Annotated in this window: 65 protein-coding genes and 2 tRNA genes (1 of these 67 cut by a window edge); 23 read left to right on the top strand and 44 right to left on the bottom strand. The window is 68.0% G+C overall.

Translation table 11 applies throughout. The features are described from left to right. Positions 1 to 273: the end of a hypothetical protein gene (locus tag U5918_RS02375; RefSeq protein WP_335999197.1), read on the top strand. Its footprint begins 279 nt before the window's first position; 273 of the gene's 552 nt are visible here — the last part of the coding sequence; the start codon falls outside the window, past its left edge; the stop codon is at positions 271 to 273. 22 nt (positions 274 to 295) lie between these two features. Here the strand turns inward: U5918_RS02375 and U5918_RS02370 are convergent, their stop codons facing one another. Together U5918_RS02370 and U5918_RS02365 are read right to left on the bottom strand one after the other, a co-directional pair. After that, positions 296 to 817, bottom strand: a complete 522-nt coding sequence (locus tag U5918_RS02370) for an HPP family protein (protein ID WP_335999195.1) — start codon at positions 815 to 817, stop codon at positions 296 to 298. A 60-nt stretch (positions 818 to 877) separates the two neighbouring features. Then, positions 878 to 1,723 (bottom strand): extracellular solute-binding protein, encoded by an 846-nt coding sequence (locus U5918_RS02365; RefSeq protein ID WP_335999194.1) that lies wholly within the window; start codon positions 1,721 to 1,723, stop codon positions 878 to 880. Positions 1,724 to 1,890: 167 nt separating this feature from the next. Here U5918_RS02365 and U5918_RS02360 point away from each other — a divergent pair, with 167 nt between their 5' ends. Beyond that, positions 1,891 to 2,217: a DUF7521 family protein gene (locus U5918_RS02360; RefSeq protein WP_335999192.1), complete on the top strand. Its 327-nt coding sequence runs from the start codon at positions 1,891 to 1,893 to the stop codon at positions 2,215 to 2,217. 51 nt (positions 2,218 to 2,268) lie between these two features. On the opposite strand, the gene U5918_RS02355 is transcribed toward U5918_RS02360, so the two are convergent. Beyond that, a complete protein-coding gene (locus U5918_RS02355; RefSeq protein WP_335999190.1) occupies positions 2,269 to 2,598 on the bottom strand; it encodes a PadR family transcriptional regulator in 330 nt (109 codons plus the stop codon). Positions 2,599 to 2,856: 258 nt separating this feature from the next. On the opposite strand from U5918_RS02355, the gene U5918_RS02350 reads away from it, so the two are divergent. Both U5918_RS02350 and U5918_RS02345 read left to right on the top strand, forming a co-directional pair. Beyond that, a complete protein-coding gene (locus tag U5918_RS02350; RefSeq protein WP_335999188.1) occupies positions 2,857 to 3,135 on the top strand; it encodes an ArsR family transcriptional regulator in 279 nt (92 codons plus the stop codon). A 71-nt stretch (positions 3,136 to 3,206) separates the two neighbouring features. Beyond that, entirely contained in the window at positions 3,207 to 4,019 is an 813-nt protein-coding gene (locus U5918_RS02345; protein ID WP_335999186.1) for a hypothetical protein, read from the top strand. Positions 4,020 to 4,272: 253 nt separating this feature from the next. On the opposite strand, the gene U5918_RS02340 is transcribed toward U5918_RS02345, so the two are convergent. From U5918_RS02340 to U5918_RS02285, 12 genes are all read right to left on the bottom strand, one after another. Further along, positions 4,273 to 4,842 (bottom strand): hypothetical protein, encoded by a 570-nt coding sequence (locus U5918_RS02340; protein WP_335999184.1) that lies wholly within the window; start codon positions 4,840 to 4,842, stop codon positions 4,273 to 4,275. A 232-nt stretch (positions 4,843 to 5,074) separates the two neighbouring features. Next, positions 5,075 to 5,148 (bottom strand) — tRNA-Thr (locus U5918_RS02335). A gap of 17 nt (positions 5,149 to 5,165) precedes the next feature. Further along, the gene (locus U5918_RS02330; RefSeq protein WP_335999182.1) at positions 5,166 to 5,669 is read right to left on the bottom strand and encodes a GNAT family N-acetyltransferase; all 504 of its coding nucleotides are present in this window, start codon (positions 5,667 to 5,669) and stop codon (positions 5,166 to 5,168) included. Beyond that, positions 5,669 to 6,859, bottom strand: coding sequence for a phosphoglycerate kinase (locus U5918_RS02325; RefSeq protein ID WP_335999180.1), 1,191 nt, complete (start codon positions 6,857 to 6,859; stop codon positions 5,669 to 5,671). Before U5918_RS02325 ends, U5918_RS02330 begins: the two co-directional genes overlap by 1 nt. A gap of 57 nt (positions 6,860 to 6,916) precedes the next feature. Then, positions 6,917 to 7,489, bottom strand: a complete 573-nt coding sequence (locus U5918_RS02320) for a CBS domain-containing protein (protein WP_335999178.1) — start codon at positions 7,487 to 7,489, stop codon at positions 6,917 to 6,919. 101 nt (positions 7,490 to 7,590) lie between these two features. Further along, entirely contained in the window at positions 7,591 to 8,352 is a 762-nt protein-coding gene (locus tag U5918_RS02315) for a GTP cyclohydrolase III (protein ID WP_335999176.1), read from the bottom strand. A gap of 81 nt (positions 8,353 to 8,433) precedes the next feature. After that, complete coding sequence (locus U5918_RS02310; protein ID WP_335999174.1) at positions 8,434 to 8,730, bottom strand: DUF5785 family protein; 297 nt, start codon at positions 8,728 to 8,730, stop codon at positions 8,434 to 8,436. An 85-nt stretch (positions 8,731 to 8,815) separates the two neighbouring features. Further along, positions 8,816 to 8,959, bottom strand: coding sequence for a hypothetical protein (locus U5918_RS02305; protein WP_335999173.1), 144 nt, complete (start codon positions 8,957 to 8,959; stop codon positions 8,816 to 8,818). A 60-nt stretch (positions 8,960 to 9,019) separates the two neighbouring features. Then, entirely contained in the window at positions 9,020 to 9,790 is a 771-nt protein-coding gene (locus tag U5918_RS02300) for a pirin family protein (protein ID WP_335999171.1), read from the bottom strand. A 221-nt stretch (positions 9,791 to 10,011) separates the two neighbouring features. After that, a tRNA-Ser gene (locus U5918_RS02295) sits at positions 10,012 to 10,095 on the bottom strand. A gap of 258 nt (positions 10,096 to 10,353) precedes the next feature. Further along, positions 10,354 to 11,196 (bottom strand): hypothetical protein, encoded by an 843-nt coding sequence (locus tag U5918_RS02290; protein WP_335999169.1) that lies wholly within the window; start codon positions 11,194 to 11,196, stop codon positions 10,354 to 10,356. A 409-nt stretch (positions 11,197 to 11,605) separates the two neighbouring features. After that, positions 11,606 to 12,361, bottom strand: a complete 756-nt coding sequence (locus U5918_RS02285) for a hypothetical protein (RefSeq protein ID WP_335999167.1) — start codon at positions 12,359 to 12,361, stop codon at positions 11,606 to 11,608. A 103-nt stretch (positions 12,362 to 12,464) separates the two neighbouring features. Between U5918_RS02285 and U5918_RS02280 the strand changes: the two genes are divergently transcribed. Beyond that, on the top strand, positions 12,465 to 12,683 hold the full coding sequence (locus U5918_RS02280; protein WP_335999165.1) for a hypothetical protein: 219 nt from the start codon (positions 12,465 to 12,467) through the stop codon (positions 12,681 to 12,683). Position 12,684: 1 nt separating this feature from the next. Here the strand turns inward: U5918_RS02280 and U5918_RS02275 are convergent, their stop codons facing one another. Then, positions 12,685 to 13,314: a uracil-DNA glycosylase gene (locus tag U5918_RS02275; RefSeq protein WP_335999163.1), complete on the bottom strand. Its 630-nt coding sequence runs from the start codon at positions 13,312 to 13,314 to the stop codon at positions 12,685 to 12,687. Between the two features lie 110 nt (positions 13,315 to 13,424). Here U5918_RS02275 and U5918_RS02270 point away from each other — a divergent pair, with 110 nt between their 5' ends. Next, positions 13,425 to 13,634 (top strand): hypothetical protein, encoded by a 210-nt coding sequence (locus U5918_RS02270; protein WP_335999161.1) that lies wholly within the window; start codon positions 13,425 to 13,427, stop codon positions 13,632 to 13,634. Here the strand turns inward: U5918_RS02270 and aroC are convergent. Both aroC and aroA read right to left on the bottom strand, forming a co-directional pair. Continuing rightward, positions 13,631 to 14,863: a chorismate synthase gene (gene aroC / locus U5918_RS02265; protein ID WP_335999160.1), complete on the bottom strand. Its 1,233-nt coding sequence runs from the start codon at positions 14,861 to 14,863 to the stop codon at positions 13,631 to 13,633. The genes U5918_RS02270 and aroC overlap by 4 nt on opposite strands. A 198-nt stretch (positions 14,864 to 15,061) precedes the next feature. Next, positions 15,062 to 16,354 carry a 3-phosphoshikimate 1-carboxyvinyltransferase gene (gene aroA / locus U5918_RS02260; RefSeq protein WP_335999158.1) on the bottom strand — a complete coding sequence of 431 codons (1,293 nt, stop codon included), beginning with the start codon at positions 16,352 to 16,354 and terminating at the stop codon, positions 15,062 to 15,064. 93 nt (positions 16,355 to 16,447) lie between these two features. Between aroA and U5918_RS02255 the strand changes: the two genes are divergently transcribed. Next, positions 16,448 to 17,641, top strand: coding sequence for a M24 family metallopeptidase (locus tag U5918_RS02255; protein WP_335999157.1), 1,194 nt, complete (start codon positions 16,448 to 16,450; stop codon positions 17,639 to 17,641). Here the strand turns inward: U5918_RS02255 and U5918_RS02250 are convergent. Continuing rightward, positions 17,617 to 18,411, bottom strand: coding sequence for a DUF7537 family lipoprotein (locus U5918_RS02250; protein ID WP_335999156.1), 795 nt, complete (start codon positions 18,409 to 18,411; stop codon positions 17,617 to 17,619). The two genes, U5918_RS02255 and U5918_RS02250, sit on opposite strands and share 25 nt — an antisense overlap. An 89-nt stretch (positions 18,412 to 18,500) precedes the next feature. Between U5918_RS02250 and U5918_RS02245 the strand changes: the two genes are divergently transcribed. Both U5918_RS02245 and U5918_RS02240 read left to right on the top strand, forming a co-directional pair. Next, positions 18,501 to 19,247: a prephenate dehydrogenase/arogenate dehydrogenase family protein gene (locus tag U5918_RS02245; RefSeq protein WP_335999155.1), complete on the top strand. Its 747-nt coding sequence runs from the start codon at positions 18,501 to 18,503 to the stop codon at positions 19,245 to 19,247. Then, complete coding sequence (locus U5918_RS02240) at positions 19,244 to 20,659, top strand: small ribosomal subunit Rsm22 family protein (protein WP_335999154.1); 1,416 nt, start codon at positions 19,244 to 19,246, stop codon at positions 20,657 to 20,659. Before U5918_RS02245 ends, U5918_RS02240 begins: the two co-directional genes overlap by 4 nt. A gap of 1 nt (position 20,660) precedes the next feature. Here the strand turns inward: U5918_RS02240 and U5918_RS02235 are convergent, their stop codons facing one another. After that, entirely contained in the window at positions 20,661 to 20,966 is a 306-nt protein-coding gene (locus U5918_RS02235) for an amastin family protein (RefSeq protein ID WP_335999153.1), read from the bottom strand. Between the two features lie 103 nt (positions 20,967 to 21,069). Between U5918_RS02235 and surE the strand changes: the two genes are divergently transcribed. After that, positions 21,070 to 21,873 (top strand): 5'/3'-nucleotidase SurE, encoded by an 804-nt coding sequence (gene surE / locus U5918_RS02230; protein WP_335999152.1) that lies wholly within the window; start codon positions 21,070 to 21,072, stop codon positions 21,871 to 21,873. A gap of 12 nt (positions 21,874 to 21,885) precedes the next feature. Here the strand turns inward: surE and U5918_RS02225 are convergent, their stop codons facing one another. Then, entirely contained in the window at positions 21,886 to 23,256 is a 1,371-nt protein-coding gene (locus tag U5918_RS02225; protein ID WP_335999151.1) for a hypothetical protein, read from the bottom strand. A gap of 330 nt (positions 23,257 to 23,586) precedes the next feature. Here U5918_RS02225 and U5918_RS02220 point away from each other — a divergent pair, with 330 nt between their 5' ends. From U5918_RS02220 to U5918_RS02210, 3 genes are all read left to right on the top strand, one after another. Then, positions 23,587 to 23,832 (top strand): DUF7120 family protein, encoded by a 246-nt coding sequence (locus U5918_RS02220; RefSeq protein WP_335999149.1) that lies wholly within the window; start codon positions 23,587 to 23,589, stop codon positions 23,830 to 23,832. Between the two features lie 68 nt (positions 23,833 to 23,900). Continuing rightward, on the top strand, positions 23,901 to 24,581 hold the full coding sequence (locus U5918_RS02215) for a carbonic anhydrase (RefSeq protein WP_335999147.1): 681 nt from the start codon (positions 23,901 to 23,903) through the stop codon (positions 24,579 to 24,581). Between the two features lie 67 nt (positions 24,582 to 24,648). Then, positions 24,649 to 24,927 (top strand): PadR family transcriptional regulator, encoded by a 279-nt coding sequence (locus tag U5918_RS02210; RefSeq protein WP_335999146.1) that lies wholly within the window; start codon positions 24,649 to 24,651, stop codon positions 24,925 to 24,927. A 7-nt stretch (positions 24,928 to 24,934) separates the two neighbouring features. Here U5918_RS02210 and U5918_RS02205 read toward each other — a convergent pair whose 3' ends face one another. From U5918_RS02205 to U5918_RS02155, 11 genes are all read right to left on the bottom strand, one after another. Then, positions 24,935 to 25,378 carry a hypothetical protein gene (locus U5918_RS02205; RefSeq protein WP_335999144.1) on the bottom strand — a complete coding sequence of 148 codons (444 nt, stop codon included), beginning with the start codon at positions 25,376 to 25,378 and terminating at the stop codon, positions 24,935 to 24,937. Positions 25,379 to 25,450: 72 nt separating this feature from the next. Continuing rightward, entirely contained in the window at positions 25,451 to 25,786 is a 336-nt protein-coding gene (locus U5918_RS02200; RefSeq protein ID WP_335999142.1) for a hypothetical protein, read from the bottom strand. 54 nt (positions 25,787 to 25,840) lie between these two features. Then, a complete protein-coding gene (locus tag U5918_RS02195) occupies positions 25,841 to 26,506 on the bottom strand; it encodes a helix-turn-helix domain-containing protein (RefSeq protein WP_335999140.1) in 666 nt (221 codons plus the stop codon). Between the two features lie 45 nt (positions 26,507 to 26,551). After that, entirely contained in the window at positions 26,552 to 26,878 is a 327-nt protein-coding gene (locus U5918_RS02190; RefSeq protein WP_335999138.1) for a hypothetical protein, read from the bottom strand. A gap of 81 nt (positions 26,879 to 26,959) precedes the next feature. Continuing rightward, positions 26,960 to 28,666: a GMC family oxidoreductase N-terminal domain-containing protein gene (locus U5918_RS02185; protein WP_335999137.1), complete on the bottom strand. Its 1,707-nt coding sequence runs from the start codon at positions 28,664 to 28,666 to the stop codon at positions 26,960 to 26,962. After that, complete coding sequence (locus U5918_RS02180; protein WP_335999135.1) at positions 28,657 to 29,709, bottom strand: hypothetical protein; 1,053 nt, start codon at positions 29,707 to 29,709, stop codon at positions 28,657 to 28,659. The genes U5918_RS02185 and U5918_RS02180 overlap by 10 nt, the downstream gene beginning before the upstream one ends. A gap of 202 nt (positions 29,710 to 29,911) precedes the next feature. Further along, positions 29,912 to 31,054, bottom strand: a complete 1,143-nt coding sequence (locus U5918_RS02175) for an acyl-CoA dehydrogenase (RefSeq protein WP_335999134.1) — start codon at positions 31,052 to 31,054, stop codon at positions 29,912 to 29,914. A gap of 18 nt (positions 31,055 to 31,072) precedes the next feature. Next, positions 31,073 to 32,008: an alpha/beta hydrolase gene (locus U5918_RS02170; RefSeq protein WP_335999133.1), complete on the bottom strand. Its 936-nt coding sequence runs from the start codon at positions 32,006 to 32,008 to the stop codon at positions 31,073 to 31,075. Positions 32,009 to 32,125: 117 nt separating this feature from the next. Further along, the gene (locus U5918_RS02165) at positions 32,126 to 33,109 is read right to left on the bottom strand and encodes an ABC transporter ATP-binding protein (RefSeq protein WP_335999132.1); all 984 of its coding nucleotides are present in this window, start codon (positions 33,107 to 33,109) and stop codon (positions 32,126 to 32,128) included. Continuing rightward, complete coding sequence (locus U5918_RS02160; protein WP_335999131.1) at positions 33,106 to 34,083, bottom strand: ABC transporter permease; 978 nt, start codon at positions 34,081 to 34,083, stop codon at positions 33,106 to 33,108. Before U5918_RS02160 ends, U5918_RS02165 begins: the two co-directional genes overlap by 4 nt. Before the next feature lie 44 nt (positions 34,084 to 34,127). Beyond that, positions 34,128 to 35,177 (bottom strand): extracellular solute-binding protein, encoded by a 1,050-nt coding sequence (locus U5918_RS02155; RefSeq protein ID WP_335999130.1) that lies wholly within the window; start codon positions 35,175 to 35,177, stop codon positions 34,128 to 34,130. Between the two features lie 67 nt (positions 35,178 to 35,244). On the opposite strand from U5918_RS02155, the gene U5918_RS02150 reads away from it, so the two are divergent. Together U5918_RS02150 and U5918_RS02145 are read left to right on the top strand one after the other, a co-directional pair. Next, positions 35,245 to 35,943, top strand: coding sequence for a TOBE domain-containing protein (locus U5918_RS02150; RefSeq protein WP_335999129.1), 699 nt, complete (start codon positions 35,245 to 35,247; stop codon positions 35,941 to 35,943). A gap of 32 nt (positions 35,944 to 35,975) precedes the next feature. Then, positions 35,976 to 36,458 (top strand): hypothetical protein, encoded by a 483-nt coding sequence (locus tag U5918_RS02145; protein ID WP_335999128.1) that lies wholly within the window; start codon positions 35,976 to 35,978, stop codon positions 36,456 to 36,458. 8 nt (positions 36,459 to 36,466) lie between these two features. Here the strand turns inward: U5918_RS02145 and U5918_RS02140 are convergent, their stop codons facing one another. Genes U5918_RS02140 through U5918_RS02130 form a run of 3 tightly spaced genes read right to left on the bottom strand, consistent with a single transcriptional unit; the run spans position 36,467 to position 38,009 of the window. Further along, positions 36,467 to 36,856: a PIN domain-containing protein gene (locus U5918_RS02140; protein WP_335999126.1), complete on the bottom strand. Its 390-nt coding sequence runs from the start codon at positions 36,854 to 36,856 to the stop codon at positions 36,467 to 36,469. Then, the gene (locus U5918_RS02135) at positions 36,853 to 37,101 is read right to left on the bottom strand and encodes an antitoxin VapB family protein (protein ID WP_335999125.1); all 249 of its coding nucleotides are present in this window, start codon (positions 37,099 to 37,101) and stop codon (positions 36,853 to 36,855) included. Before U5918_RS02135 ends, U5918_RS02140 begins: the two co-directional genes overlap by 4 nt. 44 nt (positions 37,102 to 37,145) lie before the next feature. Beyond that, entirely contained in the window at positions 37,146 to 38,009 is an 864-nt protein-coding gene (locus tag U5918_RS02130; RefSeq protein WP_335999123.1) for a 3-hydroxyacyl-CoA dehydrogenase family protein, read from the bottom strand. A 162-nt stretch (positions 38,010 to 38,171) separates the two neighbouring features. Here U5918_RS02130 and U5918_RS02125 point away from each other — a divergent pair, with 162 nt between their 5' ends. Then, positions 38,172 to 38,990: a class I fructose-bisphosphate aldolase gene (locus U5918_RS02125; RefSeq protein WP_335999121.1), complete on the top strand. Its 819-nt coding sequence runs from the start codon at positions 38,172 to 38,174 to the stop codon at positions 38,988 to 38,990. Further along, complete coding sequence (locus tag U5918_RS02120) at positions 38,991 to 39,848, top strand: class 1 fructose-bisphosphatase (protein WP_335999119.1); 858 nt, start codon at positions 38,991 to 38,993, stop codon at positions 39,846 to 39,848. Positions 39,849 to 39,866: 18 nt separating this feature from the next. On the opposite strand, the gene U5918_RS02115 is transcribed toward U5918_RS02120, so the two are convergent. Together U5918_RS02115 and U5918_RS02110 are read right to left on the bottom strand one after the other, a co-directional pair. Beyond that, positions 39,867 to 41,318 carry an acetyl-CoA hydrolase/transferase C-terminal domain-containing protein gene (locus U5918_RS02115; RefSeq protein WP_335999118.1) on the bottom strand — a complete coding sequence of 484 codons (1,452 nt, stop codon included), beginning with the start codon at positions 41,316 to 41,318 and terminating at the stop codon, positions 39,867 to 39,869. Beyond that, positions 41,315 to 41,884 carry a MaoC family dehydratase gene (locus U5918_RS02110; protein ID WP_335999117.1) on the bottom strand — a complete coding sequence of 190 codons (570 nt, stop codon included), beginning with the start codon at positions 41,882 to 41,884 and terminating at the stop codon, positions 41,315 to 41,317. The genes U5918_RS02115 and U5918_RS02110 overlap by 4 nt, the downstream gene beginning before the upstream one ends. Positions 41,885 to 42,007: 123 nt before the next feature. Between U5918_RS02110 and U5918_RS02105 the strand changes: the two genes are divergently transcribed. Continuing rightward, entirely contained in the window at positions 42,008 to 43,747 is a 1,740-nt protein-coding gene (locus U5918_RS02105) for an acyl-CoA carboxylase subunit beta (protein ID WP_335999116.1), read from the top strand. A gap of 26 nt (positions 43,748 to 43,773) precedes the next feature. On the opposite strand, the gene U5918_RS02100 is transcribed toward U5918_RS02105, so the two are convergent. Next, on the bottom strand, positions 43,774 to 44,244 hold the full coding sequence (locus U5918_RS02100) for a DUF3592 domain-containing protein (protein ID WP_335999115.1): 471 nt from the start codon (positions 44,242 to 44,244) through the stop codon (positions 43,774 to 43,776). Between the two features lie 120 nt (positions 44,245 to 44,364). On the opposite strand from U5918_RS02100, the gene U5918_RS02095 reads away from it, so the two are divergent. After that, complete coding sequence (locus tag U5918_RS02095; protein WP_335999114.1) at positions 44,365 to 44,790, top strand: universal stress protein; 426 nt, start codon at positions 44,365 to 44,367, stop codon at positions 44,788 to 44,790. 36 nt (positions 44,791 to 44,826) lie between these two features. Here U5918_RS02095 and U5918_RS02090 read toward each other — a convergent pair whose 3' ends face one another. Next, the gene (locus U5918_RS02090) at positions 44,827 to 46,017 is read right to left on the bottom strand and encodes a heme ABC transporter ATP-binding protein (protein ID WP_335999112.1); all 1,191 of its coding nucleotides are present in this window, start codon (positions 46,015 to 46,017) and stop codon (positions 44,827 to 44,829) included. Further along, on the bottom strand, positions 46,014 to 47,114 hold the full coding sequence (btuC, locus tag U5918_RS02085; RefSeq protein WP_335999110.1) for a vitamin B12 ABC transporter permease BtuC: 1,101 nt from the start codon (positions 47,112 to 47,114) through the stop codon (positions 46,014 to 46,016). The genes U5918_RS02090 and btuC overlap by 4 nt, the downstream gene beginning before the upstream one ends. A gap of 61 nt (positions 47,115 to 47,175) precedes the next feature. Here btuC and U5918_RS02080 point away from each other — a divergent pair, with 61 nt between their 5' ends. The 3 genes from U5918_RS02080 to U5918_RS02070 all read left to right on the top strand — a co-directional run bounded on the left by U5918_RS02080 (position 47,176) and on the right by U5918_RS02070 (position 48,894). Further along, a complete protein-coding gene (locus U5918_RS02080; RefSeq protein WP_335999109.1) occupies positions 47,176 to 48,309 on the top strand; it encodes a PGF-CTERM-anchored ABC transporter substrate-binding protein in 1,134 nt (377 codons plus the stop codon). A 76-nt stretch (positions 48,310 to 48,385) separates the two neighbouring features. Next, positions 48,386 to 48,664, top strand: coding sequence for a signal recognition particle subunit SRP19 (gene srp19 / locus U5918_RS02075; protein WP_335999107.1), 279 nt, complete (start codon positions 48,386 to 48,388; stop codon positions 48,662 to 48,664). A 2-nt stretch (positions 48,665 to 48,666) separates the two neighbouring features. Then, a complete protein-coding gene (locus tag U5918_RS02070) occupies positions 48,667 to 48,894 on the top strand; it encodes an H/ACA ribonucleoprotein complex subunit GAR1 (RefSeq protein ID WP_335999106.1) in 228 nt (75 codons plus the stop codon). Between the two features lie 216 nt (positions 48,895 to 49,110). Here the strand turns inward: U5918_RS02070 and U5918_RS02065 are convergent, their stop codons facing one another. Next, positions 49,111 to 49,260, bottom strand: coding sequence for a hypothetical protein (locus tag U5918_RS02065; RefSeq protein ID WP_335999104.1), 150 nt, complete (start codon positions 49,258 to 49,260; stop codon positions 49,111 to 49,113). Positions 49,261 to 49,416: 156 nt separating this feature from the next. Between U5918_RS02065 and U5918_RS02060 the strand changes: the two genes are divergently transcribed. Beyond that, positions 49,417 to 50,448: a presenilin family intramembrane aspartyl protease PSH gene (locus U5918_RS02060; protein WP_335999103.1), complete on the top strand. Its 1,032-nt coding sequence runs from the start codon at positions 49,417 to 49,419 to the stop codon at positions 50,446 to 50,448. Here the strand turns inward: U5918_RS02060 and U5918_RS02055 are convergent. The 3 genes from U5918_RS02055 to U5918_RS02045 form a co-directional block, all read right to left on the bottom strand. Then, positions 50,445 to 50,642 carry a hypothetical protein gene (locus U5918_RS02055; RefSeq protein ID WP_335999102.1) on the bottom strand — a complete coding sequence of 66 codons (198 nt, stop codon included), beginning with the start codon at positions 50,640 to 50,642 and terminating at the stop codon, positions 50,445 to 50,447. The two genes, U5918_RS02060 and U5918_RS02055, sit on opposite strands and share 4 nt — an antisense overlap. Before the next feature lie 129 nt (positions 50,643 to 50,771). Beyond that, positions 50,772 to 51,779, bottom strand: coding sequence for an ornithine cyclodeaminase family protein (locus tag U5918_RS02050; protein ID WP_335999100.1), 1,008 nt, complete (start codon positions 51,777 to 51,779; stop codon positions 50,772 to 50,774). 139 nt (positions 51,780 to 51,918) lie between these two features. After that, positions 51,919 to 52,149: a DUF8015 family protein gene (locus tag U5918_RS02045; RefSeq protein ID WP_335999098.1), complete on the bottom strand. Its 231-nt coding sequence runs from the start codon at positions 52,147 to 52,149 to the stop codon at positions 51,919 to 51,921. Positions 52,150 to 52,226 lie beyond the last annotated feature (77 nt).

The raw sequence follows: 52,226 nt of genomic DNA, 5'->3' as shown, positions 1-52,226 counted from the left end.
TCGACCCGCGAGGCCTTCGAGGAGGCACTCCGGTACCGGCGCAACGCGGACGTGCTCCGGGACGGCATCGCCGACGCGTTCGCCTCCGACGTAATCGACGAGGCGACCCTCGAAGCGGCGGTCGAGGAGTTCGGGTTCGACACCGAGACCATCGCGCGCCGCGAGGACGCCCTCGAGGACGTCGCGAGCGTCTACGAACTCGACTTCCGGCCGTACGGCGGGACGCTCATCCAGCGCGACGAGGAGGACACCACCGCGGCCGACGCGTGGTGAGGGGGCCAGGTCGCCGCCGAGTTCAGCCCGCGACGGCGCCCAGCGCGCGTTTCCCACCGAGGTGGACCGCGTAGAGCAGACAGACCGATACGAAGACGAAGGTCGCCTCCACGAGCGTGGACAGGAGGCCGAGCGAGACGATCAGCGTCGTCGCGCAGGCGGGGGCGTGTTCGGTCCCGGTCGTTCGCATCCCGGCGGTCGTCAGGGTGACCGAGAGGACGGCGCTCGCGACCAGCCGGAGCTGTTCGATGGAGTAGGCGGGCGACGCCGGGACGATGGAGGCGCCGCTCGCGAGCGCGTGGTACGCCACCAATCCGGCGACGATGCCGATGAGGTGCCCACCGATCACTCGCCGGGCCGTCTGAATCTCCGTGTGGACCGTCGCGAGGAGGTACGCCGTCGGCCCGAGGCTGGGGAAGACGAACGCCTCGCCGGTCGCCCAGGTGAGACCGCCGGTCACGACGAGCAGGGCTCCCGCGTAGGCAGCGTCGACCAGCGGTCGGGACGGCTCGTACCGCGCCCAGCCCGGCAACAGTCCTCGCATCCGTCGCTGCCTGGCCCGCTCGCGGGTTTATGCCTGTCGAATTCGAGACGCCAGAACCGGTCACTCGGTCGATTCGATCGCCCGGGGATACGTCTCGGGGACCGCGAACCCCGACTCACGCAATCGCGTCCCGCCCGATACGAGCCGGTCGATCCACGCCTCGCCAGCGTCGGTCAGCGCGGTCGCCGCGTACTGGATGGGCCTTCCGCGAACCGTGCGGTCGTCGAGGGCGTACGTCGCCCGGGCGTAGCTGTCGGCCGCCGCCGGCGTCGAGAAGTCGATCGACTCCGGGAGCCCGACGGTCGGGAGGTCGCGTTCGACCGCCATGTTCCGGTAGACGAAGGCGGCGTCCAGATCGCCACGTTCGAGGACGTTGCCCAGTTCGGTCTCCGGGAACTGCCGCGCGTTCGCGAGCGCCCGGTCGGCCGAGAGCAACCCATCCTCGGCCGCCAATACGAGGGCCATCACCGTCCGGTAGCCGAGCGGGTCGACGGCCGGATCGGTCCGCCCGATCTCGACGCCCGACTGCTGGACGGTCCCCGCCCAGTCGTCGCGTAGCGCGGCCGCGTGCGGCGAGTCTGGGTTGTAGGCGAGCACCAGCGCGTTCGTCGCGAAGGCGGTGACGTCCGGGGCGAGGCCCGCGAACAGCCGCGGATCCGCCAGTGCGACGGCGTCCGGTTCCCGGAGCCCGTCGCGAATCAGCTGGCGGACCGCCACGCTCCCGTGTGCCTCGACGCTCGCACCCGGGACCTGCTTCGCGACGCGCAGCAGGCTGCCAGCCACGAGCGCCGACGGGCGCTCCTCACCGCCGGCTGTCGAGCCACCGTAGACCGCCGCTCCGAGTCCGCCGACGACAGCGGTCCCACCGATTCCCGTGAGCACACTCCGACGTGTCAGCGCATCCATCACTGTTTCTGGCCTCGTAACCGCTTTCGATAACTTCGATCCGCGTTCGTTCCCGAATTCGGTTTCGCCCGTCATAACTCTACCCCCGAATTCGTTCGCGGAGCCCCGTTCTCGAAGTGTGGAAACGCCCCAGCAATTATACGCGACTTCGCGGCGCACTGGGGCACATGTACGCGAACGCGGCGCTCCTGACCGTCGCGAAGACAGCGACGCTGCTGTTCGGTGGCATCCTCACGCTGTTGTCACTGCGGGCGTATCGGCGCACGGGGTCGCCCGCCCTGCGGGCCCTGACCGTCGGGATCGGCCTCGTCACGATCGGCGCGATTCTGGGCGGCGTCCTCCACCAGTTGTTCGGACTCCCGCTCCGGACCGGTGCCAGCTTCCAGAGCGTGTTCACCGCTATCGGATTCGCAATCCTGACCTACTCGCTGTACACGGATTCACCGGTGCCCGACCGCGACTGCCCGTCGGGGGGCCGGACGGCTGACGACTGACGGGAGCGGACGTCGGTGGAGAACGAGTCGTAACCGATCGAACGCGAGGCGTTACTTCCGATCGAGCAATTCGTCGAGCGTGTCCGCGTGCGAACGCAGGAGCGACTCGCCGTCGTCGGTCAGCGTGTACCGATTGGTTCGCTTGTCGATCTCTCCGCGTTCGACCAGTCCCAGTTCCACGAGGTCGTCGAGGTTCGGGTAGAGTCGACCGTGGTTCACCTCCTCGCCGTATCTGGCTTCGAGTCGGCGTTTGATCGCCAGTCCGTAGCTGTCCTCCTCGCTTCGCTCCAGTTGTCGCAGGACGAACAGCACGTCGCGCTGGAACGCACTCAGGTCCGCGTACGTTACGTCGGCCGTGTTCGTCGGTTCTGTTTCAGTCATGTGATCTCACTCGGCACATCCCGCAGCGCGTCGACGGACCGGCCGAACGCATCCGTCCTGCCCACCACTTCACCGCTGGCCCATCGAGCCCGCTCGCGGTCCGCCCGGAATCGGCATCCGGCGACGGATCCCTCTGTATCAACAGCCCTGTTGGTAACACACTTAATTGTTGCCACCACGGCATCGTCCCAGTCGTATCGGACGCAAAGACTGTAGGATGAGAATGAATTATAACTCCCCAATCATAACGGTTGGTCCATGGAGCCGCCCCTGGCCTCGTGGATGACACAGGTCGACCGCGACGTGCTGGCCCTGCTCCGCAACGGGGACGAACGAGAACTCGTCCTCACTCCGGGCGTCATCGCGGTCAACACGGACTGGAAGCGCCAGACCGTTCGCGAGCACCTGCTCCGCCTCTCGGAAGCCGGCCTGGTCGAGTATCAGGACGAGTCCCGCGCCCTCTATCGGCTCTCCGGTCGCGGCCACCGGTACCTGCGCGGGGATCTCGCAGTCGAGGCGCTCGAAGCCGACGACTGACCCGCAACAACCTCGCCAGCTTTCGAAAGAAAGGAGTTCATAACACCCACCGGAGTACCGCCATCCGACAGATGTTCGAAGCCATCCTGCGGTTGGCACTGGGTGTCGGTATCAGCGTGCTCGCGGTCCTGGTGGCGCTCCCCCTGACCGTCGCGCTCGCGCGTGCGTTCCGTCGGACCCTCGGCGGCGGCGCAGTGACCCGGGTCTGCGAGCAGTTCGGGAGCGACGGCTTTCCCTTCGAGCTGGCGGACAAGGTCGAGACGGCGATCATCGGCGGGCTCATCGGCGGCGTCGTCTTCGCCAGCCTCAGCCCCGCCGTCACGCCCGCGATGTACGACCTCCACGTCCAGAGCGGCATCGTCGAGGACCCCCAGCCGACCGTCGACGTCGAACGGCTGAACGAGGTCTCCGACGCCGAACTCGAAGAGCGGTTCAACGTCAGCTCCGAGGGTAACTACTCCGTCTACCAGCTGTCCGTCCACAACCCCGAACAGCGGACCCTCCACGACTTCGACCTCAACGTCCGCTTCCCCGGCTGCGTCCAGGACAGCGACCTCGGGACCACCAACTTCGGGACCGCCGTCGTCTCGAACGAGACCGACGAGGTCCGGATCGGCGAGTTCGCCAACCGCTCCGCCAACGCCACCTGCTACGGCGCTCTCAGCATCGAGGAGTTCACGCCCGACAAGGCCGCCAGCGTCACCTTCGTCGTCGACGAGGACGGTGACACGAACCGCACCCGGCTCTACGAGGCCCCCGCGGACGACGACTCCGTCCTGCTCACCGACTCGTACTCCTGGGAGTACAACGGCCGCAGCTACGCCGACGAGACCGAACTTACCCGCCAGTCGGTGGCCGGAAACCGAACGAAACAGCGGTCCTGAAGGTTCGGAAACCCAGGAACCGGTCAGTCATAATTCGCGACTTCGGACCGAGGGCACGAGTGGGTTGTCCCTAACTGCAACGATCAACACAAAAGTATAGAGTTCTGTTCGATCCCGAGCGGGGTGTCGCCACGCGGCGGCTTGGAGACGACTAACGACATAATGAACATGTTTGAGAGGGCCGAAGGAATGGTAGCCGATAGCACCGAGAACTCCGCAGAGATCGAAGAGATAAAGATGCGATCTGACCGCTTCACTCTATCAGGATTTCATGCTGGATTTCGTTCTTCTCAGGGATCGAACACCGGCCCAGCAATTCGGTATTGGTGTCGTACACGCGCACCGTCACCGACTGAGCAGCGTAGGTCTCGAACAGGTTTGGCGGTAACTCGGTCCCCTCGAACTCCCAGTCGGCTTTGGTTACTGCCGGGCCACTGGGGTCACCCTCGTCCCGGTCTGGCTGCCGACTGTTGTTGTACGCGATCTCGTTCAAGAACTCGCACATGAAGCCGAGCGAGTAATTCGTCGCGAACCTGACCTTGGAAGCCGAGTCGGTCGCCGGATCGACTGCTTGAGTTACGTTATAGGACAGCGAATAGGTCTGTGCCGTGGTATTGGCCCTGATTGAGAGCGTACCACTTTCAGTTTCGTTGCGATAGGTCACGATCGGACTCTGGTCTTCGTCGTCGGCAGCCGTGCCTTCGGTCTGTGGTGATTGACCGTCGGCAGTCGGTCCCGTCTCGGTTTTGGGGCTGGATCCCGTACACCCGGCGAGTAGCACCAGCGCTACGGTCGCGACCACTTTAAGGGTGCGTCGCTGCATAGCGACAGCTACCGAACGTGTTAGTGAAAATGTATGCCAAGTACAGCACGTTCGGCTCGGGGTGGGATTCGAACAACGCGAAGACGGTCACTCCCGTCGGTCGCACTGTCGTTCGAAAGAGCGCTCGCGCTCTTTCGTGATGACGAAAATCGCCTCGGCGATTTTCGAACCACGACTTCTCTCCTTCGAATCCCAGACGGCTCGCCGCGCTCACGAAGTGTGAGCGCGTCGAAGCCAGGGGTGGGATTTGAACCCACGAACTCCCGATTACAAGTCGGGTGCTTGGACCGCCCAAGCTCCCCTGGCACAGCCTCCGATTGCGCCTAGTCCTTTGAGTGATTGTCGCTTTCCACCGGCTTCTCCAGTTGCAGCCGGTGGGGATCGTACCCGTGGCGCCGATAGAACCGCCGTGCGGCCTCGTTGTCCGCCAGCACCTCGAGTTTCACCGCGTCCACGCCGCGCTCGGCCAGGTCCGCCTCGGCGGCCGCCAGCAACTCGCTGCCGATCCCCGAACCGCGGTACGGTGGCCGCACGTAGAGGTTCTCGACGGTCCCCCGGGTCGCCGTGGTGGCGAGCAACTCCTCGCTCGCGCTGAACATGACGAACCCGAGGACATCGCCGGCCTCGGCCTCGTAGTCGTCGTCTTCCGCTGCGACCGCGACGTAGAGGCCGTCGGAGACGATGGCCCGGCGAACGTTCTCGCCGATGGAATCGCGGTTCGCGTCCGCCCGGAGGTGCGAGCCGACGGCCCGCTGTTCCGCGGCCAGGTCGACCCAGAGGTCTGCGAGGGCGTCGGCCGCATCCACGTCCGGGCGTTCGATGCGCACTACTCGCGGAGGACTTCGACCGCCGGCAGCGTCCCGCCGGTGAGCAACCGGAGGGCCGCACCGCCGCCGGTGCTGACGTGATCGAACCCCTCGATTCCCAGTCGCCGGAGCGAGGCGGCCGTGTCGCCGCCGCCGACGATGCTGTACTCCGCGCGGGTCGCCGCACCGAAGATCTCGCGCGTGCCCTGGGCGAACTGCTCGTCCTCGAAGACGCCGGGCGGCCCGTTCAGGATGGCCGTCCCGGCCGTCTCGAACACGTCCGCGTAGGCGGCCTGCGTGTTGGCGCCGACGTCCAGCGCCGGCGCGTCGGCCGGTAACTCGTCGACGGTGAGTTCCACGCGCTCGCCGTCGCGCTCGACGGCCACGTCCTCGGGGACGCGGATCCGGTCGCCGTATTCCTCCAGCAGCGCGGCGGCCTGGTCGACGGCCGTCGCGTCGCGGTCGGTGATGGCTTCGAGCGACGGCTCGCCGATATCGACGCCGCTGGCCGCCAGGAAGGCGTTACCGGTCATACCACTCGTGAGGACCTGATCGGCCAGTCCTCGTTTCAAGACGCTCTCCGCGACCTCGAGGGCGTCGGCGATCTTCGCGCCGCCGAGCGCGTAGACGCGGGGCCTGGGCGTCTCCTCGATCCGGTTGAGCACTTCGAGCTCGCGCTCCATCACGCGCCCGGCGTAGCTGTCGACCCGGCCCGGGAAGCCGACGATGGAGGGTTGCGAGCGGTGGGCGGCGGCGAACGCGTCGTTGACGAAGGCGTCGAAGACGGGCGAGAGCCGTTCGACGAGGTGGGTCTGGGCGCACTCATCGGGCGGGAACTCCATGTACTCCTCGCTGTAGAAGCGGGTGTTCTCGAGGAGGACGGCCTCGCCCGGGTCGAGCGCCGCGACGGCGGCTCTCGCGTCGGACGAGAAGGTGCCGTCGCAGTACGAGATCGGGTAGTCCAGCAGTTCGTCGAGGCGGGCGGCGTGGTCTTCGAGCGTGGCGAACTCGTCGCCGCCGGGTCGTCCCTGGTGCGCCAGGACGGCGAGTTTGCCGCCGCGTTCGAGCAGTTCCTGCAGCGTGCCGACGTGCGCGTGCAGCCGGGCGTCGTCGGCGAGGCGGCCGTCCTCGTCCAACGGGCTGTTGATGTCAACGCGCACCCCCACCGTCCGTCCGTCGACGGCGAGGTCCGAGAGCGTCGGTATCCCCATGCTCCCCTCTCCCGCTCGGTGGTGGATATGTGTTTTGTTGTGGGGCGACGCCGTCGCTCAGACGTTCTTGCAGTCCGTACAGACCAGCTGTCCGTTAAACGACGAGAGGTCGTGGCTGAGCGTCCCGCACAGCTCGCAGATCCCCTGATTCGAGTACTCCTCGCCCGTCCCGGTTCCCTCGGCGGTGGCGGTCGCCGCTTCGATCGTCGCCCGCTCGTCGGCCTCGACGTGCTCGCGGTCGACGCCCGGATCCAGGGTCGAGGCCGTCACGACGTCGTGCTCGGTGATCACGCCGGCCAGTTCCTCGTCCTCGGTCACGAGCAGGTGTCTGGAGTCCGTCCCCGACATCTGATCGGTCGCCGTCGTCAGGGACTCGCCCGGCGCCACCGTGGGCGGGTTGCTCCGCATCACGTCGGCGACGGTCACTCCGTCCAGGTCCGCGCGCTCGACGGCGGTCTCCAGCACGTCACGCTGGGTCACCATCCCGATCGGTTCTGCTCCCCGCAACACCACGACCGTGTCCACGTTCTCCTCGAGCATCAGCGCGGCCGTCTCGCGCAGGCCGTCGCCCTCGTTCGCGCCGACGAAGTCCCGCCGCATCACCTGTCCGACCGTGACGTTGCCGTTCATGTGCCACAGTTTCACACACGTCGTCTAAAAGCTATCTGCACCACGCTTAAGGCCGACGGCGCCGTAGTTTCGTGTCCTCGGGTATTCTCGCGGGAGGGGTCTCAGAACGCCAGTTCCACGGTGGCGCCAGTCGTGCGACACCGTTCGAGCGCGTGTTTGGCCGCCATGCCTGCTGGCTGGGCGGTCCGCCCTCGACCGACGCCGACCTTGAGGTCCACGTCGACCGCCTCGCGGACGTGGTCGATGGCGTCCCGGTAGTCCTCGGCGTCGAGCGCGGGGCAGACGGCGATGACGTTGTCACCGCCGACGAAGAAGGAGAGCGACTCGTGGGCCTTTCGCATGTAGCGCATGAGTTCGGCGTAGGCCTGCTCGATGTGGATGAAAGTGTCGAACTCGTTGATTTCGTCGGTGTACTCGCCGGTGACGTCGTTGACGTCGAAGTGGGCAATCTGGACGTCACCGTCCGTGCGGAACTCCTCGTCGATGGTCCGGCCCCTGAGAATCTCCGTGCGGGCCTCGTCCTGGGCGCTCCCGGCGGCCTGCAGTTCGCTCGTCGCGTCGCCCAGCGCCTGCACCGGCGTCGTCCCGGTCGCCACCGCCATGCTCATCGTCACCGGGTAGCGGTTGCCGACCGACTCCTGGATCATCGCGTGGTCGTCCACGGTGAGGCCGTTGGTCACCGCGATCATGTTGTCGAACCGAGCGAAGAAGACGTAGCCGTTGCGGTTGCCGAACAGTTGCGAGAGGTCGGCATATAGTTCCGACTGCAGCGTCTGCAGGTCCACCTCGCGCCGCGGCTCCGGGGTGACCGTCCAGGGCCCGTAGTTGTCGATCTGGACGTGCGTCACCTGCGTGTTCGTCACAGTGACGACGGGTTCGCCGCCTGACGATATCTGTCTTTGGTTCCCGGGCGGCTCCCGGTCCGTCCCCGTCCAGTCGGGCGTTCAGGCGAGTTCGTACGGCCAGTAGCCCGCCTCGCGCATCGCCTTCCCGACGGCCTTGTGGAAGTCGGGGAAGTCCTCGAACTCCTCCTGGTCGACGTTGTCGAAGATGTCCGCGACGCTGACGACCGTCGAGTGGTCGATCCGGATCGGTTCGTCGCCGAACTCCTCGACGAACTCCGACTGGACCAGCGGGAAGTCCTCGTCCTCGTCGATCTTCTTCGCCAGGATCGCCTGTCCGTATTTGCGCCGCCCCTCGCTCCCTGCGTCGCCGTCGGGGTCCTGCGGCCAGTCGCTCATACGTCCGTGTCGGGCCGAACCACGCAAAAGCGTTACTCTCCGCGGCCGTCGCCGAAATCGGGATCAGGCTCGTCGCCAGCGCCGGCTACCGGCGGATCACGAACACGGCGATCCCCACCACCAGCAGTGCGATACCCCAGTAGAGCGAATCTCCCGGCAGGACCTTGAGCAACAGCGTCACGATCCCCGAGGAGATAAGGGAGTACCCGATCGTCGTCCGATAGGTCATACGTAGCTGTCACTGCGCTACCCGTTCCGTGTGGTGCCGGCACCTGCAAGCGACGCCCGATTATCGGCCGATCGTCCCCTGTCGGGTGATCGGTGCGTCCGGATCGAGACTGAACGCGACGAGCAGGGAGTCCTCCGTGGCCGTGACGGGGACCTCGCCGTCGCCGGTCACCAGCGCACTTTCGGTGTAGCCCACCGACGCGTCACCGACAGTCACCGCCCCATCGAAGACGTAGAGATACGTATCCCATCCCTGGCGCGAGGGGAGCGAGACCGTCGCGCCTTCCGCCAGCCGGCAGTCGTAGAAATCGACGGCGTTCCGGACGAAAAGCGGCGCGTCTCCGCCCTCTTCTTCCGGCCCGAAAAGGTGCCGCCACTCGCCAGCGGTCGCCTCGGGGATCGGCTCGTGCTGAATCCCGGGTTCGAGATCGAGGCTGTGCGGGCGGACGAAGATCTGCAGCATCCGCAACGGTGGGTCCTCGGCCAGCGTCTCCTCGGCGTGCCAGAAGCCGCTCCCCGCGTTCATCACCATGAGATGCTCGGCGTCCGTCACGAGTTCGTTCCCCAGTCGATCGTCGTGTCGCATGACCCCGTCGGGGACCCAGGAGACGATCTCCTCGTTCCGGTGCTGGTGCATCCGGATCAGCGTCCCGGGATCCATGAACGACTCGACGACGGTCGCCAGCGGCCCGTACCCGTGGTCGTCGTGCCCCGGCACCGCCCGCCCCGGGAAGTCGAAATTGGTCCTGAACTTGCCCTGGTCCCGCGTGACGTCCGTCCGCGGCGCCGTGAAGATGCGGGTCTCCGACCTTGCCGACACTGTATCTTCCATTACTGCTACTACGCGTTCGAGCCTGATATGGGTTCTGCGGGACGAATACGGGGGGATGGGGATTCGAACCGAGTGGAGACGGTCGGCCTCACTCCACTCGGCCGCTGCGACTTCTGTCAGAGCGATGCTCTGACAGCGTCCCGATCGCGTTGCTCGCGGGACTGGCAGGGCTCGAATCCCATCTCCTTGGTTGTCACTCACGGACTGTTCGTGACAACCGACGGTGGGATGGGGATTCGAACCCCAGAGTCCGTGAGGACAACTGCTCTCAAGGCAGTCGCGTTAGGCCACTTCGCTATCCCACCGAACTGACACTTCCAACCCCGCCGCAGCCATGCGATCATCTCGGTCTTGTCAGGACAACGATGGTGATTCGCTACCCTAACGCACCTACGTTGAATAGGCTCGAAACGACCGATTTCGCTCGTCGCGGGGCGTGTGAATAGATCCGAAGGGGACGAACTTGAAGGTATTGTCTCAGGCTCCGAGGACGGTGGGGCCCGATCGGAGGCGGGAGCGACAACAGACGCGAACACCGGCGGCTGGACGGACCAACTGTCGAGTCAGAACCGATCCGGATCGGAGACGGTCAGTTCGAATTCGTCTCTCTCGGGTGATCCGTATATCTTTCCGAACCGTTCGGGCGGTCCGCCCGAGGAGGGGGTCGCGTCGACGACGATGTTCGATCCGTCCTCTGGCGGGAGAGTGAGCCCTGACTCCGAGCGCGCTTCAGAGACGAGATAGCCGTCCTCGTTCGTCGTGAACGTCCGGGTCCCGTTCCCATTCGCGTCTCGAACGGACGGCGTGAAACCTCTGACTGGGTCGCCGGACTCGTCGACCAGCCGAACGTCTGTCCGATACGCTTCGGGAAGCGTGTATTGTCCGAGCACGACCGCGTCCTCCCGAATTTCGCGCCCCCGTTCGGCCGCGTAGATATCCGGAACGCCGTCGAATTCCGAGACGGTCCCCGAGAGGTACGTGACGCGAACGGTGTACTCTCCGTCGAGGAGGGGTTCTGAACCGAACTGTCCGATCTCGCCGATTTCGACATCTTCTCCACTGGTATCGTCGTTCCGGCTGAAGGCAAGCAGGCGCGCGGTGCCACGTGACACGTCCGCCCGCGTGGCTGAAACGAAGGATCCGTACAGCCCCGGTCTCGAGGGTTCGCCTTCACGCAGTACATCGACTGGGACGGTTGCGACTCGGTCGCCGTTCAGGTCGGCGCCGAAATCGTGACGGTTCGACTCGACGTCCGGGACCTCGGCCGTTATCCGCAGGTCCGCTGACGTCTCACCGGCGCCGATCTCGTCACTCTCCCACGAGAACTCCGCCGACCCGAGCGTGAACTCGAACCGGGCGATTCCCGGTCCGCTCCCGACGTTTTCGACCTTCGTGTCGATAGCCATCTCGTCTCCGACCGCGAGCATTCTCGGCTGGACCTCGAACCCCCTCAGTTCGAAGTCCGGTTCACCGGTCGCCGTCGAGGCGTCCCGTTGTGACTCGGTTTGCGGCCCCGAGTCGCCGGTATCGTTCTCTCCGGGATCTCCATCTGATTCGCCACCCGAACAGCCGGCCAGCCCTGCCGACGCTACGAGTGTGCTACCGACAGTCACGACCTTCCGCCTAGACAAATCCATAGCGAGCGTGATTACCCGGGAATCAAATACTTACGGTCTGTTTTCCGGGACCAAATCGCGAAACCCTCGGTGGATGCCGCGAGAGCGTCGGTCGCGTGTGTCGAAATCGGCTCCATCGTCAGTAGCGAGACCCAGACTCTTCTGAGGGATCGACGACCTGTCGGTCACGCCACCGCCGTCACTCCTTCACCAGTTCCGCACCGTCCGCACCTGCCTTTAGGTCCAGTCCCAGATCGGCCAGACACGCCGCCGTGTACTCGGGGTGATTCCGCCCGGCTGCGACCCGCGCCGACAAAAGCGAGAGCGCCGTCACCAGATCATCACGCGTCTCGACCACCGGCGTCATCTGCAGGAAGTCCACGCCGTGGTCCGCGGCGACGCCCCGATCCGTGAGGGTTTCGACCGCCGGCGGCTCGTAGGCGTCCGCGAAGTCGATCGAGTCCCCGAATCCGGCGTAGTACACCCGGCCGTCGCCCGCCGGCCCGAGGACGACCTCGTGTCGCCGGAGCTTCATCGCCGCGCTGTCGACGATGCCCCGGGCGAGAAACGGCGCGGTCGGCTCCACGACGGCGGCCGAGGTGACGTCCTCCCGGTCGAGCAGGTGGGTGACGGTGTTCCCCGCCCGCGCCGAGAACGACGAGCCGACCTGGACCTCGTACCGCGCGGCGTCGGGATCCGACAGCGCGGGCGTGAGCGCCGCGCGGAGTTGTGCCTCGGCCGACTCCTCCCCCGCGTGTTCCTCGGGCAGGTCCTCGTCGTCGCGGTAGTTGACGAGCAGGTCGCCCCCGCTGGCCTCGACGGCGCGGCAGACGTCCCGGTACATCGCGACGTATAGCTCGGTTGCTTCGGCGGCCGACAGCGGCGTCTGGTCGACGATGTCAGGCAGGACGAGCCCCTCGCGCGGCGGGTCCGCGAGTACGGCGACGGTAGTCATAGCCGACAGTGCGTCCGCGCGACCCTTGAACGCGCCGCTTCGGTCGGCCGCGTCGTCGACCGAACCACCCCCGTTTATGTCGTCGGTCGTCCATCTTCCGGGTATGCTCGTAGAACAGTTGAGCGGCTTCGTCGGGTCGATCCTGATCGGCGCGATGCTGCTCGGCAGCGTCGCCGGAATCGCCACCCTCGTTCTCGCCGTCCCTTCGGTCACCACCATCGCCGCGGTCAGCGCAACGCTCGCGCTCGTCGTTCTCTTCGTCGGCGGGCTCTCGGCCGCCGGCACGCTCGGCAGCGGCGGCGTCTCGAACCCCTACTGGTGAGTCAGCGGCTCCGCCGCCCCTTCGTCTGCCGGTAGTCCCGATCCAGCAGCGACCGGAGGTGTTCGAACAGCGCCGCCCGTCGCTCGTCGGTCCACTCGTCCGGCGACGTCGCCGGGACCAGTTCGAACCCGCGACCCCGGATCGTCGTCGCGTGCGCGTCTTCGACGTCGAGTTCGGCAGGCGGCTTGGTCGTGTACTCGTAGGCCAGCGCCGAGAGCGCTCGCTGCCCGATCGGCAGGATGATCTCCGGGTTGATCATCCGCACTTCGGCGGTCAGGAAGTCCTCGCAGTTGCGCACCTCGTCGTCGGTCGGCGGTCGCTCGGGATGCCGACAGCGCGTCAGCGACGTCAGGAAGACGTTGTCGACCGTCGGCTCGTCGCGTTCCGGCGACTCGACGAATCCCAGGTCGGCTAGCAGGTCCAGCACTGCGCGCCCGTCCGCATCGCCGGTGAAGGGCACGCCGGTCCGGTCCGCCCCCGGTCCCGGCGCGTCGCCCAGGACGAGGAACTCGGCGCTCACGTCACCGTAGCCGTGGACGATCTGCGTTCGGGTGTCACAGAGTGCCGGACACTGCCGGCAGTCCTCGTCCATCCCGAACGGGTTGGCGACCGTCTCCTGGTTCACGTCCATAGCCGTGCCAGGGCCGGGCCGCTGATAAGCCCCCGGCCCGAATGGATTCGATCGGTGCGACCACGAAAGCATGGGTCAGGCTGACATGAACGCGGTCCTGACTCCGACCGATGGGACATCTCAGACGGCTGGCCGAACTGACCTTCCTGATCGCCTTCGGCCTGATCGAGATAACGACGACCGTTTTCGATCAGTACCCGGTTCTCCTGTGGCTCGGCGCGCTCGTCGTGCTGGCGATACTGGTCGACTCGGTCCGGTGTGCGCGCTGTCAGTGGCGACGGCTACGCGGGAACGGAACGGCCGAGGAGTCGCCGAGTTAGTCGTCGTCCTCGGTGGGTTCGGCGCGCGTCTCGGCGTCGTCGGGGTCCTCCTGCGGGCTCGACGGGTGGTAGTCGGTGTCGTACTCGCCGGGACGGCCGTCGATCCGGTCGGGGTTGATCCGGCCCGACAGGAGCATGAAGTCTAACACCGTGCAGGCGAGCATCGACTCGACGACGGGCACCGCACGCGGCGGCAGGACCGGATCGTGGCGGCCGACGACCTGGATCTCCTTGCGCTCGCCGTCCTCCCAGTCCACCGTGGTCTGGGTCTTCGGGATCGACGTGGGCGCGTGCCAGGAGACCTCTCCGTAGATGGGTTCGCCGGTCGTGATGCCGCCCTGGAGCCCGGCGTGGTCGTTGCCGACCGGGACGGGATCGCCTTCCTCGCTCACCGTCTCGGGGTGGGACTCGCCGTCGTCGAACTCCCAGTCCTCGTTGCGGTCGATCCCGGCCACGTCCCGGGCCTCTCGCCCGAGACCGTACTCGAACGCCGTCACCGCCGGGATGGCGAACATCGCCTTCCCCAGTCGCGCCGGCACCGAGTCGAACCGCGGCGCGCCGAGGCCGCGTGGCACGCCGCGACACTCGAAGTAGATCGACCCGCCGATGGAGTCGCCCTCCTGCTGGTACTGATCCGCCACCTCGCGCATCTCTTCTGCCGTCTCCGGGTGGGCACACCGAACCTCGTTCTCCTCGGTGTGTTCGAGCATCTCCTCGAAGGTCACCTCGGGCGCCTCGACGTCGCCGATCTGGTTGACGTGGGCCTTGATCTGCACGTCGTACTCCGAAGCGTCGAGCACCTGCTGGGCGACGGCCCCGGCCGCGACCCAGTTGACCGTCTCCCGGGCCGACGAGCGTCCGCCGCCGCCCCAGTTGCGCGTCCCGAACTTGGCCGAGTAGGTGTAGTCACCGTGGGAGGGCCGCGGTGCGGTGACGAACGGTTCGTACTTGCCCGAGCGGGCGTCCTTGTTCTGGATGACCATTCCGAGGGGCGTCCCAGTGGTGTAGCCGTCCTGGAGCCCGCTGTTGATGGTCACCTCGTCCGGTTCGCCGCGCGAGGTCGTGATCATCGACTGGCCCGGCTTCCGCCGGTCGAGTTGCCGCTGGATCTCTTCCTCGTCGAGTTCCACGCCGGCGGGGACGCCCGAGACCGTACAGCCCATCGCCTCCCCGTGGCTCTCCCCGTAGGTGGTCACCTGGAAGAGCCGCCCGAAACTGTTCCCGTTCATTACTGTGTGCTGGGTCGGCCTGCCATTTGAAGCTTGAGAAAGCGTCGAACGCCGCGTTCGCCCCCACGAATACTTATCAGCGAAGCCGGGACCAGCCCCGGCCATGCCCTGACGAGTCGCCGCGGAGCCGTTCGCGGGAGTGCGGCAGACGGCTTCGTGCCCGCATCCTGCCGTCTGTTCGCCCCACTCGGCCAGTCTTCACTCTCTCTCGACGGTCGCACCGATCCCGGCCAGCACGTCGAAGAAGTCCGGGAAGGATACGTCGACGTGTTCGCCGCCGGCGATCGTCGTCGTCCCGTCGGCCACCAGTCCCGCGATCGCCAGCGACATCACGATCCGGTGATCGGCCCGGCCGTCGACCTCGGCGCCCCGGAGGTCGGTCTCGTCGCCGTGGATCGTGAGGGTGTCCTGCTCCTCCTCGACGGACGCCCCCATCGCGGTCAACTCCTCGGCCATCGCACTCACGCGGTCGGTCTCCTTGTAGCGGACGTGCTCGCAGTCCGTGATAGTCGTCGTCCCGTCGGCCGCCGCGCCCAACACCGCGATCGTCGGCAGGAGGTCGGGGGTATCCTCGACGCCGACTTCGATTCCGGAGAGCGACGACTGCCGGGTCGTGATGACGCCCGCGTCCCGGTTCCACTCGACGTCGGCGCCCATCCGCTCCAGGATCTCCACGATCGCCGCGTCGCCCTGCGCGCTGGGCTGGGCACCGCGAACCCGTAGTTCGTCGTCGGCCGCCAGCGCGCCGGCCGCCAGCAGGTAGGACATCGACGAGAAGTCGCCCGGGACGGCGTACTCACCGCCGGCCGGTTCGTAGGTCTGGCCGCCGTCGACGCGGAACCCGGCGTCGGTCTCGACCGCCTCGACGCCGAAGGCCTCCAGCACCTCGACGGTGATCTGGACGTACGGCGCCGACTTCAGCTCGGTCTCCAGATCGATCTCGATCCCCGACTCGGTCACTGCGCCGGCCAGCAACAGCGCGGTGATGTACTGCGAGGACACGTCGCCCGGTATCGAGACGGTCCCCCCGTCCACCGGCCCTTTCACGACGAGTGGTGCCTGCCCGTTCGCGCGCGTGCTCTCGGCCCGACCGCCGAGCTGGTCGATCGCGTCCAGTAGCGGCCCCTGCGGCCGCGACCGGAGCGAGTCGTCACCGGTGAGGACCGTGATCCCGTCGGCGAGTGCCCCCGTCGCGGTCACCAGCCGCATCGTCGTCCCGCTGTTGGCGCAATCGATCACGTCGGCCGGGACGTCGGGCCGGCCGTCGAACCCCTCGATCGCCAGTTCGGCGTCGTCGTCGCTCCGATCGACGGACCCGCCATACGCCTCCACCGCGCGCATCGTGGCGCGCGTGTCCGCGCTCACCAGCGGGTCGGTGACGGTCGCACCACTCGCGTACCCGGCCGCGAGGATCGCGCGGTGCGTATAGCTCTTCGACGGCGGCGCCTGGGCCGTCCCGCGGACCCGAGACGGCGAGATTTCGACGTTCATGCGGGAGTCGTCGCGGCCGCCCGCCATGAGGGTACCGGACCCGAGCGTCGGCGGACCCCCGAGGTTTAGTCCCTCGCCCTCGGACTCCGGCGTATGGAACCCGATCTCTCGCCGCTCGACGCCTTCCTCGCGGAGGCCGGCGTCGACGGCTTCCTGATCGACGCCGCCGGCGACGACTCGGACCAGTTCTACCTCTCGGGCTTCGACGCGCCCGACCCGTTCCACACGCTCTACGACGGGGACGTTCACTTGCTCGTCTCCAGTCTGGAGTACGGCCGCGCGAAGTCAGAGAGCCGGGCGGTCACGGTCGATCGTCACGTCGACTACGACATGCCCGCGCTGGTGGAAGAACACGGTCGCCTCGAAGGCGGTCGACGCGTCCTCGCCGCCTTTCTCGACGACCGCGACGTCGAGTCGATCGCCGTCCCCGCGCGCTTCCCCCTCGCGACGGCCGACGGCCTGCGCGAACAGGGAATCGAGGTCCGGACGCCCGAGGCACCGCCGATCGGTCGCGGCGGGACCAACGTGATCGGCGAGATTCGCGCGAGCAAGACCGACGCAGAGATCGGCCACGTCAGGGCCGCCCAGAAGGCCAACGAAGCCGCGATGAAAGCCGCCGAGGACCTCCTGCGCGCCGCCACGGTCGACGACGGCGTCCTCCGCCACGAGGGCGGCCCCCTCACGAGCGAGCGCGTGCAAGAGGAGATCGAAGTGACCCTGCTCCGGCACGGCTGTGCCCTCGACGAGACCATCGTTGCCTGCGGGGCCGACGCCGCGGATCCTCACGACCGCGGGAGCGGCCCCCTCGCGGCCGACGAACCGATCATCGTCGACATCTTCCCGCGCGACAAGGCCACGAAGTACCACGCCGACATGACGCGGACGTTCCTGAAGGGCGAGCCGTCCGACGATATCCGTCGCTGGTACGACCTGACCGCCGAGGCCAAACGGGCGGCTCTCGACGCGGTCGAACCGGGCGCGACTGGCGCTGCCGTTCACGACGCGGTCTGTGACGTCTACGAGGACGCCGGAGAACCGACGCTCCGGAGCGACGAGACCACGGAGACGGGGTTCATCCACAACACGGGCCACGGCGTCGGACTCGACGTCCACGAACAGCCCCTCGTCGGCCCCGGTGGCGAGGAACTGGAACCGGGCCACGTGATCACGATCGAACCCGGGCTCTACGACCCGGCGGTCGGCGGCGTCCGGATCGAGGACATCGTCGTCGTCACCGAGGGCGGCTACGAGAACCTCACCGACTATCCCGAACGGCTCGTGGTCTGATTTTCCGACCGGGAGGTCGAGATCGCTCCGCTGCGCGCCTCGTCGAACCACGCTGGCTCGTCGATCGTCACGTTCCCCACTCGTTCGATCCGGTAGTCGACGGCGTAGACGAACGGTTCGCCGGATTGGGTGCCGCGCAGATCGATCGTCGCCCGCCGGATGATCCCGTTCTGATCGATCAGGATTCGGCCCGACGAATCGTTCAGCGTCACCGTGGCGTTGGGCCCGGTCGCGGGTTCGGTCAGGTCGAAGGCGGCGTAGCGCTCGCCGTCGCGAGTGACGTTGCCGGCCCGCTCGAAGGTCCCGAACTCGTAGATAGTGGCGAGCCGCCGGACCCGGATCCCGCTCCCGTGGACCGCTGCGAAGCTCACGTTTCGCGCGCCGAGGTCGGTGATGTTGTACTCGGTGGTGCCGTTGACGTTCACGCGAGTGTACAGCTCCTGGCCCGCGAGGTACCTGTCGAGGCTACCGTTGGGCGATTCGGTCCGGATCAGCTGTCGTTCGCCGACCGGATCGCTCGATACATTGACGGTGGCGTTGCGACGCCGATCGGGGGTCCGGATCTCGAGGTCGATCCCCAGATCGTAGCTCTCGTTCGCCAGCGCGGCCGAGTGATCGTCCAGCCGTTCGTAGGGGATTCCGGTGTCCTGTGGTCCATCGGAGGAATTCGATGGGGAGGACGGCGTGGTCGGATCTTCGGCCACCCACGAACACCCCGCCAGCAGCGTCACCGCGGCCAGCGCGACCGCCAGCAGCACCCGCCTGTCCATACCGGATAGCGTCAACGCGACGGCAAAAGGGTGCCGTCCTTGTCGCGGACCCGAACCCCTTTTGCACGGGCCGGGGTTATCGAGGCGCAATGAACGTACTCGTGGTCGGTGCCGGCGCGATGGGCCGGTGGTTCGCCGACGCGGTCCGGGCGGGCGCCGAGGACGTGACGGTCGCCTTCGCCGATCCGGACGAGGCAGCGGCCGAGGCCGCCGCGGACGCGGTCGACGGACGGACGGTCCCGCTCGACACGGCCGAGCAGTTCACGGCGGTCTGCATCGCGGTCCCCATCCCGGTCGCCGTCGAGGCGATCGCCGAGCACGCCGAGCGGGCCGAGCGGGCCGTGATCGACGTCACGGGCGTCGCCGCCGAGCCGGTCGCCGCGATGGCCGAACACGCCCCCGACCGCGAACGACTGAGCCTCCACCCGCTGTTCGCGCCGGAGAACGAACCCGGGAACGTCGCCGCCGTCGTCGACGCCGCCGGACCGACGACCGAGGCCGTCCGGGACGCCCTCACTGCGCGGGGCAACACCGTCTTCGAGACGACGGCGGCGGAACACGATCGGGCGATGGAGACCGTCCAGGCGAAGGCCCACGCGGCGATCCTCGCTTTCGGCCTGGTCGCCGATCCGGTCCCCGAGGAGTTCCAGACGCCGGTTTCGGACGTGCTGTTCGACCTGCTCGACCAGGTCTCCGGCGGCGACCCGCGCGTCTACGCCGACATCCAGGCGGCCTTCGACGGCGCGGGGGACGTCGCCGACGCCGCGGCCGAGCTCGGGGCGGCCGACGACGAAGAGTTCGAGTCGCTGTACCGGGAGGTGCGCGACCGGCGATGAACGCCGACCAGCGGGAGGGAGTCCGAGACAACGCGCGGTACCTCCGGGAGGTCCGCCCCATCGATCCCGAGGAGATCCAGGAGTACGTCGAGGACCAGCCACACCCCGCCGCGATCGCGCAGGTGCTGCGGGAGGAGGCCTTCGACCTCGGCCTGCTCGAAAACGACGATGGCACCTTCGAACCGGTCGAGGAAGGCCCCGTCTCCGTGCAGTTCCACGGCGTCGAGGCGCTCCCGTCGGCCTACTCCACGGCGCTCGAGGACCTGTTCGTCGAACAGTACGGGCCGGGGTGGCCGGACGGGGAGTCGGGCGACGCCATCCGCGAGCGGATCCGCGACTTCAAGACCGACTACCTCTGGGGCAACGACGTCGACTACGACGCGGAGACGGCGCTTTCCTACGCGCTCTATCACCTCCCCGACTACTACGCGGTCGTCCAGTACGTCCTCGCGGACCTGATCGCGGACGGCCTGCTCCCGAAGCGTCTCCGCGTGCTCGACGTGGGCGCTGGCGTCGGCGGCCCCGCGCTCGGCCTGGCCGACCTCCTGCCCGACGACGCGCTGGTCGACTACCACGCCGTCGAGCCCAGCGCGGCGACCGACGTCCTCACCCACCTGCTCGACGAGACCGGGCGCAACTTCCACGCGACGGTCCACGAGACGACCGCGGAGGCCTTCGAGCCCGATGGGGAGTACGACCTCGTGCTGTTCGCGAACGTCCTGAGCGAACTCGTCGATCCGGTTGCGGTCGTGGAACGGTACCGGGAGGCCGTGGCCGAGGACGGATCGCTCGTCGGACTCGCACCCGCGGACCGGGAGACGGCGATCGGCCTCCGCGAGGTCGAACGCGCCGTCGAGGACGGGCTGACCGTCTACGCGCCGACCGTTCGGCTCTGGCCGTCGGCGACGCCCGAAGACGAGGGCTGGTCCTTCGACGTCGCGCCGGACCTCGACGTGCCCGCCTTCCAGCGACGGCTGGACGAGGCGGCTTCGGATCCGGACCACGACCCCGGCGAATTCGTCAACGTCGACGTCCAGTACGCCTACGCGATCCTCCGCCCGGACGGGCGTCGCCGGATCGACTTCACCCCGTCGGTCAGCGAGTTCGCGCGGATGGCCGACATGGACGACCACGTCTCTAACCGGATCGACGTCGCGGCGATCAAGCTGAGCCACGACCTGGCCGGCGAGGACGCCAATCCCCTGTTCAAGATCGGCGACGGGAGCGAGCGGGTCGCCCACTACGCGGTGCTCACGAGAGAATCCTCCCTCAACCGGGATCTCGTAACCGCGAGCTACGGGGACTTGCTCGTCTGTGAGAACGTCCTCGCCCTCTGGAACGACGACGAGGAGGCGTACAACCTGGTGGTCGACGGCGAGACCGCCGTGGATCGCGTGCCGGCGGGGGAGTGAGTCACTCCGCCTCGGCGGTCACGGCGCCGGTCTCGAACCACTCGGCGAACGAGCCGAGGGCGAGCAACCAGACGAACGTGAGCGTGCCCGTCCCGAGTACGCCGAGGATCAGCGCGACCCACCACAGCGACGTGCTCTGGAGGATGGCGGTCGTGGCCGCGACGAACGCGAGGAAACTCGTCGCCAGTCCCACGAGCACGAACGCGTTCCGGAGCCGGTCGGCGCGCGTGTCGTCGAACTGATCGAACAGGAGCCACCGACAGCTACCCAGCAGCGACAGATCCTCCGGCGGCGTCTTCTCCGTCATGTGACGTCCTTTCGACACACATCTCATAAACGCTGGCACCGCTTCGACGTTCGAGTGGCCGCTGAACGGTGGGCTTTTGCGACGGCCGTCCGGATTGAGGGCCATGGCCGCGCCGGAGATACTGCTGACGAACGACGACGGCATCGAGAGCGCTGGGTTTCGCGCCCTCTACGACGAACTCTCGGCCGTCGGGAACGTGACGGCCGTCGCGCCGGCGGTCGACAAAAGTGCCGTCGGACGGGCGCTCTCCCACGCCGTCGAGATCCGCGACCACGAACTCGGCTACGCCATCGAAGGGACGCCCGCCGACTGCGTGGTCGCCGGCCTGGGGACGCTGGTCCCGGACGCCGACCTCGTGGTCGCCGGCTGCAACCAGGGCGCGAACCTCGGCGCCTACGTCCTGGGCCGGTCCGGAACGGTCAGCGCGGCCGTCGAGGCCACCTTCTTCGACGTTCCCGCGATCGCCGTCTCGCTGTACGTTCCCGTCGGCGAAGACACCAGCTACTCGGACGTGGAGGTGGAGCAGTCGGCGTACGAGAACGCCGCCCACGCCGCCAGCTATCTCGCCGAGCACGCTGTCGAGGCCGGGGTGTTCGAGCGAGCGGACTACCTCAACGTCAACGCGCCGGTCCCCGATCCGGACCGCGACGGTCCCGCCGAGATGGTCGTCACCGAACCGTCCCGGACCTACATGATGGACGCGGAGCGCGACGGCGGCGAGATCACGCTCCACGACCGCATCTGGGAGCAGATGGCCCAGGGCGAGATTCCCGACCCCGAGGGGACGGACCGACGCGCCGTCGTGGACGGGAAGGTCAGCGTCTCGCCGCTGACGGCCCCGCACACGACCGAACACCACGATGTGCTCGACGGACTCGTCGAGGCGTTCCCGAACGCACTCGATTGAGGACCGACCCGATCACTCGGTCTCCTCGATCTGCTTTTCCTCCTTCAGTTCGATCCGGTCGTCGGTGACGCGCTCGACGTTGGCGCGCCGGATCGGGTAGGTGTCGTCGTCGCGCTCGCCCCAGCCGAGCGAGGCCATGATCCGCTCGGTGATCCCGTGGTGGGGATCGACGTACATGGTCGACCCCTCGACTTTGGTGACCTCTCCCACGTCGTCGCCGCTCGCGTCGACGACTTTCTTGCCGATCTCGTCGTCGCTGAAACCGGTCGCGTGCTCGGCGGACTCCGCGTCGGCCTCCGTCTCGGCCGCCGCGGCGGTGTCGTGTCGCGCCTCCGATTCCTCGACGATCTCGCGGGAGTCGATGATCTCCAGCCCCAGGCGTTCGCCGCTTGTCGGGTCGGCGACCACGCGTTTGCGGTCGACGATCTCGTCCTCGACGGTGCGCCCGCGCTCGAAGTGCGTCCGGATGCGGTCGTCCTCGTGGAACTCGCTCCGGATCTCGCTCTGGGCGAGGACGTCCTCGGTCGTTTGCTCTGTGTCGAAGAGGCCGCCCTCGACGATCGAGCGGTGGAGTCCCTCCACGTCGATGTCGTGGTCCTCGATGGTGTCGTCACCGCTCACCTCGACGCCGGTCACCCGGCTCTCGACGGTGTACTGGTCGGTCAGGGCACGTGTGACGTTCCAGGTCTCCCTGACGTCCAGCTCCGCGCTGTAGGGCAGGTGGTCGGCGTCCAGGGACTCGCCCTCGCCGGTCGTGAGGGACTCGTCCCCGCGAGTCGTCGTCTCGGCTTCCTCACCGACCTCGCTACGACCCTCGCCCACCGATCGCTCGCTCTCGCCGCGAGCGCCGGGCTCGTGCTGCTCGGCCATCGACATGTATCGGTCGTGGTCGAAGCCGTCGGCGTCCGAGACGCCCTCGTCCGCTGTCAGGTCGCAGTGGGAACACTCCCGGTCGACCAGTCGGACGTCGACGACCTCGGAGTCCGTGACGGTCCGGTCGATCAGTTCGCTCTCGACGGTCGCCTCCTCGTGGACGACGGTCTCGACCACCGAGGTCTCCTCGATCTGCGTCGTGATCGTCTCCCCTTCCAGCAGGCGCTCTTCGAACTCCGCGTCGCTGGCGTCCGCTCGTGTCATCGCCGTCTCCCGGTCCATGACTTCCATCGGCCGCTCCCCTTCCGCCCCGTGATAGACGACGACGTGGTCCCCTTCGCCGACCTGGTCGCCGAACTCCTCCCACTCGAGGCGTTCCTGGTCCGCTGTCATCTCGGACTCGGGGACCATCCTGAACTGCTCGCTCTCTCCGCGGTCACCCGGGACCCGTACGGGGACCACGTCGTGGTCCTGTGCCCACTCCTGGATCGTCTCTCGGTCGGTCGACATTCGACGCTCACGGTCTGTCCGCGTATCCTCAGACATAGCGCCCCGATCTGCCACGGCCAGGCGAATAAACGCGGGACATCGTTCGGACGGAAAGGCTGCCTTATCGCCGCTCTCCTGCCGGATCGCAGATCCCAGCGGTCCCGTACGCGGACCTTTCGAGGCGGGGGTTCGCCCTCGAGACGTGCTCGTTCGACCGCTCGCTGGTACCCGACACCTAATCGCGGTCGCCCGATCGACCCGAGCGACGCTCGCGGCCGGCGGCGGCCGACTCGTGGTTCACCCCCACATAGCAGACCCAAACCTTACCTGCCTGTTTCCCTGAGCGAGGATATGGCCAAGATCGAGATGGAGCTGTCAGACCGCGTGGAGAACGACATCGAACGCATGGTCTCCCAGGGCGAGTTCGTCAACTGGGACGAGGCGGTCGAGAAGCTACTCACACAGGGACTGTCGGCCTACGGCCCGGCAGAGGAGCAGACGGACGAACTCGGCGGCGACATGTTCCAGCAGTCCGTCGCCGACCAGCAGGACCCAGCCATGCGCGACGACCCCGGCGAGGACGACTACACGCTCTGAGCGGCACCGCGCCGGAAACTCGCGCCGAAACGAGGTCTTTTACTCCCGGGCGCGGTCAGTTCGCGACGATGAATCAGGTATTCGTCGACCTGCTCGCCGACAACGCGGCCCACGCCGAGACCTTCGACTCCCGGTTCGACGAGGTACAGGACGCCCAGCATCCCGAGGCGGTGACGGTCTGCTGTTCGGACTCGCGGGTCCTCCAGGATCACGTCTGGAACAACGAGACGCCCGGCAAGATCTTCAGTTGCGGAAATATCGGCAACAGAGTCGTCCAGCGGACCGCCGAGGGCGAGGCCGTCTCGGGCGACGTCCTCTACCCGATCGCACACACCGGGACGGAACTGGCCGTCGTCGTCGGCCACACCGGCTGCGGCGCGGTGACGGCGACCTACGACGCGCTGACCGAAGGAGTAGACGAACCCGCCGGCATCGAGCACTGCATCGGCCTGCTGGAACCCCACCTCGAACCCGGCGTCGAGCGACTGCCCGACGACCTCCCGCGGACCGACGCCGTCAACCACCTCGTCGAGTACAACGTCGACCGCCAGGTCGAGTTCCTCCGCGAGAGCGAGGACGTCCCCGACGCCGTCGACGTCGTCGGCGTCGTCTACGACTTCCAGGACGTCTACGGGGGCGACCGCGGTGAGGTCCACGTGATCAACGTCGACGGCGAGACGGGCGTCGAGACCCTGCGGGAGGAGTACCCGGAGATCGCCGAGCGCATCGACCGCCGCTGGGAGTACTGACGGCGCCACCGTCGACTGGCCGCGCGGGTCTCGAAAACCGTAACCCGGTGGCCGTCGGCGTCGTGATATGCGCTGGCTCCAGAGCGGCACCCGCCGGGACGTCTGCGTCCTCCTCGGCGGGGCCGAGGACGGCGAGTTACCCGCCCAGACGCTCAAGACGCGGCTCGAACGCCACTACGACGACCGGATCGAGCCTCGGCAGTTCTACGGTGCGATCGAGGACCTCGAGCGGAAAGGCTTCGTCGAGTCCCGAACCGAGGGGCTGAGCGACGTGTACTCGCTGACCGACGCCGGCGAGCGGCGGCTCCAGGAGCACTACGAGTGGCTTCGCGACCAGCTCGAGTGACCGTCTCCTACCCGCTCAGAATCTCGTCGACGGTCCGGATCCGAACGTCGAGCTCGCCCGACCACGTTCGGCCGAGTTCCGTCAGCAGGTCGTGGACGGGCGCCAGGTGGTCGACCGCGACGGCCTCGTCGACGACCCAGGGGACGACGAGCAGTCCGGACCGGGTCGCGATCACGGGGGCGCTGGTCTCGTCCGAGTCGAATACGAGGAACGGGAACGTCTCCGGTTCGTAGGTGACTGCGTCGAGCCCGAGGCCGAGCACGAGCCCGTCCAGCGGGAGCTCAGCGTCGACGTCCGCGTACGCGATCGAGTCCGACCGCGACAGCGCCGTGAGCGGTTCGTAGGCGGCGCCGTCGCAGGGGTAGTCCCCGTGGAGTGGTTCGCCCAGCGCGGCGAGGACGTCGAATCCGAGTTCGTAAGCCGCAGGGGCGTTCCAGTTGGCTGCGGTCACAGGTGGCCGGCGGTTCACCCGGGCAGGGCTTACGTGTGTCGGACGACCAACAGACGACCCGCGAACCCCACGTCAGTCGTCGCCGCACGCGTCCGGCGACCGTGGGAGGACCGTCCAGGAGACGGAGCCACCGGCGGCCGTCCACTGGTAGACACGCGTTTCCGAGAAGACGATCAGTTCCGTCCGGATGGCCGACTGGTCGAAGTCCGTCTCGGGCAGGGCGGCCACGCTATCGTACCGGCGCTCGCTGGTCTCCGGGTCGGAGGGGATCCCGTCGGTCCGGCGGAGTCGGGCGGCCACGAACCGCTCGTCCTCGAAGGCCGCAGTCACCCGGCTCCTGATCGTCTCGGAATCGTCGTCCAGTCCCGCTTCCACCGCGGCGTCGAACTCGTCTCTGATTCCCGACATCGTCTCCCATTGTCGGTCGAGCGACGGAAGCGACCGGGTTCGATATGCCACGCTTTATGAGGGGTCGACAGGCTCGGGGTCGGCCGCGAGCGTGCGCTCGATGAGGGCCGCGACGGCCCGGCGGACCCGCTGTGAGACTGCCGAGTCCGAGACGCCGAGTTTCGCGGCCAGGTCGGCCTGGCTTATCTCCCGGGGGACCTCGAAGTAGCCCTCGCGGGCGGCCGTCAGGAGCGTGTGGCGCTGTTGCTCGGTCAGGCCGTGGGTGGCGGTGCGGGTCGGCTGGGTCCTGTAGAGCCGTTCGAGACGGTACTCGATCCCGCTGTCGGCGCAGAACTCGCGGAAGGCGGCCAGCGCGTCCCGTTCCGGGACCTGCAACTTGACGAACCAGACGCCGCCTGTACTGTGCATTTCGAGCACCATCCCGCCGAGTTCAGAGACGCGCGGCGTGACCGCGACGACGTCCTCGGTGAGTTCGAGGCGGTACATCCGGACGCCGTCCCGTTCGGCGACGACCGTCGGGGCGGCGACCGTGTAGTCGTCGGCCAGCGCGTCGTCGAACGCGGCGAAGTCCGCGCCGTCGACCAGCACGAAGAACTGGCGCCGCTCGGGGTCCATGGCGGGCTGGAACTCGATGCTGACGCGGGCCTCGGGGTTGGCCTCGATGGTCGGCGTCAGCAAGAGGGTGGGGGAGGAGAGCGCGAGTTCGGCGATGACGAGCACGACGCGCTCTAGCCGCTCGGACCGCTTGACCGTTCCGGCCGCGGATCAGTTCTCGTCCGGGAGGCTCGCCGGATCGCGGGGGAGTCGATCGGGTCCCTGTGCGAACCCGCCGGCTACCCAGTGGTAGACGTGCGTCTCGGTGTAGACGAACAGTTCGTCCCACCCGTCGAACGTGCGGTCGGGTAGTTCCGCCACCGTCTCGAAGCGGTGCCAGCGCTCCTCGGGCGCGTCGAGCGTCCCGACGTTCTCGCGGTAGGCGATCGATTCCGGCGCGGTGTCCACTGCCCCGGCGACCACGTCGCGCACTGTCGGTTCACCGTCCGACGCCACCTGCTCCCGCCCGTCGGCGACCTTGTCGGCTGCTGCCGTCATGTGTGTCCATCACAAGAGACTCGATAGCACAAAGCCTGCGCCTTCGATTATCCGCCTTTCAAGTGGGGGTGTGTGTCGGCGTCAGGTCGAGAGGTACCGGTCGACGATCCGGTCCGCGGTCCGGATCGCCAGCGCCTGGCCGGTGTGGGTGGGGTTCTGCCCGCCGAGCGCGTTCGGGATCACGCTGTGGTCGCCGACGAACAGCCGGTCGACGTCCCTGGACTCACAGCCGGAATCGACGACCTTCCCCATCGCCATCGTCCCGTGGATGTGGATGAGATTCGGCTCCAGGTCGCTGCGGTGGATGTGGTCCGCGCCGGCTTCGTCCAGGAGTTCCGCCGCCGTCCACGCGAGCGAGTCGCGCTTGTAGCGGTCCGAGAGGCTCGGTTCCCAGGTCACCTTCGCCTGCTGGCCGTTCGCGTCCGACATGAGCGGGTCGAGTTCGACCCCGTTTTCCTTCCGGGGCTCGTCGTCGACGCTGAGCAACAGGGTCATCGTCCGGCGGTAATCGCCCATGAACTCCTTGAGGTCCGAGCCGGTGAGTCGCCCGACCGAGTCCCACGGCCGGCCCCAGGTGTCGTTGTCCGCGGCCAGTCCGGCCCGGCTCGATCCAGTGAGGACGCCGTGGAGGCCGGGCGTGTTGCCGACCAGTCCGATGATCCCCTCCTCGGCCTCGACTCGCCCGGCCCAGGTCTGTCCCACGTGGGGCTTCAGTTCGTCCTCGCCGGCGAGGGCTTCGATGGCGTCGGGATCGAACACGCCGTGGACGGCGTCGAACCAGTGATGGGTCAGCCCCTTCCCGAGCCACTCCCGCTCCGGGAGGCCCGAGTTCAGCCACAGCCGCGGCGTTTCGATAGCGCCCGCCGCGAGGACGACTACCTCAGCGTCGACGCGACCCGTCTCGCCGGACCAGGTGTTCCGGAAGTCCACGCCGGTCGCCTCGCCGCCGCTGGTGCGGACGTTCGTCACGAAGGTGTTGGGCTGGATCGTCACGTTTCCGGTGTCCAGCGCCTCGGGCACCCAGCTGACGTTCGCGGACTTCCGGGCCCGCTCCCGGACCGGTGCGCCGCGCGGGGCGTACCCGCCCTGGAAGTCGTCGTTCGCGAGCGTGTCGCCCTCGATCTCCGGGTAGCGGAAGGGGCCGTCGTACGCTCCACCCAACTTCTCGTCCGGCGGGTCGATCAGGCTCGGCGTCGGCCGGTAGCTCGGCAACTGCTCCGCCGTGACGTTCAACTGGTCGTTCAGTTCGTAGCCGGCCGCCTCGGCGGCCCGGTAGAAGGCCGCTTCCTTCGTCGACGTGGCGCCGGGGCCGAAGGCGAACTTCTCCTCGATCAGCCGGTAGTAGTCCACCAGGTCGCCGTAGTCGATGGGCCAGTGCTCCGAGTCGTTCACCGACGGCACTGTGGCGCGCGGGTGATTGCCGTAGTAGTGGAGCGTCGACCCGCCGACGCCGGCGACCTGCGTAATCTTCAGTTCGCCCTCGCTCTGGCGCCCCCACGATCCCTGCGAGCGATCGGCGGGCCCGAACCGGAGCCGCCCCGTGGCGGTGTTGTTCGCGTCGTTCTCCAGGCCGGGGAGCTGTTCGTCGAGCAACTCGCCCGAGAGGTCCTCGGGGTCGGAACTCCGCGTCCCGCCGGGAGCCTCGTGAGGGTCGGGCCACTGCTCGTTGCCGTGCCACGGCCCGGCTTCGAGGAGCAGTACTTCGTGCCCGAGGCTGCCGAGACGCCAGGCCAGCGCGGGGCCGTCGCCGCCCGCGCCGACGACCACCACGTCGGGGCTCAGAACCATCCGTCGTCACCCCCCGTGTCCCAGTCGTTGTCACGGAACGAGTCGATCGGGTACCCCCTGAGCGCCGCGTACCCCTCGGCCGGCCCGGGATATCCGATCTGTCTGTGGCCCTGCACCTCGCCCGGCGGCGTCTCCAGTGTCCGCTCGGTCGGCGGGTCGGTCTTCGACTCGCCGTAGCCGGCCCACTCGTTGTAGTAGCCGAAGTAGGTGAGCGTGAACAGGTTGAGCGCGATGGTCTCGAGCAGGTCCGGGATCGGGAGGATCTCGTCTTCCAGCCCCCCCAGCGGGTCCGAGACGTCGATGACGTACTCGAGACACCTCGCCCGGTCGGTCCCCGAGAGTGTGGTGAAGGTTCCGCCGCTCGGGTACTCCTCGCGGGGTCGCGGGACGTCCTCGTTCTTCCCGCGGTAGACGAAGACCACCGCGAAGAGGTCGAGCACCGCGGCGTAGATCGACGCGATCGACAGCGTCGCGGACTCTTCCTCCGTTCGCTCGACCGAGCCGTCACCGTCGGCGTCCTCCTCGACCGTCAATAGCGACGTTTCCTCCCGGATTTCGAGCGAGATGCCTTCGAGCGATCCGAAGACCTCGTCGCGAGCGACCCCGAGCAGGTCGGCGACCGAGAAGCCAAGCAGCGACTCCAGGCGCGCGACGAGCGATTCGAGGGCGTCCTCGGCCGCCGGCAGATCGACCGCCAGCGCGTCGGCCAGATCGCCCCTGATCTCCTCGATCGACGGGAGGTCGGTCCCGTAGTTCACGTTGTAGATGAGGAACTCCTCCAGCCCGATTTCGACCGCGCCCGGTTCGTGGACGCCGCCGAGCTCGGGGGTCTCCGGGACGATCCCCTCGACCAGCGCCCGGTAGGTCGCCAGCGTGTGGCCGTCGGCGTTCACGGCAGCCGCGGCGAAGCCCGTCGTCGGCACGGAGAGGCCTGCCACTCCCGCCGCGCCGGCCATCACCGATCGCCGCGAGAGTTCGAGGTGGTCGGTCGCCCGTTCGATACCGTCAGTTCGACGTTCGTTGTCCTGTCGCTGGTCCGACATCGTACCCCCTGACACGCCCCACCGCGCGGTGACCGTCGGGGCCTTCCCGCGTTTTCGCTCCTCGGACGCGTCTCTCGACCCGCGATCCCACCCGGGTGTGTCGGCGTTGGTTACAGGTTCGATCGACCGAAGAAATGGGTTTGGGTGCGCATCTGAAGGCGTTTTTACGCGCCGAACGGGTCGAAAACAAGCGGTCCGTTCGTCAGTCGAGGAGCTGCTGGCCGATGGTGTTCCGGAGGACCTCGCTGGTGCCCTCGTAGATCTCGTTGAGCTTGGCGTCGCGGTAGAACCGCTCCATCGGGAAGTCCTTCGTGTAGCCGTAGCCGCCGTGGATCTGGATGCCCTCGTTCGCGACCTCGCGGCTGACCTCGGAGGCGTAGAGCTTGGCCTGTGCGGCCTCCTTGATGAAGTTCTCGCCGCGGATCTTCTTGTCGGCGGCGTCGTGCATCAGCAGACGCGCCGCGCGGGTCTTGGTGTCCATGTCCGCGAGCTTGTGCTGGATGGCCTGGAAGTCCCCGATGCGCTGGCCGAACTGCTCGCGCTCGCCGGCGTAGTCCGTCGCCTCGTCGAGCGCGGCCTGTGCGATCCCGATCGAACGGGCCGCGATGGTGATGCGGCCGCCGTTGAGCGTCTTCAGCGCGTGGACGAAGCCGGCGCCCTCCTCTTCGAGCAGCCGGTCCTCCGGAATGTGCATCTCGTCGAAGCGCAACTCGGCGGTGGGACAGCCCTTGTCGCCGAGTTTGTCCTCCGTGCCCTCGACGATGAAGCCGTCGTCCTCCTCGGGACGGACGATGAAGGAGGAGATGCCCTTGTTCCCCGCGTCGGGGTCGGTCTTCGCGAACAGCGTCACGGTGTCTGCGACCGAGCCGTTGGAGATCCAGAGCTTGTTCCCGTTGACGACGTACTCGTCGCCCTCTTTCTCCGCGGTGGTCTCCATCGCGGGCACGTCCGAGCCGGCGCCGGGCTCCGAGAGCGCGAACGCACCGATGTCCGTCCCCTCGGCCAGCGGCGTGAGGTACTCCTCTTTCTGGGCCTCGTTCCCGAACGCGTAGATCATGTTGCCGGCCAGCGAGATGTGGGCGGCGACGATGGTTCCCAGGCCGCCGGACCCCCGGGCGATCTCCTCGAGGGCCATCGGGTAGGCGTGGTAGTCGAGGCCGGCGCCGCCGTACTCCTCGGGGAAGGGCATGCCCATGAGTCCGAGGTCGGCGAGTTCGTCGACCAGGTCCCAGGGGAACTCGTCTTCCTTGTCGATCTCGGCGGCCCGCGGGACGACCTCCTCGTCCACGAACTCCGAGACCATCTCCTTGATCTGGCGCTGTTCCTGTGAGAGACTGAAGTCCATACCCCGTCGTTCGGTCAGTCAGTCCTTTACTTTTCTTATCGATTTCGCCCGCCCCAGCTCACGCTCGAAGAAGTCCCGCTCGCTCGTGACGACCGTCTCGAAGAGATCGCCGGTGTAGGGATCGAAATGACCGGCCGGGAACCGCTCCCACTCGACGCGGTCGAGTCGCTGGACCAGCGCCTCGACCGTCGACGAGGGGATGATGCTGTCCTCGGTCGCCTCGGCCACGAAGACCGGGCAGTCCACGTCCGGCGCACTGGTGACGGGGCGGTACAGCCCGACGGTCGCGAGGATGCGGGCGGCACACTCGTTGTCGAACTCCTCGGCCCGACCGTCGGGGATCAGGGAGTAGTAGCCCGATTTCGAATCGGGCGTGTTCAGCACGCCGAACTCGTCGGGTTCGGCGACGATGGGCACGTAGTGCGGGTCCCGCAGCGTCAGCGTACGAACCGCCTCGCGGGCGATGCCCGTCGCGGCTCCGAGAAGGTAGTCGAGGCCCCCTTGCCTGACGAGATGGACGGCCGTGCGAAGGCCGTCGGTGAACGGCACCTGCGCGACGACGGCGTCGACGTCCCCGTCGCGCGCGGCCGTCCGGATCACGTGGCCGCCGCTGAAGGAGGTGCCCCACAGGCCCACGCGCTCGCCGTCCACGGCGTCCAGCGAGCGGACGTGGTCGAGGGCAGCCTGGTAATCCGCCACGTGGCGCCGCCCCGAGACGACGTGCGCCGGATCGCCGTCGCTGTCGCCGAACCCGCGGTAGTCGAAGAGGAGGGCCGCCATACCGGCCTCGGCGAACCGCTCGGCGAAGGCCGGGAGGCGCGCCTCGCGTTCCCCGCCGAACCCGTGGGCCATCACGATCACCGGCGGGTCTTCGACGTCCGTCGGTTCGTACAGCCACGCTGCACACCGCGTGTCGTTGCTCTCGAAGTCGGCGTCTCGTCGCTCGTAGTCCATACGATGTCGACTCACCGCTGCCCGAAGGTGATACGGCCTCCTTGGGGCGGTGTTTTTTATTGCCGTCCCTCGCGTCCGCTTCCGTCCAATACGACGACTGCTTCGACCGACCGCCTGTCACGCCCGACAGGTCGACACGCGGTCGCGGGGGAACGCGAGCGCGACGGCGGTCCCGGGGGCCGGCGGATCGTCGCTGTAGACGGTGACCGGTTCGTTCAGGCCGTCGACCGCGACGGACACGCGGTTGCTGGCCTCCTCGCGCGTGACGCGCTCGACGGTCCCGGAGAGGTCCGGATCCGTCGATCCGAGCACGACGCTCTCCGGCCGGATCGTCAGGTGGGTCGCCCCGGAAGCTCCCTCACCCGACCGGAATCGGTCGGCTCGATCCCCGAGCGCGGCGAGGGGGATGCAGTTGCTTCCCGTGAAGCGCGCCACGAGTGGCGAGGCGGGGCGCTCGAAGACCTCCTCGGGGGTGCCGGTCTGGACTACCGCGCCGTCGTTCATCACGACGATCCGGTCGGCCAGCGCCCGCGCCGTCGTGCGGTCGTGGGTCACGTAGATCGACGTCACGTCGGCGAGCAGGTCCTGCAGATCGTCCCGGAGCGACTGACGGGTGGGGACGTCCAGCGACGAGAGCGGTTCGTCCAGCAGGAGGACCGAGGGGTCGACCGCGAGCGCCCGCGCGAGCGCCACGCGCTGGGCCTCGCCGCCTGAGAGGGTCGGCGGATAGCGGTCGGCCAGGTCGGCCACGCCGAGGTCCGAGAGGAGGGTTCCGGCACCCACCGCCACGTCCCGGTATCGCTGGCCGAAGGCGACGTTGTCGAGGACGGTAACGTGCGGGAAGAGCGCGTAATCCTGGAACACGAACCCGAAGTCTCTGTCCTCGGGCGGGCGGTCGGAGAGTGCGGTCTCGCCCTGACTGACGGTCCCCTCGTGGTCGTGAAAGCCCGCGATCGTCTCCAGCAGGAGCGTTTTCCCACTGCCGCTCGGGCCGAGGATCACGACTGTCTCGCCCTCCCTGACGGCGAAGTCCGCGGCGACGTGGAAGGCGTCGGCTCCGTCGGCCGAGAACGTCGCCTCGACGTCGACTTCGAGCGTCATGCCACCCCCTGTGTCGTCGTCGCGTCGGCAGTCAGCCAGCGCACCAGGAGGAAGATGCCCGCGGAGACGGCCAGCAAGATCGCAGCGACGGCCCCGGCCTCGTCGAGGCCGCCCTGCAGATAGGTGTTGTAGACGAACACCGGAGCGTGCTGGGCGATCACCGGCTCGCCCGCCGGCGGATAGAAGAACTCGACGCTGTAGGCGACGACGGCGACGGCCCCGAACTCGGAGACTGCACGGGCCCACGCGAGGACGCCGCCGGTTACCATGCCCCGAACCGCGAGTGGGCCGGTCACACGTCTGAAGGCCTGCCAGGGACTCGCACCGTGGATCCGGGCGGCGTACTCCAGGCGGTCGTCGACCGACTCGAAGGCCTCCCGAGCGGCGTTGACCGCGTAGGGCGCGCTGACGAACGTGAGCGCCAGCACCATCCCCGGGATAGTTCCCAGCACCGACAGCGACGGGAACGCGCCGCCGCGACCGAAGCCGAAGAGGATGATGATGCCGGCGACGCTGTGCGGGACGACCAGCGGGAGGTCGACCAGACTCTCGACCAGCGGTTGTCCGGCGAAGCCCCGCGAGAGGTGATAGGCCAGCGGCACGCCGAACGCGAGGCTCGCGAGGGCGGCCAAAAGCGGCGCGTAGACGCCGAGATACAGCACCCGGTGGACGCCCGGGTCCGTGGCTTTCTCGGCGATCAGCGACGGCGACTGCCGGGCCGCAAATAGGAGGATCGGGAGGCCGAGCGCGACCAGCAGGACGCTCCCGAGCGTGGCCATCGCGACGCCGAAGAGTCCGCGGCGGGACGCGAACCCGAGGGCCGCGGCGCTCACGACGATGAAGCCGGCGTAGAGGGTGGGGCGGCCCATCGAGTAGGCGGCGGCGAACGCGACCGCCTGGACGGCGACGACCGCCATGGCGACAGACCCCCGGCCGAGCGCGTCGAGCGGGAGCGGTGTCGTTCGTGTGGCCATCTTGATGGGGGTCCCGGTGGGAGCCTACTGAGCCTTCCGCTCGGTCACTCGTCCAGGCGGAGCGGGCCGAGGTTCTCTCTGGCCTCGGCGTGTCGCATCACTCGCTCCGGTACGCTGCTCTCTCCACCGGCGTTGACCGTGGGCGTCTCGACCGGCTGAAGCCCCTGATCCCGCAGGACCTGCTTGCCGGGTTCGGTGATCATGTACTCGACCCACCGCGCGCCGTTCTCGGGATTCCGGGCGACACCTGGAACCGTCATCCCGTAGGCGATCGGGGCGCCGACGTACGTCGCGTCTCCCGTCTCGACTTCCGCCTTCGCGTAGTGTTCGGCGTACTTCGTGGTCGCCTTCGAGAGGTCGACCTGTGGCTGGAGGTCGACGTACGGCAGGTCCGAGGAGGAACTGATCGACTGGTAGTAGAACACGTAGTCGAGTTCGCCGCTTTTCAGTTGCCCCTCCAGATTCGTCTCCGTCCCCGTGGGCACCGTGGAGTTCTCGCGTAGCTCTCGGTAGGTCGCGTCGTCGTAGAGCCGGCTCCCCTCGAACTCCTCGGCCCCGAGTTGCTGTGCCATCACGGCCCGGTAGCCACCCGGGTCGACGGCCGGATCGCTGTGCCCGATGGTCACGTCGTCGCGGGAGAGGACGTCCCACCAGTTGTCCTCGCCGATCTCGTCAGCTCCGGGCGAGTCCGGCCGGTACTGGATCGACATGGCGTTGGTGGTGAACACGATGAGCCACTCGCCGTACTCACCCAGAACGCTGTCGCGGATGAGCCGGAAGTCGGACACCCCCAGTACGTCGGCCCGCCGTCCCTGTTCGGTGATCTTCTTGGTCGAGGCGACCGACCCCTTCGCCTCTCTGGTCACGTCGATGCCCGTCTCCGATTCGAACTGCGACTCGACCGTGCCGAACGGCGGTGCGAGGCTGCCCGCGTGGAAGGCCAGCAGCGACCCGGGCGAGTCGCTGCTGCCGCTCCCGCCGCCGATGCACCCGGCCAGGGCGGCCGCCCCAGTCGCCCCCGCCGACGCGAGGAATCCCCGACGTGTCCGCTCCGTCGACCCCGCCCCGTCGGGCGTTCCGCTTCGTTGTGCCATAGTCGATATAACGCCGTTGTGTGGCCCTTGACATAACAGTTTTGTCAGCGCTCGGTAATCACGGAGTATGGACGTCTCCCCGGACTTCGACGTGCAACTCGGTCGCGAGGGGGTCGCACTGGGGCGCCGGGACCGGGAGTTGCTGGCGGCTATCGCCGAGCACGGATCGCTGAACGCCGCCGCCGATCGGCTGGACCGCTCCTACGCGCACGCCCAGCGCCGCGTCGTCGAACTGGAGGAGGCGTTCGGCCCGCTGGTCGAACGCAGTCGCGGCGGTGGTGGCGGGGGCGGGAGCGAACTCACCGACCGGGCGCGGGAGTTGCTGGCGACGTTCGACCGCCTCCGGGCCGAGTTCGCCGGCGTGGCCGAGGCCGAGCGCACGGTCGTCTCCGGGACGGTCGTCGAACGCGACGGGGAACTCGCCACCGTCGAGACCCCTGCCGGGAGAATCCGGGCTGTGACGCCCCCCGACTGCACCGACGTCGCCGTCACGATCCGGGCGGACGCGGTGACGCTGAACCGACCAACCGAGGCTCCCGAACCGGGCGGCACGAGCGCTCGCAACCGGTTCGACGGAACTGTCGAATCGGTCGACCGCGGGGAGACGCTCGCACGCGTCGCGATCGCCGTCGATCCGGACGTCTCCCTCACCGCGCTCGTGACCGCGGAGAGCGTAGAGCGCCTGGCTCTGGCGCCCGGAACCGCTGTCGTCTCGACGTTCAAGGCGACCGCCACCCGCGCCGTGGCGCGAGACGGGCGATATTAACGCTTACCCCGCCGGGCCGACTCCCCGGAGGTATGCCGACGATCTCGGAGCTCTCGGACGTGCTGGACTGGGCCGCCGTCACGGCGTTGCGCGCGATCGACGAACGCGACGGGGCCGGGCTGGACGCGCTCGTCGACGCGACCGGACTGGACCGCGAGCGCGTCGCGAACCGGTGTCAGCAGCTCTCGACGCTCGGACTCGTCACCGAGACGGAAGTCGACGGAGGGACCGTCTACGAAGTGACCGGCTCCGGCCACGGCGCCATCGGCTCCGGCCTCTACGACGAGTACGATCTCGTGGGGGAGGCGGATCTCGACGAACTGGCGGCGCAGGTCGCGGAGTTGTTGGAACGCCGTGACGAGTTGCAGGCACAGGTCGAGGACCTGGAGCGCGACGCCGTGGAACTCAGGGAACGCGCAGAACTGCAGTTCGGCGACCGCGCGGACGTGAGCGAGGAGTTCGAGTCCCTGCTGGCGGACGTGAAATCGCTGGAACGGGCGCTGGACGAGGGGTAATTTCTCCGTCAGTAAGGAACCACTTCGATGCCGTCGATGCGCTCGAAGTGATCGGCGTTGTTCGTAACGACCGGGACGTCGTAAACACGGGCGGCCGCACCGATCTGCACGTCGGCGGTTTCGATTTGCTGTCCGGACTGTCGGAGACCCGCGCTGATAGCACCCGCCTCCATCGCACACTCGCGATCGAACGGGAGTTCGTGTACCCCTTCCAGGAGCTCTCTGACGACCTGTTTTTCCTCACCTGACGAATCAGCGAGGTGAATCCCCTCCCAGAGTTCCATGATCGTGACTGAACTGACCTGAGCCGGCCCACTCCGGTCGACGGTTTGCAGCAGTTCGTCGATTCCCTCCTCCCCCCGCAACACGTCGACGAGAAACGACGTATCGAGAATCATCCGTCGAACTGCTCGGCGACGTCGCGGACCCGGTCGTCGTGTTCCGCCGAGCGCTCCGTTCGCCTCGATTCGACGACGTCCGCGAGTTCTTCACCCGTCTCCCCGTCGAGTACACCGTAGTACTCGGCCAGTTCGACGCCTTCGGTCAGCCGCCGGACTACGTCGCTAAAGCTCTCGTCCTCTCGTTTTTCCGCCTTCAGGCGCTCGTACGCGTCGTCGGCGAGCGAGATCGTCTTCGTCCCCATACGTGTATGTACGTGTACTCGGAAACAAAAAGTTTCGGCGCGTCCTATTCCTCGTAGTCGTAGAATCCCTTCCCCGATTTCTTGCCGAGGTCGCCGGCCTCGACCTTCCGCTTGAGGAGGTAGGGGGGCTGGTAGCGGTCGCCGAGTTCCACGTGGAGCGTCTCCATCGCGTCCAGACAGATGTCCAGGCCGATGTGGTCGGCGAGTTCGAGCGGGCCCATCGGGACGTTCGTGCCGAGTTTCATCCCGCGGTCCATGTCGGCCTTGTCGGCGACGCCCTCGTCGAAGGCCCGGATGCCCTCTGCGATCCAGGGCATCAGGACGCGGTTCGTGACGAACCCGGGCTTATCGTCTGACTCCCAGGTGGTCTTGCCCACGTCTTCGGCCAGGTCGTGGGCCAGCTGGACCGTCTCCTCGCTGGTCCGCTCGCCGACGACGACCTCGACGCCCTCCATCAGCGGGACGGGGTTCATGAAGTGCAGACCGACGATCAGGTCCGCGCGCTCGGTCGCGCTCGCGATGGAGGTGATCGAGAGGGTGCTGGTGTTGGTGGCCAGCACCACGTCCTCCGGAACTGTGTCGTCCAGGTCCGCGAACACGTCCCGTTTGATGTCCATGTTCTCGACGATGGCCTCGACGACGAAATCACACTCCGCGAGGTCCGCGAGGTCGGTGGTGCCGGTCACGCGGTTCCGTGCGGCCTCGGCCTCCTCGCTGGAGAATTTGCCCTTCTCCTCGAACCGGGAGAGGCTGGACTCGATGCCTTCCAGTCCCTGCTGGACGAGGTCGTCCTCGACGTCGCGCATGACGACGTCGTAGCCGCTTGTGGCCGCCGCCTGTGCGATGCCGTGGCCCATGGTTCCCGCGCCGACGACGCCCCAGGTCTCGATCTCGTCGAATTCGCGCATGGGGTCACTCCGACCGCGGCGTGGGTAAGTGTAGCGTCACCTGCCGCTTCGATGACCAGTCCCGCGCCGACCCGAGCCCGGTCGTTCACTCGGAGCAGAGTGAACTCCCGCGCGGGCGTCTCCAACACAATTATTAGCGAACGTGGGGGAGAAAGAGGTGAGATGATCCCTATCGACGACAGCCCCCTGACCCGGGACGGGAAGGTGCTGATCCTGGCGTACGACCACGGCCTGGAGCACGGCCCGGTCGACTTCGAGGACGTACCGGAGAGCGCGGACCCCCAGCGCGTCTTCGACGTGGCGACCCACGACGCGGTGACCTCCCTCGCGGTCCAGAAGGGCGTCGCTGAAGCGTACTACCCCTCCTACGAGGACGACGTGGACCTGCTGGCGAAACTAAACGGCACGTCGAACCTCTGGCGCGGCGAGCCCAACTCCGCCGTGAACTGGACGGTCGACTACGCCCACGAGGTCGGCGCCGACTCGATCGGCTTCACCGTCTACGGTGGCTCGAACCACGAGATCGAGATGGTCGAGGAGTTCCGCGACGCCCAGGAGCGGGCCCACCGCGAGTACGACATGCCCGTCGTCATGTGGTCCTACCCGCGCGGCCAGGGCCTCCGGAACGCCAAGACCCCCGAGAGCATCGCCTACTCCGCCCGCCTGGGCCTGGAACTGGGTGCGGACGTGGCGAAGGTCAAGTACCCCGGCAGTCAGGACGCGATGGAAGAAGCAGTCAGAATGGCCGGCAAGACGAAAGTCGTCATGTCCGGCGGCTCGAAGCGCTCGGACGAGGAGTTCCTCTCGAACGTCAAGAGCGTCATCGACGCCGGCGGCGCGGGACTGGCGGTCGGCCGGAACGTCTTCCAGCGCGAGAACCCCGAGCGCATCCTCGACGCCCTGGAGCAGGTGATCTTCGAGGAGTCCTCCGTCGAGGCCGCCCTCGCGGCCGCGGAGGGCGCGGCCCCCGAAGCCGAATAGATGCGCGACGCAGTCTCGCGGATCGTCGACGCCGTCGCCGAGACCGCCCCGGAGGTCCGGGCCGGCCTGACCGGTAGACGCGAGTACGAGACCGACGAGAACCCCTCGGGTGAGCAGATGCTGGCGGCCGACCTCCACGCCGACCAGTTACTCGAAGAGCGCCTGCTCGCCATCGACGGCGTAGCCAGCTACGCCAGCGAGGAGCGCGAGGACGTCGTCGAGAGCGGCCAGGGGGACTTCCACGTCGCCTGCGACCCGCTCGACGGCTCCTCGAACCTGAAGTCCAACAACGTCATGGGGACCATCGTCGCGGTGTACGACGAGCCGATCCCCGCGCCCGGGTCGGCGCTCGTCGCCTCGGGCTACGTCCTCTACGGCCCGATCACGACGTTCGTACTGGCCCGCGAGGGCACCGTGACCGAGTCCGTCGTCGAGGAGACCGACGACGGCGTCGAGCGGCGCGTCGTCGACGAGGACGTGACCATTCCGGATGATCCGGTCGTCTACGGCTTCGGTGGCCGCGTCCCGGACTGGCACGAGGACTTCGAGGCGTTCGTCCGCGAAATCGAAGACGAACTGAAACTTCGCTACGGCGGCGCGATGATCGGCGACGTCAGCCAGGTCATCGAGTACGGCGGCATCTTCGCCTATCCCTCACTTACCTCGGCCGAGAACGGCAAACTCCGCCTGCAGTTCGAGGGCAACCCGATCGCCCACATCGTCGAGTGCGCAGGCGGGCGGTCGTCGGACGGCGAGCAGTCGCTGCTGGAGGTCGAACCCGACGAACTCCACCAGCGCGTCCCCGTCCACGTCGGCAATACGGAACTGATCGAGCGGCTCGAAGCCGCGCTCGCGTAGCGTCCGTCGCTGCTTTTCTCACCCCGTCCAGTCGAAGGCCGCATCGAGGTCGTGCGGTTCGTGGCCACCACCGTCGAGCGCGCGGTCGAGGTACGCCTCCAGTCGCTCGCGGTAGTCCGGGTCGGCGCAGTTTTCGATCAGCAGGCGGGCGCGTTCCCGCGGGCTGGTTCCCCGGAGGTCGGCCACGCCGTGTTCGGTGACGACGGCGTCGACGTCGTGTTCGGTGTGATCGACGTGGGGGACCATCGGGACGACCCGTGAGAGGTCGCCGCCGGCGGCCGTCGACGGGAGCGCGATCACCGACAGCGCGGCGTTGCGCGTGTAGTCGGCGCTCCCACCGATCCCGTTGAGCACCCGCGACCCGTCGACGTGCGTGGAGTTGACGTGCCCGTACACGTCGACTTCGAGGGCGCTGTTGACCGCGATCACTCCCATCCGGTCGATCAGGGCGGCCCGGTTCGAGACGTCGGCGGGTCTGAGTACCACGTCCTCGGCGTAGCGGTCGGCGTCGGCGAACAGGCGGTCCTGCCCTGCTTCCGAGAGGGCCAGCGAGGTTGCGCTGGCCGACCGCAGGCGTCCGTCGTCGAGCAGGTCGAGCAGGCCGTCCTGGATCACCTCCCCGAAGTACACGAGGTCGCGGTCGCCGAAGTCCGCGTCCCCCAGCGCACCCATCAGGGCGTTGCCGAGGCTACCGACGCCGAACTGGAGGCGCACCGAGTCGGTACAGATGGGCGACCGCTCGACTTCCGCCTCGAGGAACTCCCGGAGGTGAGCCGCGATCGCCCCGTCGGCGTCGGTCGGATCGCGGAACTCGTAGGGCTCGTCGCGGCGCTCGGTCTCGACGACGGCGGTCAGGTCTTCGGGGTCGAACCGGATCCGCGACTCGCCGATGCGCTCGCCCGGCTCCGAGAGCGGTACGGGGTCGCGGTCCGGCGGATTTTCGGGCCGATACACGTCGTGGAACGCGGCGAGGTCCCGCGGCTGCGCGCGATTGACTTCGACGATCAACTCGTCGGCCTGCTCGACCCACGCCGCGGTGTGCCCGAGCGAGGTCGAGGGGACCAGCCAGTCCGCGCCGACGGCGACCGCCTCGACCACGGCCACGTCGGGGTCGGCGAGCCCGCCGAAGGCAACCTCGTCGGCCAGCGTCGCGATGTGCCGGTCGGCGAAGGCGATCGACTCGTCGTTGACGGCCTCGCGGGCCGGCGGTCTGGCCTGGTAGGGGAACCGTCGCTCGATGGCGTCGGCCTCGACGAGCGCCACGTCGATCTCCTTCCCGACGCTCCCCCCGCTGACGACCGTCAGCGAGAGGTCCCGGTCGGATTCGGCCAGCGCAAGGGGGACCGCCTTGGGGTAGCCGACGCTGCCGAACCCGCTGGTCAGGACGGTCGCGTCGGCGTCGATCCCGGCAGCGGCCGTCGCGGCGTCGACGACCGGGAGGTCGCCCTCGATCCGTGACGGCGGGGTCACTGCAGGTCCTCCGGCTGGGTGCCGATGCCATCTGGCCACCCCGTCGGCGCCGCCGCGGAGGGCTCGGCGAACTCGCGTTTGAGTACCATCGGCGTCCGCTCCAGGGAGAGCACCAGTTCGTCGTCCTGGTTGAACGCCCGGAGTTCCGTGGTCACGAGGCCGACGTGCTCCCTCGATTCGGACTCCCGTTTGTCGAGCACTTCGCTCTCGGCGAACAGGGTATCGCCGTGGAACACCGGGGCGTGGTGGCGCACGTCGTCGTAGCCGAGATTCGCCGTCGCGTTCGCGGAGACGTCGATCACGCTCATCCCGACGACGAGGGCGATGACGAAGGTGCCGTCGACGAGGCGCTCGCCGAACTCCGTCTCGGCAGCGTAGGCCTCGTTGAAGTGCATCGGGTTGGCGTTCATCGTCAGGTTGGTGAACCAGACGTTGTCGGTCTCGGTCACCGTCCGGCCGTAGGGGTGTTTGTAGACGTCGCCGACGCTGAAGTCCTCGAAGAAACGGCCCTGCCAGCCCGCGACGAGTCGTCGGTCCCGTTCGGAGTCGTCCGCGTCCTCGGTCATATCTCCGTGTCTCGCGCCGGCGTTGTGACGGTACCGGTGGCGGCAGCCGCGCCGCTATCGGGCTGCGGTCGCGTCACGTGACGGGGGAAAACGGTTTCACGCCGCTGGACACAGTCGTGGCCAATGAAGGTCCGCATCCCGGGGGGCGCCGACGACGACGAGATCGCTGCCATCGCCGAGGCGCTCGCCCAGCACGTCGAGGACACGGTCGAACTCTACGTCGGCGACGCCTCCGAACCCGCGCTCACCCACTCCGCGAGCGACGGTTCGGACGGCGGCGAGCCCGGAGATGCCGAAGATCTCGGGCCGACCGACCGGGAGCGTCGCCTGCGCGAGGAGATCGAAGACATCGAAGCGGGCGGCCCCGAGAAGTACCGCGACCGCCTCGAGGAGCAGGGGAAGCTGTTCGTCCGCGACCGGCTCGATCTCTGGTTCGGGGATGACGGGGTGGCCTTCGAGGACGGGAAGTTCGCGAACTTCGATGCATTCCACGGCAAAGAAGACGGCGACCGCCTCCCCGCCGACGGCCTGCTGACCGGCGCCGCGGAGTTCGAGGACCGGGACCTCCACTTCATGGCCAACGATTTCACCGTGAAAGCCGGAAGCATGGCCGAGAAAGGCGTCGAGAAGTTCCTCCGGATGCAACAGCGCGCGCTGAAGACCGGCAAGCCCGTCCTCTACCTGATGGACTCCTCGGGGGGCCGGATCGACCAGCAGTCGGGCTTCTTCGCCAACCGCGAGGGGATCGGCAAATACTACTACAACCACTCGCGGCTCTCGGGCCGCGTGCCGCAGATCTGCGTCCTCTACGGCCCCTGCATCGCCGGCGCGGCCTACACCCCCATCTTCGCAGATTTCACCGTGATGGTCCGGGACGTGAGCGCGATGGCCATCGCCAGCCCGCGGATGGTCGAGATGGTCACCGGCGAACAGATCGACCTGCAGGACCTGGGCGGCGCGGAGATGCACGCCCGCCACACCGGCAGCGCGGACCTGATCGCCGAGGACGAGGCCCACGCCCGCGAACTGGTCGCGCAACTGCTCACCTACCTCCCGGACAACAGCGACGAGAAACCGCCGAAAACGGCCGGGACCGAGCCGGCGAAATCCCCGACTGGAATCGACTCGGTCGTTCCCGCGGAACCGAACAAGGGCTACGACATGACCCGGGTCATCGAGCGGGTCGTCGACGCCGACTCGTTCTTCGAGTTGCGGCCCCAGTACGGCGCGGAGATCCTGACCGGCTTCGCCCGGGTCGACGGTCGGCCGGTCGGCATCGTCGCCAACCAGCCAGCCCGCCGCGCCGGGGCCATCTTCCCCGACGCCGCCGAGAAGGCCGCCCAGTTCGTCTGGACCTGCGACGCCTACGACGTCCCCCTCATGTACCTCTGTGACACGCCGGGGTTCATGGCCGGGTCGGACGTCGAGAAGGACGGCATCCTCGAACAGGGCAAAAGAATGATCTACGCCACCTCGGCGGCCACGGTGCCCAAGCAGTGCGTCGTCGTCCGGAAGGCCTACGGGGCGGGGATCTACGCCATGTCCGGCCCCGCCTACGATCCCGAATCCACCATCGCGCTCCCGTCGGGGGAGATCGGGATCATGGGGCCCGAGGCGGCGATCAACGCGGTCTACGCGAACCGGCTGGCGGCTATCGAGGACGACGAGGAGCGGGCCGAACGCGAGCGGGAACTCCGCGAGCAGTTCCGCGAGGACATCGACGTCCACCGGATGGCCAGCGAGGTGGTCATCGACGAGATAATCCCGCCCAGCGACCTCCGGACGGAACTGGCCGCCCGCTTTGCCTTCTACGAGGACGTCGAGAAGGATCGCCCGAGCAAGAAACACGGGACGGTCATATAGAGACGTACCCTCCTCTGACCCGCTTCTCAGCGGTTCCGGCCCGAGTACAGCCCCCCCAGGGTCAGCAGGAGGCCGATGCCGATAACGAGGAAGGGCTTGTTACTGCGCTCGCGCAGGAGGAAGGCCTCGCCGGGCGCGTCCGGTGCCACGTAGGCCGTCACATCGTCCTCCTGTTCGTACCCTTCGAGCTGTTCCCGTGCGGCGTCCTCGGTTCCGAAATCCCGGCTGAGCGGACCCGGGTAGACGTTCGAGGCCGTGTGGGATTGCCCCTCGTAGGTGTACTCGAACGTCGCCTGGGGTTTGTAAGCCACACCGCGGCGCTTGTCGACCTCCTCGACGCCGGTCGACGTGACCGTCGCGTTCACCTCGACCGCCGCGTCGAGCGCCGAGGACTGCTCGACGTAGCTGTACCCGCCGTATCCGACCAGCGCGAGGCCGCCCAGCACCAAGAGGGCAATTCCGAGCGGGCTGGACGGACCGTTGATTTCGAATCCCATACCGGAACCACCGCTTCGGGGGTGGTATAAGCCGGGGCGGAGTTTCTCGTCCTGAAACTGTCCGTGGCGCGGCGGCGCGAGACCGAAAGGCGTGTGTCGCCCGGGCGAAAATTTCCGGGTATGTACGACGACATGCTGGTCCCGACCGACGGCGGAGAGGGGTTCGACGCCGTCGTCGACCGTGCGATCGACACCGCCCCGGCCGAGGGCGCGACCGTTCACGTCCTCTACGTCGTGGACGACCGGGCGTTCCTGACGCTCGACGACGGGATGAAAGCGGACGTGCTGGAGGACCTGCGTGCGGAGGGTACCGAGGCGGTCGAGTCGGTCGCCGAGCGACTCGAAGCCGCGGGGTTGGAGGCGGTCACCGCCATCCGACGGGGGACGCCGGCCGAGGAGATCGTCGCCTACGCGGACGAGGAGGGCATCGACGTCGTGACGATGGGCACGCAGGGCCAGGACTACACCCAGAACATCCTCGGGAGCACCGCCGAGAAGGTCGTGGCCGACGCGTCGGTGCCGGTGCTGACCGTCGATCTTTCCTGAACTGACGGTCGACGCTCTTGACCCGCCGGCGATCGACTAGTCGTCCGCCGAGAGCTCCCGCCTGGTCGCCAGCGTCGTGACTGCGCCGACGATGCCGTCGACGCTCGCGACTCCCGTCGCCCCGTTCGCGCCGGGTTCACCGTCGACGGTGACGACCGGCGTCGGCGCGTCCAGGAGTGCCGCGACGCCGTCGGCGCTCGGGGGATCGGCGGCCACGGTCAGGTCGGCGTCGTCACGGAGCCGGCAGGTCCGCTCTCGGATTTCGGTGTCGATGGCGGTGAAGGCGGGAGCCGTCACGCGCTCCAGCCCCCGGGCCCGCGCCGTCTCGGCGGCGAGATCGCCCGCCGGGAGCGGCCCGGCGGTGACGGTGACGCCGGCGTCGTCGAGTCGCGCGATCACGCGGGCACCGGTTCGGCCGCTGCCGACGACGTGGACGGTCAGGTCGCTCGCGCGTCGATCCGCGAGTGCGGTGACGGTCGGCGTCCCCGTCGTGGGATGAGTCGCCACGGCCGCGTCGGCGTCGAAGGCGGCGCCCAGAGCCGTGGCGTCGAGGACCGACTCAGGGGTGCCGCTCGCGACGACGCCGCCGTCGGCGAGCAGGACGATCCGGTCGCAAAAGCGGGCGGCCAGGTCGAGGTCGTGGATCGCCGCGAGGGTGGCCGTCCCCGAGTTCGCCAGGTCGGCGACGAGCGAGAGGGTCTCGACCTGGTGGTTGACGTCGAGGCTGGCCGTCGGTTCGTCGAGCAGGAGCGCGGGGGCGTCCTGGGCCAGCGCGCGAGCGAGGAGGACGCGCTGGCGCTCGCCGCCGCTGACCCCGTCGACGGACCGATCGGCGAACTGCCTGGTATTGGTCCGATCGAGCGCCCGCTGGACGTGGCGCCGGTCCGCCTCGTAGTCCGTCCGCCCGAGTCGGGTGTGGTAGGGCGTCCGGCCCATCGCGACGACGTCCTCGACCGTGAAGTCGAAGCCGACGTGGGTGTCCTGCGGGACGGTCGCGACGAGCCGGCCGAGTTCTCGCGCCGAGCAGTCCGCGACGGGGCGGCCGTCGACCGCGACGGACCCCGACTCGGGGTCGAGGACGCCGTTGATCGCCTGGAGGAGCGACGTCTTGCCCGCGCCGTTGGGGCCGACGAGCGCGACGAACTCGCCGTCGGCGACCGAGAGCGAGACGTCCGAGAAGACCGTGACGTCGCCGCGGGAGACGGTGAGGTCGGTGACGTCGATCACAGTGCGTGCACCTCCCGGCTGCGCAGCAGGTAGAGGAAGAAGGGCGCCCCGAGCGCGGCGGTGACGATGCCGACCGGCACCTCGGCGGGGCCGGCCCTGGCGACGGTGTCGGCCGCGACGAGGAAGGCCCCGCCGGCGAGCGCGCTCGTCGGGAGCAGGATGCGGTGGTCGGGGCCGACGAGCAGTCGCATGACGTGGGGGACGATCAGGCCGACGAAACCGATGACGCCGGCGACGGCCACCGCGGCGGCGGTGATGACGCTGGCGACGGCGAGCAGGATTCGTTTGGTTCGCTCGACTTCGATGCCGAGCGTCTGCGCGTCGGTCTCGCCGAGCAGGAGGACGTTCAGGTCACCCGCGTATGCGTAGAGGACGAGGAAGGAGAGGACGGCGAGCGGGAGCGTCACCTCGACTTCGGCCCACGTGGAGTTCGAGAGCTGGCCCATCAGCCAGTAGACGGCCTCACGGAGGCTGCGGCCGGAGTGCAAGAGCATGTAGGAGACCATCGCGCCCAGCAGCGTCTGGACGGCGACCCCGGCGAGCAGGAGCGTCGCCACCGGCGTTCGACCGCCCTCGCTGGCGATCAGGTAGACGCCGAAGGCGGCCACGATCGCGCCGACGAAGGCGGCGGGCCGGAGGCCGAACGGGATCGCGAGCGGGAAGGCGATGGTCGCGACGGCGCCGACCGCCGCGCCAGAGGAGACGCCGATGATCGACGGATCGGCCATCGGGTTCCGGAAGAAGCCCTGCATGACGGCGCCCGCCGAGGCCAGTGCGAACCCGACGACGGCCGCCAGCGCGATCCGGGGGAGGCGCACCTGGCGGACGATGATCTCGCTGGTCTCGGGAATCGTCAGCGAGAACGGGTAGAAATACGACACGTCGGGGACGGGCACCGGAACGGACGCACCGAAGATCCCGGCGGCCTCGATTGAGACGGAGAGGCCGGCGGGGATCCCGACGGCGTTGAGCGTCGCCTTCGCGACGGTGACGGCGGCGATGTCGACGGGGCCGACCGTGGCGCTCGCGAGGGTGACAGCCACGAGGAGGACGGACAGGCAGGCCGACCAGTAGACGGTCCGCGCGCCCGTGTGCATAGTTTCCAACCTGGATTGCAGTAGGCAAATACTTATTGGATACGGTCCCAGCCTGACCACGATGAACGCACGCGTACTCTTGCTCGCGGCCGCCGTACTGGCCGTCGCCGGTGCCGTGGCCGTCGGTCCGGCGACAGGTGACGCGTCGAGCGTCGACGCGGCGAACGGCGATCTGGTGGACGCTGAGCCGGCAGCCGAACCGAACGACGTCGCGGCCCACGCGGCACAGGACGACTGTTCGTTCCCGGTGACGCGGACGGACGGGACGGGGACCGCCGTCGAGCTCGCGGAGCGTCCCGAGCGGATCGTCGCGCTCCAGCCCAGCGACGCGCAACTGCTCTGGGAGGTCGGTGCACGGGACCGGGTCGTCGGGATGCAGAAGAACCAGTACACCGCCTATCTCGACGGCCGTGAGGACGTGGGGAACATCAGCGGTGGCGGGACTGTCGAGCGCGTCGTCGGCCTGCAACCCGACCTCGTGCTGGCCGCCAACGCCACCGACGCCCAGACCGTCGCACAGTTGCGACGGACGGGAGTGACGGTGTATCACTTCCGCCGGACCGAGAGCCTCGAGGAGATCGCCGGGAACCTCGAGACCGTCGGCGAACTGGTCGGGTCCTGCGAGAGCGCCCGAGCGGAGGCCACGGAGTTCCGGCTCGCGGTCGAACGCGCCCAGACGGCACACGAGAACGCGAGCGGGAAGCCACAGGCCCTCTACGCCTTCTTCGACTTCACGACCGGCTCGGGGACCCACATCCACGACATGATCGAGGCCGCCGGCGGCGTGAACGTCGCCGCCGAGGCCGGTATCGAGGGCTATCGACAGGTCAACCCCGAGATCGTGGCCGACCGAGACCCCGAGTGGATCGTCTACCCGGACGACTGGGCGGTGCCCGACCGAGCGCCCTACAACGGCACGACTGCCGTACGGGAAAATCAGACGATCGCGCTCGACTACACGTTCGTCAGTCAGCCGGGCCCGAAGGTCGCCGTGCCGCTGACGAAACTCGCGAAGACCTGGCACCCCGAGGGGCTGGCCCGGGCGAACGCGACGGTGAACGAGTCCGACGTGGCACCGACGAACGAGACGACGCAGTCCACCGAGGGGACCGAAGCCGACGGCCCCGGCTTCGGCGTCGTCGCTGCGCTGCTCGCCGTCCTCGCGGCGACCGCACTCGTCGGTCGGCGGGACTGACGCCCCCGGCGCTCGGGGCCCGCACCGCCCGACCGGGACGGAAAGGTCCTTATCCGCGGCCCGGTGAGAATCTGGCATGGTGGAGAACGTCATCTGGCCCGCCGCTCTCGACGCGGAGTGCTCACGCGCCGAGGGCCGTCGGGTCAGCCGGGAGCAGGCCGTTCCCGATCCGACGGTCGACGAGATAGCACAGGCGGTCCAGCAGGTGGGCTACGACGCCGTGATCGAACGCGACAAGCAGTATCCCCGCGAGTTCGAGCCTCGCGGCCGGGTGCTCGTGAAGGACGCCGACGACGCGACCAAGAGCGATCTGCTGGGCGCGGTCGCGGCGTACCTCGACGTGATCCGGTCGTGACGATGCAGCGCGTCGGCGAAGTCGTCCGCACCGCCCAGGGACTCGCGGTGGTCCGCTCGCCCGACGACGGTCACCCCGACTTCGGGACGACCGTCGTGGACGAGAACCTGACGGAGATCGGCCGCGTCGTGGACGTGTTCGGCCCGGTCGATCGCCCCTACGTCGCCGTCTCGCCCGAGGATGGGGTTCGGCTCCCGACGCTTCTGGGATCGGCGCTGTACGCGCGGTGAGTCCCGTCGCGCCAGATGGACGGGAAATACGCCACGATTACGGGACTGTTTTTGTTTTCTCCCGTACTACGAATCCCGAGAGGTGGAATCGGAAGCGGGAGGCCACCTCGACCGCACACCGTTGGAACCCGACGCATCAGAGTGAGCCACGTTTTTCGTCGGGTGGCCTGACTCCTCTCGGCCACCGCTCAAACCTGGACAAAGATCGAACGAGAATCAGTCATTCGAGCCACCATCAGCCTCTATCGATTCCCCGGTTCTCGGATCGTAGTACTCTCGGCCGAAAAACCCCCGAAGGGCCATCGTGCAACCGAGATAGGTACCAGCCACGATGAGGACGAACCCGATTAGTACCTCCCAGACCATGCGAAATCGTCCCACTAATCCTGTTTATACTTAATCGTTCAGTTCGAGTGACACACTAAACATCCAGCAACCATATTCGCCCTGTAAACGACTCGTCGTTCGGGTCGCATCGGCCGCCTTCGCAATCCTGAAACCGGAGACGGGCGAGGGGCCGGTATGGAGCAGCGAACGCGGGCGCTCGTCGCGAGCGCTTTCATCGGACTGATCTTTCTGCTCGTGCAGCTGGGGGCGCTGGCGCTGGTCCAGCCGTTCGAGGCGGCCGGCTACCAGGCCGTCGAGGACCCGCAGGACCCGACGAACAGCCTCCTCTACCTCGGAGCGATCCTCGTCGCCACGGCGTTCATGCTGCTGGCGATCAAGTACGAGGTCGACCAGCTCATCCGCGGGTTCGTCGTCTTCGCCGGGGTCTACCTCTCCTGGTACGTGTTCAGCGTCGTGATCCCGAACCTCGTGCGCTTCCAGGGGTTCAACGTCCTCGCCGTGGGCGCAGCGCTCGCGCTCGGCGCCGCCCTCCTCCTCCATCCCGAGTGGTACGTCATCGACGCCAGCGGCGTGGTCATGGGCGCTGGCGCGGCGGGCCTGTTCGGCATCAGCTTCGGCCTCTTGCCCGCCATCCTGCTGTTGACCGTCCTCGCGATCTACGACGCCGTCAGCGTCTACGGCACCGAGCACATGCTGACGCTCGCGTCGGGCGTCATGGAGCTGAAGGTGCCCGTCGTGCTCGTGGTTCCGCTGACACTGTCGTACTCGTTCCTCGACGCCGAGATGCCGGATCCGACGGGCGAGGCCGATGGAGAGGCCGCGGACAACGGCGGGGAGGAAGCCCCGGCGCCGGCGGACGACGAGAGCGACGAGGCCGACCCCGAGGAACCGATGGATCGGGACGCGCTGTTCATCGGCCTCGGTGACGCCGTGATCCCGACGGTCCTCGTCGCGAGCGCGGCCTTCTTCGCCCCCGATTCAGTGTCCACGGTCGCCGGCCTCGGGCTGACGATCCCCGTCACGGCCCTGGGCGCGATGCTCGGGACGCTCGTCGGCCTGGCGATCCTGTTGCGGATGGTGCTGAAGGGCAGGGCGCACGCCGGCCTCCCGCTGCTCAACGGCGGGGTGATCGGCGGGTATCTGATCGCCGCCGTCGCCAGCGGCATCCCGTTGCTGGAGGCGCTGGGACTGGCCGGCTTCCTCTAGTACCCACCGCCGTCGTCGAAACACCGGCCGCACCTGCTGGCGTTCGTCCCGTCGAGTTCGGACTCGATCGTCCCGAGCACGCGGAGATCGTCCGCCGAGAGGTGGTACGTGACGCCACACTCCGTGTCGAACTTCGACTTCCCCGTCTCGTGTTTGTGCACCGTGTTCGTGACCTCGTTGAGCACCCCATCCATGGTGCAAGTTACCAAAACTCTCTGTATCGCTCTACTGCTTGGCCTACCAAGTTCGGTTTCGAGTGGTGGTGCTGTGGGTGACGCTCCCGGCGGGCGTCGCCTACGAACTGGCCCGCCGGTTCGGCTGAGTCACTTCCCGGTCAGGGCCTGACTGGCGGGGGCGAACTCCAGGGTCTCGCCGAGGTCGTTCTCGACGGCGCGTTCGTAGAGCATGTGCGCCGCAGCGACGGTCTCGATCGCCGTCCCGCCGCTGTCGAACAGCGTGACGTCCTCGTCGCTCTCGCGACCGGGTTCGACGCCCGCGACGACCTCGCCGAGTTCGGCGTGGACGTGGTCCTCGGAGATGGCGCCGGACTCGAGGGCCATCATGAACGCGCCGGCGTCGGTCTTCGTCCGTGCGCGCAGGTCGGGAACGTACTTTGCACGCGAGACGGTCTCGGCGTCGACCTCGCGCACGTCGGGCGCGTACTGGCCCATGGCGGTGACGTGGGCCCCGTCCTCCAGCAGGTCGCCGTCGAAGACGGGTTCGGTGGCTCTAGTGGCGGTGATCACCACGTCGGCGCCCTCGACGGCGGCGGCGCTCGAGGCGACGGCGGCGACGGTGGGGTCCAGGAGTTCGTTCATCTCCGCGGCGAACGACTCGCGGCTCTCCTTCGTGGGCGAGTAGACGTCGATCCGGTCGAAGTCACGGACCTCGACGGCGGCGCGGAGTTGCCCGCGCGCCTGCGACCCGCTGCCGATGACCGAGAGCGTCGTCGCGTCCTCGCGCGCGAGAGCGTCGATGCCCACGGCACCGGCCGCGCCGGTCTTGAAGGGGTTCATGCTCGCGCCGTCCATCAGCGCGAGGGGTTCGCCGCTCTCGGAGTCGAACAGCGAGAGCATGAAGTGGGCGTCCTGTGCGCCGAACCCGGCGCCGTAGGTGTAGGTCCCCATCGCGCCCGTGTCGGGCAGGATGGCGAGGTAGCCGGTGAAAAAGCCCGGCGGGTCCTCGCTGGGGAGCGAGGTCCGCGGCTCTGCGGGCGCGCCCTCACCGCGCTGTCTGTATCCCTCTCTGACGGCGTCCACGTAGTCGGCCGGGGCGGCCAGGTCGGCGAGTTCGTCGCTCCGGAGGAACAGGGCTTCCTTGTGTGTCGACATGAGACTCCCTTCGACCGACCGACTCAAAGGTGTGCTGGGAGCGGCCATCGAGGGGAACGGGCACAGCGGAACGAAAGCCAGAGGGAGAATCGAACGACGTCGGAGCAGTGACGGGAGAGAGTCTGAGACGGAGAAAAGATCAGTCGGCAGAGAACTGCGGCGAATCCTGGGCGTGGGAGCCCTGCGAGCCGGGGGTCGCGTCGTCGACCGGCGCGTTGACGAACATCGCGTGGCCGACCAGCGCGAGGGCGAACAGCGACGCGACGGGTACGGCGGTGGTCAGGCCGAGTCCCGCGGCGACGAGCGCCGCACTGATTCCCGCCACCGACACCGGAATGATCCCGAGCACGTAGTCGTAGTATCCCGTCATAACTTGAACGAATAGAAGATGCGTGGGGTAATAAATGTTTTCCAGTATGCACCCCATCCCATCGGATGTAGGCACTG

The organism is Halorientalis sp. LT38 (assembly GCF_037031225.1).
Classification (GTDB): Archaea; Halobacteriota; Halobacteria; order Halobacteriales; family Haloarculaceae; genus Halorientalis; species Halorientalis halophila.
This window is presented reverse-complemented; position numbering and strand designations above follow the sequence as displayed.

What these genes read in the sequence shown, in the direction of transcription:
- U5918_RS02170 (WP_335999133.1), bottom strand. Translation starts at nt 32,008, where the DNA reads ATGGACTACGAGCGACGAGACGCCGACTTCGAGAGCAACGACACGCGG.
- U5918_RS02135 (WP_335999125.1), bottom strand. Translation starts at nt 37,101, where the DNA reads ATGGGGACGAAGACGATCTCGCTCGCCGACGACGCGTACGAGCGCCTG.
- U5918_RS02340 (WP_335999184.1), bottom strand. Translation starts at nt 4,842, where the DNA reads ATGCAGCGACGCACCCTTAAAGTGGTCGCGACCGTAGCGCTGGTGCTA.
- U5918_RS02240 (WP_335999154.1), top strand. Translation starts at nt 19,244, where the DNA reads ATGAACGCCGACCAGCGGGAGGGAGTCCGAGACAACGCGCGGTACCTC.
- U5918_RS02175 (WP_335999134.1), bottom strand. Translation starts at nt 31,054, where the DNA reads ATGGACTTCAGTCTCTCACAGGAACAGCGCCAGATCAAGGAGATGGTC.
- aroC (WP_335999160.1), bottom strand. Translation starts at nt 14,863, where the DNA reads ATGAACGGGAACAGTTTCGGGCGGCTCTTCCAGGTGACCACCTACGGG.
- U5918_RS02220 (WP_335999149.1), top strand. Translation starts at nt 23,587, where the DNA reads ATGGCCAAGATCGAGATGGAGCTGTCAGACCGCGTGGAGAACGACATC.
- U5918_RS02365 (WP_335999194.1), bottom strand. Translation starts at nt 1,723, where the DNA reads ATGGATGCGCTGACACGTCGGAGTGTGCTCACGGGAATCGGTGGGACC.
- U5918_RS02140 (WP_335999126.1), bottom strand. Translation starts at nt 36,856, where the DNA reads ATGATTCTCGATACGTCGTTTCTCGTCGACGTGTTGCGGGGGGAGGAG.
- U5918_RS02190 (WP_335999138.1), bottom strand. Translation starts at nt 26,878, where the DNA reads ATGACGGCAGCAGCCGACAAGGTCGCCGACGGGCGGGAGCAGGTGGCG.
- U5918_RS02070 (WP_335999106.1), top strand. Translation starts at nt 48,667, where the DNA reads ATGCAGCGCGTCGGCGAAGTCGTCCGCACCGCCCAGGGACTCGCGGTG.
- U5918_RS02245 (WP_335999155.1), top strand. Translation starts at nt 18,501, where the DNA reads ATGAACGTACTCGTGGTCGGTGCCGGCGCGATGGGCCGGTGGTTCGCC.
- U5918_RS02280 (WP_335999165.1), top strand. Translation starts at nt 12,465, where the DNA reads ATGCTCGTAGAACAGTTGAGCGGCTTCGTCGGGTCGATCCTGATCGGC.
- btuC (WP_335999110.1), bottom strand. Translation starts at nt 47,114, where the DNA reads ATGCACACGGGCGCGCGGACCGTCTACTGGTCGGCCTGCCTGTCCGTC.
- U5918_RS02095 (WP_335999114.1), top strand. Translation starts at nt 44,365, where the DNA reads ATGTACGACGACATGCTGGTCCCGACCGACGGCGGAGAGGGGTTCGAC.
- U5918_RS02055 (WP_335999102.1), bottom strand. Translation starts at nt 50,642, where the DNA reads ATGGATGGGGTGCTCAACGAGGTCACGAACACGGTGCACAAACACGAG.
- U5918_RS02185 (WP_335999137.1), bottom strand. Translation starts at nt 28,666, where the DNA reads ATGGTTCTGAGCCCCGACGTGGTGGTCGTCGGCGCGGGCGGCGACGGC.
- U5918_RS02120 (WP_335999119.1), top strand. Translation starts at nt 38,991, where the DNA reads ATGCGCGACGCAGTCTCGCGGATCGTCGACGCCGTCGCCGAGACCGCC.
- U5918_RS02210 (WP_335999146.1), top strand. Translation starts at nt 24,649, where the DNA reads ATGCGCTGGCTCCAGAGCGGCACCCGCCGGGACGTCTGCGTCCTCCTC.
- U5918_RS02100 (WP_335999115.1), bottom strand. Translation starts at nt 44,244, where the DNA reads ATGGGATTCGAAATCAACGGTCCGTCCAGCCCGCTCGGAATTGCCCTC.
- U5918_RS02305 (WP_335999173.1), bottom strand. Translation starts at nt 8,959, where the DNA reads ATGACCTATCGGACGACGATCGGGTACTCCCTTATCTCCTCGGGGATC.
- U5918_RS02065 (WP_335999104.1), bottom strand. Translation starts at nt 49,260, where the DNA reads ATGGTCTGGGAGGTACTAATCGGGTTCGTCCTCATCGTGGCTGGTACC.
- U5918_RS02285 (WP_335999167.1), bottom strand. Translation starts at nt 12,361, where the DNA reads ATGACTACCGTCGCCGTACTCGCGGACCCGCCGCGCGAGGGGCTCGTC.
- U5918_RS02355 (WP_335999190.1), bottom strand. Translation starts at nt 2,598, where the DNA reads ATGACTGAAACAGAACCGACGAACACGGCCGACGTAACGTACGCGGAC.
- U5918_RS02290 (WP_335999169.1), bottom strand. Translation starts at nt 11,196, where the DNA reads ATGGCTATCGACACGAAGGTCGAAAACGTCGGGAGCGGACCGGGAATC.
- U5918_RS02145 (WP_335999128.1), top strand. Translation starts at nt 35,976, where the DNA reads ATGCCGACGATCTCGGAGCTCTCGGACGTGCTGGACTGGGCCGCCGTC.
- U5918_RS02370 (WP_335999195.1), bottom strand. Translation starts at nt 817, where the DNA reads ATGCGAGGACTGTTGCCGGGCTGGGCGCGGTACGAGCCGTCCCGACCG.
- U5918_RS02045 (WP_335999098.1), bottom strand. Translation starts at nt 52,149, where the DNA reads ATGACGGGATACTACGACTACGTGCTCGGGATCATTCCGGTGTCGGTG.
- U5918_RS02310 (WP_335999174.1), bottom strand. Translation starts at nt 8,730, where the DNA reads ATGAGCGACTGGCCGCAGGACCCCGACGGCGACGCAGGGAGCGAGGGG.
- U5918_RS02270 (WP_335999161.1), top strand. Translation starts at nt 13,425, where the DNA reads ATGGGACATCTCAGACGGCTGGCCGAACTGACCTTCCTGATCGCCTTC.
- U5918_RS02180 (WP_335999135.1), bottom strand. Translation starts at nt 29,709, where the DNA reads ATGTCGGACCAGCGACAGGACAACGAACGTCGAACTGACGGTATCGAA.
- U5918_RS02150 (WP_335999129.1), top strand. Translation starts at nt 35,245, where the DNA reads ATGGACGTCTCCCCGGACTTCGACGTGCAACTCGGTCGCGAGGGGGTC.
- U5918_RS02155 (WP_335999130.1), bottom strand. Translation starts at nt 35,177, where the DNA reads ATGGCACAACGAAGCGGAACGCCCGACGGGGCGGGGTCGACGGAGCGG.
- U5918_RS02325 (WP_335999180.1), bottom strand. Translation starts at nt 6,859, where the DNA reads ATGGGGATACCGACGCTCTCGGACCTCGCCGTCGACGGACGGACGGTG.
- U5918_RS02160 (WP_335999131.1), bottom strand. Translation starts at nt 34,083, where the DNA reads ATGGCCACACGAACGACACCGCTCCCGCTCGACGCGCTCGGCCGGGGG.
- U5918_RS02345 (WP_335999186.1), top strand. Translation starts at nt 3,207, where the DNA reads ATGTTCGAAGCCATCCTGCGGTTGGCACTGGGTGTCGGTATCAGCGTG.
- U5918_RS02060 (WP_335999103.1), top strand. Translation starts at nt 49,417, where the DNA reads ATGGAGCAGCGAACGCGGGCGCTCGTCGCGAGCGCTTTCATCGGACTG.
- U5918_RS02080 (WP_335999109.1), top strand. Translation starts at nt 47,176, where the DNA reads ATGAACGCACGCGTACTCTTGCTCGCGGCCGCCGTACTGGCCGTCGCC.
- U5918_RS02200 (WP_335999142.1), bottom strand. Translation starts at nt 25,786, where the DNA reads ATGTCGGGAATCAGAGACGAGTTCGACGCCGCGGTGGAAGCGGGACTG.
- U5918_RS02105 (WP_335999116.1), top strand. Translation starts at nt 42,008, where the DNA reads ATGAAGGTCCGCATCCCGGGGGGCGCCGACGACGACGAGATCGCTGCC.
- U5918_RS02110 (WP_335999117.1), bottom strand. Translation starts at nt 41,884, where the DNA reads ATGACCGAGGACGCGGACGACTCCGAACGGGACCGACGACTCGTCGCG.
- U5918_RS02215 (WP_335999147.1), top strand. Translation starts at nt 23,901, where the DNA reads ATGAATCAGGTATTCGTCGACCTGCTCGCCGACAACGCGGCCCACGCC.
- aroA (WP_335999158.1), bottom strand. Translation starts at nt 16,354, where the DNA reads ATGAACGTCGAAATCTCGCCGTCTCGGGTCCGCGGGACGGCCCAGGCG.
- U5918_RS02225 (WP_335999151.1), bottom strand. Translation starts at nt 23,256, where the DNA reads ATGTCGACCGACCGAGAGACGATCCAGGAGTGGGCACAGGACCACGAC.
- U5918_RS02275 (WP_335999163.1), bottom strand. Translation starts at nt 13,314, where the DNA reads ATGGACGTGAACCAGGAGACGGTCGCCAACCCGTTCGGGATGGACGAG.
- U5918_RS02125 (WP_335999121.1), top strand. Translation starts at nt 38,172, where the DNA reads ATGATCCCTATCGACGACAGCCCCCTGACCCGGGACGGGAAGGTGCTG.
- srp19 (WP_335999107.1), top strand. Translation starts at nt 48,386, where the DNA reads ATGGTGGAGAACGTCATCTGGCCCGCCGCTCTCGACGCGGAGTGCTCA.
- U5918_RS02320 (WP_335999178.1), bottom strand. Translation starts at nt 7,489, where the DNA reads ATGAACGGCAACGTCACGGTCGGACAGGTGATGCGGCGGGACTTCGTC.
- U5918_RS02130 (WP_335999123.1), bottom strand. Translation starts at nt 38,009, where the DNA reads ATGCGCGAATTCGACGAGATCGAGACCTGGGGCGTCGTCGGCGCGGGA.
- U5918_RS02165 (WP_335999132.1), bottom strand. Translation starts at nt 33,109, where the DNA reads ATGACGCTCGAAGTCGACGTCGAGGCGACGTTCTCGGCCGACGGAGCC.
- U5918_RS02350 (WP_335999188.1), top strand. Translation starts at nt 2,857, where the DNA reads ATGGAGCCGCCCCTGGCCTCGTGGATGACACAGGTCGACCGCGACGTG.
- U5918_RS02235 (WP_335999153.1), bottom strand. Translation starts at nt 20,966, where the DNA reads ATGACGGAGAAGACGCCGCCGGAGGATCTGTCGCTGCTGGGTAGCTGT.
- U5918_RS02255 (WP_335999157.1), top strand. Translation starts at nt 16,448, where the DNA reads ATGGAACCCGATCTCTCGCCGCTCGACGCCTTCCTCGCGGAGGCCGGC.
- U5918_RS02300 (WP_335999171.1), bottom strand. Translation starts at nt 9,790, where the DNA reads ATGGAAGATACAGTGTCGGCAAGGTCGGAGACCCGCATCTTCACGGCG.
- U5918_RS02360 (WP_335999192.1), top strand. Translation starts at nt 1,891, where the DNA reads ATGTACGCGAACGCGGCGCTCCTGACCGTCGCGAAGACAGCGACGCTG.
- U5918_RS02050 (WP_335999100.1), bottom strand. Translation starts at nt 51,779, where the DNA reads ATGTCGACACACAAGGAAGCCCTGTTCCTCCGGAGCGACGAACTCGCC.
- surE (WP_335999152.1), top strand. Translation starts at nt 21,070, where the DNA reads ATGGCCGCGCCGGAGATACTGCTGACGAACGACGACGGCATCGAGAGC.
- U5918_RS02250 (WP_335999156.1), bottom strand. Translation starts at nt 18,411, where the DNA reads ATGGACAGGCGGGTGCTGCTGGCGGTCGCGCTGGCCGCGGTGACGCTG.